Genomic DNA, 57,145 nt, shown 5'->3' on the forward strand with positions numbered 1-57,145 from the left:
TATCGTCGGCAGCGTCAGATGTGTATAAGAGACAGCACCTGCTCCCCTCCGCCCCCCTCCTCCGCGCCGTCGCCGACCTCGCCGCCGAACTCGGCGCCCGGAACACCTTCGAGTTCCTGCTCGGCCGGTACCTCGACGCCCACCCGCGCCAGTACACGCCCACCCCCGCCGACCTCGCCGCTCTCATGGCCGGCCTGGCCGGCACCGCCCGCACCGTCCTCGACCCGGCCTGCGGCACCGGCGCCCTGCTGCGCTCCGCCGGCAACGGGCCCGGCCGGCGGCTGTACGGCCAGGACAGCGCCCCCGAACTCGCCGCCCTCACCACGCTCCGCCTCGCCCTGCACACCCGCGCCCCCGCACACGCCGCCGCCGGCGACACCCTGCGCGCCGATGCCCACCCCGAGCTGCGGGCCGACGCCGTCCTGTGCCACCCGCCGTTCAACGAGCGCAACTGGGGGCACGACGAACTCGCCTACGACCCGCGCTGGGAGTACGGCTTCCCGGCCCGCACCGAGTCCGAGCTGGCCTGGGTGCAGCACGCGCTCGCCCGGCTGCGGGACGGCGGCATCGCGGTGCTGCTGATGCCGCCCGCCGCCGCGTCCCGCCGCTCCGGACGGCGGATCAGGGCCGACCTGCTGCGCCGGGGCGCGCTGCGCGCCGTCGTCGCGCTGCCGGCCGGTGCCGCTCCCCCGTACAGCATCCCGCTGCACCTGTGGGTGCTGCGCCGGCCCGAACAGGCGCCCGTGCAGCCGGAGGTGCTGCTCGCCGACGCCGGGCGGTTCGCCGGCGAGGGACACGGCGGGCCCGACTGGCCGGGGATGCGGGAGGCGGTCCTCGACGCCTGGCACGCCTTCGACCGGACCGGCCGGCTCGACGAACGGCCCGGACTGGCCCGCTCCGTGCCCGTCATCGAACTCCTCGACGACGACGTCGACCTCACCCCGGCCCGCCACCTCCCGCCCCCGGCCGCCACGGACGGCACCGGCCGGCTCACCGACGTGCGCGAACGGCTCGGCGAGACGCTGCGCCTGGCCGCCGGCCTCGCCCCGCCGCCCGCCGACCCCGCGCCGCCCGCCGCCGGACGCCCGCCCCTGACCACCGTCGGCGAACTCGCGCGCGGGGGCGCCCTGGTGATGCGTACGGGCGGAAACGGCGGCCACGCGCGCGTGCCCGTCCTCACCGACCACGACGTACTCTCCGGAACCGGCCCCTCCGGCACCCTTCCGGAGAGCGACGAGGAAGCGGTGCTCACCGAACCCGGCGACGTCGTCGTGCCCGTGCTCGGCGGGGGCGCCGTCGCGCGGGTGATCGACGACGCGACCGCCGGAGCCGCCCTGGGCCGCAACCTCGTGCTGCTGCGCCCCGACCCGGAAGTGCTCGACGCGTGGTTCCTCGCCGGGTTCCTGCGCGGCACCGCCAACCACCGCCAGGCCAGCAGCCACGCGTCCACCGCCACCCGGCTCGACGTGCGCCGGCTGCGGCTGCCCCGGCTCGCACCGGCCGAACAGCGGCGCTACGGCGCCCGCTTCCGGGCCCTGGACGAGTTCGAGCGGGCGCTCGGGCAGGCGGGCCGGCTCGGCGAGCAGTTCGTCCGCGGGATGTACGACGGCCTGACCGACGGGACGATCGCCCCCGACTGAACCCCCGACCAGACCCCCGACTGAACCCCCGACCGGACCCGGCCGGCCCTCGGCGCGCATCCGGAACGCCCCGGTACGACAACGGTTCGGTACATCCGGGGACCGGTTGTCGCCGTCGGCCTATACGCTCGGACTCCGAGTTCCCATCGGCTACACCTGTCCAGGAGCAGTCATGTACGGCCACGGCGCTGCGCCGCCCCCTCCCAGCGCGGCAATGGTCATCACGCAGCGCGTGCTGTACGCCGCCGCCGGCGTCCTGTGCTGCGGACTGCTGGCCTGTGTGCCGCTGTTCCGGGTCGCGTTCCTGCGGGGACGGCCGCTCGACTGGGCGGCGGCCTGGGTGAGCATCCCGCTGTCGATAGCCTGCCTTGCGGTGGTCGGTTCGCTGCCGGAGACGGACTACCGGACCGACGTGGCCCTGGCCGCCGTCCTGATCCTCGGCGCGGTCTCGGCCGCGTACTACCTGACCGTGGACATCCGCCTGCACCGGCGGCCGTACCCGTACGCCGGCCCGCCGTCGCCCCACGCCACGACGGCGCACGGCCCGGCAGGCGTCCACCCTCCCTACGGCTACCCGCAGCAGGGCTCGCCGTACGCGCCCACGCCGGTGCCGCAGCCCCAGGCCCCCCACACCCCGATACCGCACACCCCGGTGCCCCCCACCCCCGTACCGCCGCCGCAGTCGTCGCAGCCGCCGCAGCACCCCGTACCGCCGGCCCGGATCGACCAGGTCCGCGCCGAGCTGGACGAACTCAGCGACTACCTGCGCCGCCAGGACGGCAATCCCGGACAGCACGGCAACCACGAGGGCGGAAGGTGAGCGTGACGACGGGACGTGTCGTCGCCGGCCGCTACGAACTGTCCACGCTCATCGGGCAGGGCGGCATGGGACAGGTCTGGACGGCCTACGACAAACGGCTGGACCGGCGCGTGGCGGTGAAGCTGCTGCGCCCCGACAAGGTGGCCGGCCACGAGGCCGACGAACTGCGCCGCCGCTTCGTGCGCGAGTGCCGGGTGACCGCCCAGGTCGACCACCCCGGCCTGGTCACCGTGCACGACGCGGGCAGCGAGGGCGAGGAGCTCTTCCTCGTCATGCAGTACGTCGACGGCGCCGACCTCGGCGACCACCTCGCCGAACACGACCCGTACCCGTGGCAGTGGACGGTCGCGGTGGCCGCGCAGCTGTGCGCCGTGCTGAGCGCCGTGCACGCCGTGCCGATCGTCCACCGCGACCTCAAGCCGCGCAACGTGATGGTGAAGCAGGACGGCACCGTCACCGTGCTCGACCTCGGCGTCGCCTCCGTCATGGACAGCGACACCACGCGCCTGACGCACACCGGTTCGCCCATCGGCTCGCCCGCCTACATGGCGCCCGAGCAGGCGATGGGCGGCGCGGTCGGCCCGTACACGGACCTGTACGCGCTCGGGGTGCTGATGCACGAACTGCTCAGCGGCGACGTGCCGTTCGCGGGCTCCACGGCACTCGGCGTGCTGCACCGGCACCTGTACGAGCCGCCGGTGCCCGTGCGCCGGATCCGCCCCGAGGTCCCCGAGGCCCTGGAGACCCTGGTGCTGAGCCTGCTCGCCAAGGACCCGCAGCACCGCCCGGACTCCGCGCAGGAGGTCTACGAACACCTGGCGCGGCTCCTCCCCGCGCGGGGAACGCCCACCGGCGCACCCCTGGACCCCACCCGCCCCTTCCTGCGCCCGCACGCCCCCTGGCCGGACCGCGCCCGCACCCCCGCTCCCCAGCCGGCCCCCGCCGCGCCGCCCGCGCCCGCGGCGGAGAAGGCCGACGTCGCCGCCGCCGTGGACGAGGTGAAACGGCTGCTCGGCGAGGGCCGCATCACCCAGGCGGTCGACATCCTCGGCTCGATCCTGCCCGTCGCCGCCGAGCAGCACGGCGAGCACTCGCCGGTCGTGCGCACCCTGCGCAAGCAGTACGCGGCCACCCTCCTGGACGACGGCCAGTACCGGCGCGCCCTGCCCGAACTGCGCCGCCTCGCCGACGAACGCGCCGCCGAGGCCGGCCAGGCCGACCCGCAGTCCCTGCGCCACCGCTACGAGGCCGCCCAGTGCCTGGAGCAGCTCGGCGAACCCGCGGCGGCGCTCGCCGAGTACCGGGCGCTGCTGGCGTACTACGAGAACCAGTACGTGGCCGCCGGCGACCCGCAGCTCGCCCACGACGTGCGCCGCCGCATCGGCCATCTGCTGCTCGCCCTGGGCGACCGGGCCGCCGCGCACGACACGCTGGTGCGGCTGCTGCACGACGTGGAGCGCGTGCAGGGACCGGGGCACCCGCTGGCCGCCGACATCCGGCGGACGCTGCAGTGGCTGGGACAGGTGCGCGGATAGCGGGACGGCGGGCCGCTGCGCCGTACGGGGCGGACGCCGGTGCCGGAAGTCCTCGTGAATCGTTGGTCGAATGGGTTGGCCAGAGCTTGGCCGATGCCTACCATCGATCACCGCAAGACTTTGTGCACCGCCGCACAAGCTCTCCTCAGGAGGTCTCCTTGCACCGCCGCCGTCGCACCGCGCTCCTCCTCACCGCCGCGATCGCCGCAGCGGCGCCCCTGCTCACCGCCTGCGGGAACGACGCGCACCCCGGTGCGGCAGCCGTCGTCGGCGGCGAGCGGATCACCGTCTCGCAGCTGGAGAACAGGGTCGACGAGGTCCGCGCGGCCCAGCGGGCGGCCGTACCGGACGACGCCCAGTACCAGCAGGCCATCGCCCGCACCGGCAGCCTCACCCGCGACACCCTGCACAGCATGGTCCTGGACCGGGTGCTGGAGCGCGCCGCGCGGGACGCCGGCGTGACGGTCACGGACCGCGAGGTCCAGCGGATGCGGGCCGGTCTGGAGCAGCAGGCCGGCGGCGCGAAGGCGCTGGAGACGGCCTGGCTGCAGCAGTACGGCATCCCGCCGCGGCGCCTCGACGCCAACTTCCGCCTCCAGATCCAGGCCCAGAAGCTCGCCCAGCGGCTCGGCACCGACACCAGCCGGCCCGAGTTCTGGCAGGCGCTGTCGAAGGCGGGCGAGAAGCTCGACGTCGACCTCAACCCGCGCTACGGCGACTGGGACGTCGAGAAGAGCAGCCGGGTCGACGCGAAGACACCGTGGGTACGGGAGGTCACGGCGGCCGGGATGCCCCAGACCCTCTGACCCGCCGCCCCCTGTGGACAACTCCTGGGGCACCCGGTGCCGTGCGTTACGTTCGGGGGGTGAACGCCACGAGTCCCGAAACCGCCGCCGGCCAGGCCCCCGGCCCCGGCCGCGTCGTCCTGCTCACCACCAGCCACCGCGTCGCCCCCGGCCTGCTGTCCTGGCCGGCCTGGCAGGCCCTGCGCGCGGCCGACAGGGTGCTGTGCGCGGACGGCGCCCACCCGCAGCTCCCCTATCTGCGGGAGGCGGGAACACCGGTCGAGGAGGCGGCACCGACCGCCGAGGAGATCGTCGACGCCTGCGCCGGCGGGCGGACGGTGGTGGTCGTCGCCACCGGCGAGGGCGACCCCGCCCTGACCGACGGGCTGGCCCGGCTGGCCGGGAGCGGCAGGGTGCGGATGCCCGAGCTGGAACTGCTGCCCGCCTCCTACGACCTGCCGGGCGCCCGGCTGCTCGACCTCGTCCAGGTCATGGACCGCATCCGCGCGGAGTGCCCGTGGTCGTCGCGGCAGACCCACAAGGGGCTGGCGAAGTACGGCATTGAGGAGGCCTACGAACTCGTCGAGGCCATCGAGGAGGGCGACCGGGACGAGCTGCGCGAGGAGCTGGGGGACGTACTCCTCCAGGTCGTCTTCCACGCGCGGATAGCGGAGGAGGACCCGGACGCCCCCTTCTCGGTCGACGACGTGGCCGGCGGGATCGTCGCCAAGCTCATCCACCGCCACCCGCACGTCTTCGGCGACGAGACGGCCGAGACCCCCGAGGACGTCAAGGAACACTGGCTGCGCACGAAGGCGGTCGAGAAGCGGCGCGAGTCCGTGACCGACGGCGTCCCCCTCGGCCAGCCCGCCCTCGCCCTCACCGCGAAACTGGCGTCCCGCGTCCGCACCGCCGGCCTCTCCGTGCCCCTCCCCACGGGCGAGGGCATCGGCTACGAACTGCTCGCCCTGGCGGTCCGCGCGGAGGCGGAGGGGGTGGATCCGGAGGCGGCGTTGCGGGCGGCCGCGCGTGTTTACCGCGACGCGATACGGGCTACGGAGGGTGGTCGGGGCGAGGGCTGAGCGGGGGAGCGGGGGAGCGGGCAGGAGGGTTCGGCCCCCGCCGCCCCGTCCCCGGGGCCACGCCCCCAGACCCCCTTCGCGCGGTTCCCCGCGCCCCTGAAAGGGCGCGGAGAACCGCCACGCACCCGCGGACGACCCCGGCCACCGGAGCTCCGCCGCGCCGCCCGTTAGGGTCGCCGCATGCATGACCAGCCCCGCACCCCCGAACTCTTCACCTGGGAGTTCGCCGCCGATCCCTACCCCGCCTACGCCTGGCTGCGTGAGCACGCCCCCGTGCACCGCACCCGGCTGCCCAGCGGGGTGGAGGCGTGGCTGGTCACGCGGTACGCCGATGCCAAGCAGACGCTCGCCGACAACCGGCTGTCCAAGAACCCCGCGCACCACGACGAGCCCGCGCACGCCAAGGGCAGGACCGGTATCCCCGGGGAGCGCCAGGCGGAGCTGATGACGCATCTGCTGAACATCGACCCGCCGGACCACACCCGGCTGCGGCGGCTGGTCAGCAAGGCGTTTACCCCGCGCCGGGTCGCCGAGTTCGCGCCCCGCGTGCAGGAGCTCACCGACGGGCTCATCGACCGGTTCGCGGACCGCGGCTCCGCCGACCTCATCCACGAGTTCGCCTTCCCCCTCCCCATCTACGCCATCTGCGACCTGCTCGGCGTCCCGCGCGAGGACCAGGACGACTTCCGGGACTGGGCGGGCATGATGATCCGGCACGGCGGGGGCCCGCGCGGCGGGGTCGCCCGGTCGGTGAAGAAGATGCGCGGCTACCTCGCCGAGCTGATCCACCGCAAGCGCGAGGTGCTTCCCGCCGAACCCGCCCCCGGCGAGGACCTCATCTCCGGCCTCATCCGCGCCTCCGACCACGGTGAGCACCTCACCGAGAACGAGGCCGCCGCCATGGCGTTCATCCTGCTGTTCGCCGGTTTCGAGACCACCGTCAACCTCATCGGCAACGGCACCTACGCCCTGCTCACCCACCCCGGACAGCGCGACCGCCTGCAGCGGTCCCTCGCCGCCGGGGAGCACGGGCTGCTGGAGACCGGGGTCGAGGAGCTCCTGCGGTACGACGGTCCCGTGGAGCTCGCCACCTGGCGGTTCGCCACCGAGCCGGTCACCATCGGCGGGCAGCGCATCGCGGCCGGCGACCCCGTCCTCGTCGTGCTCGCCGCCGCGGACCGGGACCCGGAGCGGTTCGCCGGCCCCGACGTGCTCGACCTCGGCCGGCGCGACAACCAGCATCTGGGATACGGCCACGGCATCCACTACTGCCTGGGCGCACCGCTGGCCCGCCTGGAGGGCCGGACCGCGCTCGCCACCCTGCTGACCCGTCTGCCGGACCTGCGGCTCGCGGCGGAACCGGCCGAACTCCGCTGGCGGGGCGGGCTCATCATGCGCGGACTGCGCACGCTCCCGGTGGAGTTCACCCCTCCGCGGACGTGACGGCCGGGCGGCCGCCCGCTGTGCCCCCGAGCGGACCAGCGCAAACATGACACGCGTTCAACTCTGTGATCTTCACGTGATCTGCGCGGCATGAACTTGTGACAAGTGATCGTCTGCGGATACGTTCACCCATCAAGTGCGGTGCATCGGTTCGGTTTCCGTTCGCCGCGCCGGTCATTGCTGTCTTGCGAAAGGTCTCCGCATGCTCTCCGGGAACGGTCGGCACCGCCGCCCCCGCCAGGCTCCGGCCCTCCTCGTCGCGGCCGGGGTGACCGGCTCCGCCATCGCGATCCCGCTCCTCGGGGCCGGCAGCGCCAGCGCGGCCGACGGCGCGACCTGGGACCGGGTCGCCGAGTGCGAGTCCGGCGGCTCGTGGAGCCAGAACACCGGCAACGGCTACTACGGCGGCCTGCAGTTGACCCAGGACGACTGGGAGAACTACGGCGGACTGGACTACGCGACCAGCCCCGACCAGGCCAGCCGCGGCCAGCAGATAGCCGTGGCCGAGAGAATCCTCGCCGACCAGGGGGTCGGCGCGTGGCGCACCTGCGGACTGACGGCGGGCCTGAACCAGGACTCGGCGTCGGCCGACATCGACACGGGCGTGGCGGAGGACTCGACCTCGGGCACGTCCGGCTCCTCCCGCTCTTCCCGGTCGTCCGACTCCTCGGACTCGTCCGGATCGTCGGGCTCCGGTGATTCGTCCGCTTCGTCCTCCCCGTCGGCCACGTCCGACCCGTCGTCCGGCGCGGAAGGGGCGGGGAACGGCGAGGGTACGGCCGGTGAATCGGCCAAGTCCGACAAGTCGAGCGACTCGGGCACGGATTCGGACACCGGCTCCGGCGACGGATCCGGCGCCTCCCCCTCCGCCTCGGCCGCCCCCAAGAGTGATGAGTCGGACAAGTCCGGGCAGACCACCGGCTCTTCCGAGGTCACCGACACCGAAGGCACCGGCACCGGCCGCCACCGCGGCGTCACCGCCGAGGAGGGTGAGGCGGAGGACCGTACGTCGGAAGCGTCCGGCCGGCATGCCTCGCGCGGCACCGACGCCTCGCGCGATGCCGCCGACGGCTCGTACACCGTGCGCACCGGCGACAGCCTCTCGTCCATCGCCGACTCCCTTGAGCTGAACGGCGGATGGCGGTCGCTCTACGCCGAGAACGAGCAGGTCGTCGGCGCCGACCCGGACCTCATCCTGCCGGGTCAGGAGCTCGAGGTCGGGGTCGAACCGGACGAAAAGTGACGCCCGAAAAGGCCTGGACGCGGCGACAGTTGACGTCATGTTTCGCGACGAATGTCCGGTTTAAAGACTGTGAGAGATAGGTCTCAGAGGCCCTGATCGTCTTTGAAATTCCGCGGATCGCGTGCCTACGGTCGTGACCGCTCGCCACCGCGGGCCCCGGCTGCCGCCACGCCGAATCCTGCCAGTGGCAGCACGGGAACAGTCGTCGCGTCATGCGCCGTAGGCAGGAGCGGGGGACCCAAGGTAAGCGCCCCTTCCGGTGATTGACACCGGATCGGGCTTGGGGTGAAGCCGCGTCCCGTGAGGGACGTGGCCGGGCAACTCAACCGGCCCGAACCCGACAGCTCACCTCGCAGGCGTCGGTGAGGGGATCCACCATGCTGTTTTCCGGCAAGGGCAAGCACCGCCGTCCGTCCAAGGCCACCCGCGCGATCGCCGTCGCCGGTGTCACCTCCGCCGCCGTCGCCGCCCCGCTGATGGCGGCCGGCAGCGCCTCCGCCGCCACCGCCTCCGAGTGGGACACCGTCGCCCAGTGCGAGTCCGGCGGCAACTGGTCCATCAACACCGGCAACGGTTACTACGGCGGCCTGCAGTTCTCCGCCTCCACCTGGGCCGCGTACGGCGGCACGCAGTACGCCTCCACCGCCGACCGGGCCAGCAAGGCCCAGCAGATCGAGATCGCCGAGAAGGTCCTCGCGGGCCAGGGCAAGGGCGCCTGGCCGGTCTGCGGCACGGGCCTGTCCGGCGCCGCCTACAGCGGCTCCTCCGCGAACGGCTCGGGCTCCTCGCAGAGCACCGGTTCCACGGAGACCCGTGAGACCGGGCAGAAGGCCTCCCGCTCCGCCGAGCGCCCGGCCGCCGAGCAGAAGACCGAGCAGAAGGCCGAGCCGAAGGCCGAGAAGAAGACCGTCACCACCCCGACCGGCGAGAAGGTCGAGAAGGGCGACGGCGAGTACAAGGTCGTCAAGGGCGACACCCTCAGCTCCATCGCCGCCGAGCACGACGTCGAGGGCGGCTGGGCCGAGCTGTTCGAGCTGAACGACGACATCGTCGACGACGCCGACCTCATCTACCCGGGCCAGCAGCTGCACCTCAAGTAAGCGGCTGCCTCCCTGCCCCCCGCCCCGGTGCGTTTTCCCCCGTACGCGCCGGGGCGGGGTTTTTCACGGCCGGTTTTCCTGAAACGGTTTTGTTCCGTTCGGAAACAATTTACTCTCGGTTCTGTCCACGGGACGGGCGACCGGCGGCCCGATCGCCCCGGGCCGGTTAGGCTCGGACTCGCAAGACCCTCCGGGGTCCTGCCCACCCGCGTCACATCCAAGAAGGAGATGCTCGTGCCGTCCATCGACGTCGTCGTAGCCCGGGAAATCCTGGACTCCCGAGGCAACCCCACGGTCGAGGTCGAGGTCGGCCTCGACGACGGCAGCACGGGTCGTGCCGCCGTCCCGTCCGGCGCCTCCACCGGCGCCTTCGAGGCCATCGAACTCCGTGACGGCGATGCCGGCCGTTACCTGGGCAAGGGTGTCGAGAAGGCCGTCCTGGCCGTCATCGAGCAGATCGGCCCGGAGCTCGTCGGCTACGACGCCACCGAGCAGCGCCTGATCGACCAGGCGATGTTCGACCTGGACGCCACCGACAACAAGGGCTCGCTCGGCGCCAACGCCATCCTCGGCGTCTCGCTCGCCGTCGCCCACGCCGCCTCCGAGGCCAGCGACCTCCCGCTCTTCCGCTACCTGGGCGGCCCCAACGCGCACCTGCTGCCGGTGCCGATGATGAACATCCTGAACGGCGGCTCGCACGCCGACTCCAACGTGGACATCCAGGAGTTCATGATCGCCCCGATCGGCGCGGAGTCCTTCTCCGAGGCCCTGCGCTGGGGCGCCGAGGTCTACCACACGCTGAAGAAGGTCCTGAAGGGCAAGGGCCTGGCCACCGGCCTCGGCGACGAGGGCGGCTTCGCCCCGAACCTCGGCTCCAACCGCGAGGCCCTCGACCTCATCCTCGAGGCGATCAAGGAGGCCGGCTACACCCCCGGCGAGCAGATCGCCCTCGCGCTCGACGTCGCCGCGTCCGAGTTCTACAAGGACGGCGTCTACACCTTCGAGGGCAAGGAGCGCTCGGCGGCCGAGATGACCGAGTACTACGCGGAGCTCGTCGACGCGTACCCGCTCGTCTCCATCGAGGACCCGCTGTTCGAGGACGACTGGGAGGGCTGGAAGACCATCACCGCCAAGCTCGGTGACAAGGTCCAGCTCGTCGGCGACGACCTGTTCGTCACCAACCCCGAGCGCCTCGCCCGCGGCATCGAGGAGGGCGCCGCCAACGCCCTGCTGGTCAAGGTCAACCAGATCGGCTCGCTGACCGAGACCCTGGACGCCGTCGAGCTGGCCCAGCGCAACGGCTTCAAGTGCATGATGTCCCACCGCTCCGGCGAGACCGAGGACGTCACCATCGCCGACCTGGCCGTCGCCACCAACTGCGGCCAGATCAAGACCGGCGCCCCGGCCCGCTCCGAGCGCGTCGCCAAGTACAACCAGCTCCTGCGCATCGAGGAGATCCTCGACGACGCGGCGGTGTACGCCGGCCGCAGCGCGTTCCCCCGGTTTCGCTCTGCGAACCAGTAAGCACAGCAAGGGCTGACCCGCCCCGTAAGGCGGCGTCGTACGTACGTCCCCGTACCCGGTCCCGTACCGTGTGCGGGGACGTACACGCGTAGGACGGTGAACGAGAGGCGGAACCATGGCGGTCAAGGACCGGGACCGTTTCTCCACCGCGACCAGGATCCGGCTGATCGGTGAGCAGACCGCCGCCCGGGTCTACCGCTCGCAGACCAAGCGCCAGGCCCGCCGCTCCCGGCTGACCGGCCGGGCGGCGCTGCTCGCCCTGGTGGTCTGCTCGCTGATCGTCGCCCTCGCCTACCCCATGCGGCAGTACGTCTCCCAGCGCGCGGACATCGCCGACCTCCAGCAGGAGCAGGACGAGGCCCGCCAACGGGTCGAACGGCTGCGCGACATGAAGGCCCGCTGGCAGGACGACGCGTACGCCGAGCAGGAGATCCGCAGGCGGCTGCATTACGTCCTGCCCGGCGAGACCGGCTACATCGTCATCGACCCGGGTACCGCGAAGCAGTCCCGCGCGGATCTCGACGCCGCCGACCGCCCCTGGTACGCGAACGTCTGGGACGGCGTCGACCAGGCCGACGCCGCCGGCCAGTGACCCTTTGCAGAAAGCCGTAGAAAGACACGTATGGAAACGCCCCCGCCCACGACTCCGCGCACCGAGCCCACCGACGCGGACGTCGAGGCCTTCAAGCAGCAGCTCGGGCGGCCCCCGCGCGGGCTGCGCGCCATCGCGCACCGCTGCCCCTGCGGACAGCCGGACGTCGTGGAGACCGCGCCGAGGCTGCCCGACGGCACCCCCTTCCCGACGCTCTACTACCTCACCTGCCCGAAGGCGAACTCCGCGATCGGGACGCTGGAGGCGAACGGCGTGATGAGGGAGATGACGGAGCGGCTGGCCACCGACCCGGAGCTGGCGGCCGCGTACCGCGCGGCGCACGAGGACTACATCCGGCGCCGCGACGAGATCCAGGAGCTCAAGAACTTCCCCAGCGCGGGCGGCATGCCCGACCGGGTGAAGTGCCTGCACGTGCTGGTCGCCCACTCGCTGGCCGCGGGCCCCGGCGTCAACCCGCTGGGCGACGAGGCGCTGGCGATGCTGCCCGAGTGGTGGCGCAAGGGCGCCTGCGTGACGCTGCCCGAGAAGGAGGACGGCCGGTGAACCGGGTCGCCGCCATCGACTGCGGGACGAACTCCATCCGGCTGCTGGTGGCCGACGTGGACCCGGAGACCGGTGAACTCACCGATCTGGACCGCCGTATGACGATCGTACGGCTCGGTCAGGGCGTCGACCGTACGGGCCGGCTGGCGCCCGAGGCGCTGGAGCGGACCTTCGCCGCCTGCCGCGAGTACGCGGAGGTCATCAAGGAGCACGGGGCGGAGCGCCTGCGCTTCGTCGCCACCTCCGCCTCCCGCGACGCCGGGAACCGCGACGCGTTCGTGCGCGGGGTGGTGGACATCCTGGGCGTGGAGCCCGAGGTCATCACCGGTGACCAGGAGGCCGAGTTCTCCTTCACCGGAGCCACCAAGGAGCTGACGGGCCGAGCCGATCTGCGCCGCCCGTTCCTGGTCGTGGACATCGGCGGCGGCTCGACCGAGTTCGTCGTGGGCGACGACCACGTGCGCGCCGCCCGCTCCGTGGACGTCGGCTGCGTACGGATGACCGAGCGGCACCTGGTGCGGGACGGCGCCGTGACGGACCCGCCGACGGAGGAGCAGATCGCGGCGATGCGCGCCGACATCGAGGCCGCCCTCGACCACGCCGAGGAGACGGTTCCGCTGCGCGAGGCGCACACCCTGGTCGGCCTGGCCGGCTCGGTCACGACCGTGTCGGCGATCGCGCAGGACCTGCCCGCGTACGACTCGACGGCCATCCACCACTCCCGGATCTCCCGCGACCGCGTCCGCGAGATCACCGAGTGGCTGCTGCGCTCCACCCACGCCGAGCGCGCGGCGGTGCCCTCCATGCACCCGGGCCGGGTCGACGTGATCGGCGCCGGGGCCCTGGTCCTCCTGGCGATCATGGAGCGGATCGGCGCGGAGGAGGTCGTGGTGTCGGAGCACGACATCCTCGACGGCATCGCCTGGTCCGTGGCTTAGCTCCCCTTCGTCACTGGTCAGCGGCACTCCACTGAGCAGTCGGGGCAGCGTTTGAGCGGTGTCCGGGGGCCCTTCGGGGCCCCTCGGCGGGGCTCCGCCGGGAAAGTTCGTGAAGTTCTTCACAAGGAATTGGCCCCGGGAGAACGAAGAACTGATCCCGGTTGACCCATTCGGGCCCTCAACACCCCTTTGAACACGTTCAGAAGGTGAGGGCAGGTGTCTCGCCAGAGGGCATCGTACGGCTTCGGCGGCCGGTCTCACAGCACCGCTCGACCGGCAGAGAGGCAGCTCACGCGGCATTGACAACGTCCCGTGCGGGGTGCCGGTTCCCGTTTCGCGCTGTGATCTGGATCAAGAAACGCGGGATGGTAACACAGGCCCTGTCGAAGCTTGTGAAGGGGCGCACGAGGTACCCCCCTGAAGCGGGTGGATACTCGATGGCATGAGCACCACGGAGCGTCCCAGGATCCTCGTAGTAGGCGGTGGGTACGTAGGCCTGTACGCAGCTCGGCGCATCCAGAAGAAGATGCGTTACGGCGAGGCGACCGTCACCGTCGTCGACCCGCGGTCGTACATGACCTACCAGCCCTTCCTCCCCGAAGCCGCCGCCGGCAGCATCTCCCCCCGGCACGTCGTCGTACCCCTGCGACGCGTGCTTCCCAAGGCGGAGGTCCTCACCGGCCGGGTCACCACCATCGACCAGGACCGCAAGGTCGCCACCGTCGCGCCGCTGGTCGGCGAGGCGTACGAGCTGCCCTTCGACTACCTGGTCATCGCGATGGGCGCGGTCTCCCGCACCTTCCCGATCCCCGGCCTCGCCGAGCAGGGCATCGGCATGAAGGGCATCGAGGAGGCCATCGGCCTGCGCAACCACGTCCTCGAGCAGCTCGACAAGGCCGACTCCACCACGGACGAGGAGATCCGGCGCAAGGCGCTCACCTTCGTCTTCGTGGGCGGCGGCTTCGCCGGCGCGGAGACCATCGGCGAGGTCGAGGACATGGCCCGGGACGCGGCCAAGTACTACAAGAACGTGTCCCGTGAGGACATGCGCTTCATCCTCGTCGACGCCGCCGACAAGATCCTCCCCGAGGTCGGTCCCAAGCTCGGCGCGTACGGCAAGGAGCACCTCGAGGGCCGCGGCGTCGAGGTCTACCTGTCCACGTCGATGGACTCCTGCGTCGACGGCCACGTGGTGCTGAAGAACGGCCTCGAGGTCGACTCCCACACGATCGTGTGGACGGCGGGCGTCAAGCCGAACCCGGTGCTGTCCCGCTTCGGCCTGCCGCTGGGCCCGCGCGGTCACGTCGACACCGAGCCGACGCTCCAGGTCAAGGGCACCGACTACATCTGGGCCGCGGGCGACAACGCCCAGGTCCCGGACCTCGTGGGCCGCGACGCCGGCAACGAGAACGCCTGGTGCCCGCCGAACGCCCAGCACGCGCTGCGCCAGGCCAAGGTCCTCGGCGACAACGTGGTCTCCGGCATGCGGGGCTTCCCGCAGAAGAAGTACCGCCACGCCAACAAGGGCGCGGTGGCGGGCCTCGGCCTGCACAAGGGCGTGGCGATGATCGTCATGGGCAAGATGAAGATCAAGCTCAAGGGCCGGCTCGCCTGGTACATGCACCGCGGCTACCACGGCATGGCCATGCCGACCTGGAACCGCAAGATCCGCGTCTTCGCCGACTGGACCCTCGGCATGTTCCTCAAGCGTGAGGTCGTGTCCCTGGGCGCGATCGAGTCGCCGCGCGAGGAGTTCTACGAGGCCGCGAAGCCGGCGCCGGCTCCGGCCGCCGCCCAGCAGGAACCGAAGAAGACCGAGGCCAAGGCTTCCTGACCTCCGGTCACCCTCCGAAGGGGCCACCCGCCATCCGTGGTGCGGGCGGCCCCTTCGGCGTTTCCGGGGGCCGGCGGGCCCCTTCCGGCTCGCTGAGCCGGAAGGGCGAAGCCCACAGGGCTCGCTCCCGCGTGTGCGATCCGGCGTTTTGCCCAGGAACGACGCGTGCCGGGGATTACCGATCCGCCCTCAAGTGCTTATGTGAGGAGGACATTCCGGGATTCCCCGTCACGGAGGTGTACACCATGCCGGACGCCGCCTCGCGGCTGAAAGGTCACGTCGAACAGCTGATCAACGCCCCCCTCCCCGTCCGCGTCCGCGCCTGGGACGGCTCACAGGCCGGTCCCCCGGACGCCCCGGCCCTGGTCGTACGCAACCGCCGGGCCCTGCGCCACCTGCTCTTCAAGCCGGGCGAACTCGGTCTCGCCCGTGCCTGGGTGGCCGGTGACCTCACCGTCGAGGGCGACCTCTACACCGTCCTCGACCGGCTCGCCGGCTTCGTCTGGGAGCGCGGTGAGGACGCCCGTACCCTCGCCCAGGCCCTGCGCGACCCCGCCTTCCGCTCCGCCGCCCGCGGACTGATCGTCCTCGCCGGCCTCCCGCTGCCGCCCGCCCCGCCCCGCGAGGAGGCCCGCCGCCCCCGCCGCGGCCTGCACACCAGGCACAGCGACCGGCGCGCCGTCAGCCACCACTACGACGTCGGCAACGACTTCTACGAGATCGTCCTCGGCCCGTCCATGGTGTACTCCTGCGCCTACTGGCCCGCCCCGCCCCCGCGGGGCACCCTCGAACAGGCCCAGCACGACAAACTCGGACTCGTCGCCCGCAAGCTCGCCTTGAAACCCGGTCAGCGCCTGCTGGACGTCGGCTGCGGCTGGGGCTCCCTGGCCGTCCACGCCGCCCGCGACCACGGCGTGAACGTCGTCGGCGTCACCCTCTCCCACGAACAGGCCGCCTACGCCCGCAAGCACGTCGCCGACGAGGGCCTGACCGACCGCGTCGAGATCCGCGTCCAGGACTACCGCGACGTCACGGACGGCCCGTACGACGCCGTCTCCTCCATCGGCATGGCCGAACACGTCGGCTCCGAGCGCTACCTGGAGTACGCCACCGTCCTGCACCGCCTCCTCAAGCCGGGCGGACGGCTGCTGAACCACCAGATCGCGCGCCGCCCGCAGCGGGACGAGACGTCGTACCAGGTGGACCCCTTCATCGACGCCTACGTCTTCCCCGACGGCGAACTCGCCCCGCTGGGCACCACGGTGTCCCTGCTGGAACGTTCCGGCTTCGAGGTGCGCGACGTCGAGTCGATCCGCGAGCACTACGCGCTCACCCTGCGCCGCTGGGTGGCGAACCTGGAGGCCGACTGGGCCCGCGCGGTGTCGCTCGCCGGCCCGGGACGGGCCCGCGTCTGGCTGCTGTACATGGCCGCCTCCGCCCTCGCCTTCGAACGCAACCGCATCGGCGTCAACCAGGTCCTCGCCGTCAGGACGCCCGACTCCGGCGCCTCCGGGATGCCGTTGCGGTCCCGCGTGTGGGGCACGCCCGGCTGAGCCCGGTCCGCACCCGACGCGAAGGGCCGGGCCCCCGTACGGGAAGCCCGGCCCTCGGTGTGCCGCGTCGCGACGAGGTCACTCGGCCTTGATCGCGCTCAGCATGTTCAGCCGGGCGGCGTTGCGGGCCGGCCACAGCGCGGCCAGGACGCCCACCAGACCGGCCAGCACCACGAAGATCCCGATCCGGTCCCAGGGCAGGACCAGCGTGTACCCCGGGATCTCCTCGGCGATGGTCTCGCCGATCGCCCAGCCGAGGAACGTGCCGAGACCGATGCCGACCACCGCGCCGAACACCGAGATGACGACGGCCTCCAGCCGGACCATCCGCTTCACCCGGCGTCGGTCCAGACCGATCGCCCGCAGCATGCCGATCTCCTGCTGCCGTTCGAAGACGGACATCGCGAGGGTGTTGACGACGCCGAGCACCGCGATGATCAGCGCCATCGCCAGCAGCCCGTACATGACGTTCAGCAGGGTGTTGATGGCGCCGCCGAACTCGTCGCGGATGTCCTGCCGGTCCATGACGGTGATCGCGGGGTTGTCGCCCAGCGCGTCGACGAGGACCTTCTCGTTCGCCGCGGACTGGCCGCCGTCGACCTTCACGAAGATCTGCGGGATGTACGGCTTCGCCTCGTGCTTGTTCACCACGGCGGTGTCGATGAGGACGGGGGAGAGGAACTCGCTGTCCTTGTAGACGGCGCCGACCGTCAGCGTCGCCTTCTTCTCGTCGGCGAAGGTGAAGGGGATGCGGTCGCCGGGCTTCCAGCCCCTGCTCTCGGCCGTCTTCTCGGCGACCGCGATCCGCCCCTCGGCGAGCGAGCCGATGTCGCCGCTGACGACGTCGACGGTCAGGACCTGCTGGATGTCGCCCGGGGTGACCGCGGAGGCGGAGACGTAGTCGTCACCGGCCTGGAGGTAGGCGTCCTGCTGCGGTGAGAGGGCCGAGACGCCCTCGGCCTTCTCCAGCGCGGTCAGCGCGGACCGGTCGAGGTCGCCGCCGTTGGCCATCGAGACCATGTAGTCGGCCTTGATGTTGTCCGTGGTCATCTTGTCGAGGGCGGCGCCGACCGTGACGCCGAGCACCGACAGGCCGGTCACCAGCGTCAGGCCGATCGCCAGCGCCGAGGCGGTGGCGCCGGTGCGGCGCGGGTTGCGGACCGCGTTCTGGCCGGCCAGCTTGCCGGCCACGCCGAAGGGGCCGACGAGCAGCGGACGGACGAGTGCGATCACGGGCCGGGACAGCAGCGGGATCAGGATGATCACGCCGATCAGGGCGAGGAACGCGCCCGCGCCGATGTACATCCGGCCGTCGTCGCCGCCGGTCGAGGCGCCCGCCACGATCCCCGCCGCGCCGAGGGCGGTGATCGCCGCACCGATGGAGTTGCGCAGCACCAGCGACTTGGTGGTGGCCACCGCGTGGACGCTGTTCATCGCCGCCACCGGCGGGATCTTCGCGGCCCGGCGGCCGGGCAGCCAGGCGGCGAACACCGTGATCAGCACGCCCACCGCGAACGCCGCGACCACGGGGGTGGCGGACAGGACCAGCGGGCCGTCGGGCATCTTCATGCCGAACGCGGCCATGCCGGAGCGCAGTGCGACGGCCAGACCGACGCCGAGGGCGAAGCCGACGGCCGAGGCCACCAGACCCACCAGCGCGGCCTCGGCGAGCACCGAGCGGGTGATCTGCCGGCGGGACGCGCCGACGGCGCGCATCAGGGCGACCTCCTTGGTGCGCTGGGCGACCAGCATCGTGAACGTGTTGGAGATCAGGAAGACGCCCACGAAGAGCGCGATGCCCGCGAAGCCGAGCAGGATCTGCTTGAGGTTGCCCATGCCCTGTTCGATCTGGTCGGCCTGCTCGTCCGCGAGCGCCTTGCCGGTCCGCGCCTCCGCGGTGTCCGGCAGCAGCGGCTCGACCGCGGCGAGGATCCTCGCGTCGTCCGCGCCGGGGGCCGCGACGACGGTGGCCTCCTCGAAGTAGCCCTGCCGGAGGTACTGCTTCTGGGCGACGGCGGTGTCGAAGAGGACGAGGCTGCCGCCGGCGTTGACGGCGCCGTCCTCGGTGGTGAACACACCACTGAGGGTGTACTCCTTCACCGGGCCGTTGGTCGCGACGCGCACCCGGTCGCCGACCTCGTACTCGCCCTTGGCCGCGGACTCCTCGTCCAGGGCGATCTGGTCGTCCTTCACCGGGCCGGAGCCGTCGGTGAACGTGTACGCGGTGTCCTTGCCGTCCTTGCCGGGCGCGAAGTTGGAGCCCTTGTTGGACCAGCCGACGCCGATCAGCTTCCCGTCGGGGTCGGCGACGCCCGCGAAGCCCTCGACGCGGCCGTACACCCCGGCGACGCCGTCCACGGCGGAGATCCGGTCGAGGTCCTCGTCGGACAGGCCGGGCGCCTCCTCGGGGTTGTCCGGGTCGGCGTACGAGGTGACGGCGACGGCGACGTCGTCGTAGCTCTTCGCCGACTGGTTGCGGAAGGCGTTGGAGAGGGTGTCGGCGAAGACCAGGGTGCCCGACACGAACGCCACGCCGAGCATCACGGCGAGCACGGTCATCAACAGCCTGGCCTTGTGCGCGAAGACGTTGCGCAAGGCGGTACGGAACATGGGTCTTCTCTGTCCAGACGGTACGGGGGAGGGGCGAGCGGGCGGCGGGGGCGGGGGCGGGTCAGCTGATGCGGCCCTCAGGGGGACGGGTCAGCTGGTGCGGCCCTTGGCGTCGAACCGCTTCATGCGGTCGAGCACCGAGTCGGCCGTCGGCCCGTGCATCTCGTCCACGATCCGGCCGTCCGCGAGGAAGACGACGCGGTCCGCGTAGGCGGCGGCGACCGGGTCGTGCGTCACCATGACCACCGTCTGCCCCAGCTCGCGCACGGAGTTGCGCAGGAAGCCCAGCACCTCGGCGCCGGAACGGGAGTCGAGGTTTCCGGTGGGCTCGTCACCGAAGATGATCTCCGGCTTGGACGCCAGCGCCCGCGCCACCGCGACCCGCTGCTGCTGACCGCCGGAGAGCTGCGTGGGCCGGTGACTCAGCCGTTCCGACAGTCCGACCATCTGGATCACGGTGTCCAGCCACTGCTTGTCCGGCTTGCGGCCCGCGATGTCCATCGGGAGGGTGATGTTCTCCAGCGCGGACAGCGTCGGCAGCAGGTTGAACGCCTGGAAGATGAAGCCGATCTTGTCCCGGCGCAACTTGGTGAGCTGCTTGTCCTTCAGCGAGCCCAGCTCGGTCTCACCGATCCGCACGGAACCGGAGGAGAAGGTGTCGAGGCCGGCCACGCAGTGCATCAGCGTGGACTTGCCGGACCCGGACGGGCCCATGATCGCGGTGAACTCGGCCTGCCGGAAGGCGACGGAGACCCGGTCCAGGGCGACCACCTGGGTCTCTCCCTGGCCGTAGATCTTCGAAAGCTCCGTGGCGCGTGCGGCCACGGCGGTGGTCCGGTCGGCGAGGGATGCGGTGGTCACGGGATGGACGCTCCTGTCGGGACGGTGTGCTCTCGGGGACGTCGTCCATCGTTCCGCCTCCTCACCGCCGTGGAGTCACCCGCAGCTCCGGTTCCGGGGGGCGACTGGGGAGGGACCGCCGGGCGCGGTGTCATACCTGGGGATGACGGCGGACCCTGAGCCGGGGGCGCGCGGAACGGGTGGAGCGCCCCTGTTCGGACGGTGAAATTCCGTCATTTCACGTGCGTGACGGAGTGTCACACGCAAGGCTGTTGGCACGTGCTGACGGCGAGTTCACGGTTCTGATGCACCCTCAGGCGCCAATAAAATAAGACAAGATCGGTCCCTCCCGCCGCTGTCGACGGGAGGGCCACCGATAGGCTCGGAACCGCGAAGCGGAGCCCATGGCCTGCCCGGATGGTGGAATGCAGACACGGCGAGCTTAAACCTCGCTGCCCCTGAGCGGGCGTGCCGGTTCGAGTCCGGCTCCGGGCACCACCACGTATGCCGTTCCCCCCGCGCCGGCCGCGGACCGGCGCTCCCGGCCTCCGCGCACCACCCGCGCACCACCCGCGCGGCCTCCTCGACGACCGGACGCCCGCGCGTGAGCGTGGGTGCGCGTCCTCGGGTGCCGCCGGGACCGCCGCGGTGCCGTCGGCCGGGTGCGGCGAGGGGGACCCGGCGGTCCCCAAGGCGCCGCCGTGCCCGGAGGGGCCTCCACGCGGCCGTCGGGGAGGTGAACGGATGATCTCCGGCCGGTTCCGGGGAGGTACCGGGTCGGTCATGGTCCGGTGCCTCACCGTGAAGGGAATCACCCGGCCGCGTAGCGTGTTGCGCAGCACAACGAGGGAAAGATCCTTCTTGAGCATTAGGGTCATTCCTTTGCCTACCTATTACTCTTGAGCCAAGGCCGCGCTGTGTGGCCATGGAGGAGTGAAATGAGGAGCAGTAACCCGGTCTTCTCGCGACGGGGGTTCGGCCGCGACAACGGCTACGCGGGCTTCAACACCGCGCCGCAGGCCGGGGGCCCCGCTGTCGCCACGCAGGCCAACCCGTACGCGCAGCCGACAGGCAACCCGTACGCCCAGAACCCCTACGCGCAGCAGGACCTGCAGTACGGCGCGCCGCCGCAGGCGCCGGCCACCACCGGCCGGATGACCATCGACGACGTCGTCATGCGCACGGCCACCACGCTCGGCGTGCTCATCGTCACCGCGGCGCTCTCCTGGGCGCTGCTGCCGGTCGACGACGCCAACATCAACCGGTCCTACGGCATCGGCATCGGCGCCGCGCTGATCGGCATGGTCCTGGCGCTCGTGCAGTCCTTCAAGCGCAAGCCCACGCCCGCGCTGATCCTGACGTACGCCGCGTTCGAGGGTGTCTTCCTCGGCGTCATCTCCAACATCGTCGACAACCGCATCGCCGACGGCGCGGCCATGCAGGCCGTGATCGGCACCATGGCGGTCTTCGCCGGTGTGCTGGTGGCCTACAAGGCCGGCTGGATCCGCGTCAACCGCCGCTTCTACGGCTTCGTGATGGCGGCCGCGCTCGGCTTCATCCTGCTGATGGCCGTGAACCTGCTGTTCGCGGTGTTCGGCGGCGGTGACGGCCTCGGCTTCCGCAGCGGCGCGCTCGGCGTCGTCTTCGGCGTCATCGGCATCATCCTCGGTGCCTGCTTCCTCGCCCTGGACTTCAAGCAGGTCGAGGACGGCATCGCCTACGGTGCCCCGCGCGAGGAGGCCTGGCTCGCCGCCTTCGGCCTCACGCTGACGCTGGTGTGGATCTACATGGAGTTCCTGCGGCTCATCTCGATCCTCAACAGCAGCGACTGACCTCCCAGCAGTCCAGCGGTACGGACAAGGGCCCCGGGTTCACCCGGGGCCCTTCGTCGTGTCCGCACGCGTCACAGCAGCTTGCGTGCGGCCCTCCTCAGGTCGTACTCGTGGACGATCGCCTTGGCGTGGCCGTACGCCAGGTCGTACTCGTGCCGGAGCCAGCTGACCTTCTCCTCGAAGCGGAAGAGCGCCGGGCCTTCTTCGACGGTGCGCAGCCAGTCGGAGATCTCACGGCCGGTGCAGTGGGGGATGCGGGCGAGCATGTTGCGGTGGGTCTCCTCGGAGAGGACGTGGGACATCGGCGCCTCCGGACGTATGGGATGTAAGCCGGTCCTTCAGGTCACCGTGCCCGAGCGTCGGCCCGTTGGCAACAGTCCCGCCGCGCCGCGTACGCTCGCCGCGTGGTTGATACGACGCCCTTCACCCGTGCCGTGGATCATTTCGCCGACCGTCTGCGGGCCGCGCCGCAGAGCAGGCTGCAGCGGGGCGGTGCGGCCGAGGCGCTCGCCCTGGCCAGGGAGTTGGCGCGGCGCACCCAGCTCGTCGAGGAACCGGGCACCGAGCCCCGCGAGATGCCCGACGCGGGCATGTTCGCCGCCGCCGACCAGATCACCGTCGCCGGCCACGACCTGGCGCTCGTACTGAGGAACGAGGACGAGGTCGGGGAGGCCGTACGGCTGGTGGAGGAGGCGCGCGAGCGCGCCGGGGTGTAGGCGGCCCGGAAGCCGGCCGGGAGCCGGCTCGGGGCTAGAGGGACGCGATGACGCGGTCCGCCAGGATGTAGACGCTCTCCTCGCCGCAGGAGAACGTCAGCGTGTACGCCCCCGAGACGCCGGAACCGCCCAGCAGGAACGGGGTCTCGCCCGCGCCGAGGGCCGCCGCCAGCCGCTCGGCGGTCTCGCGGTGGCCCGGCGTCATGCACAGCGTCGTCCCGTCGGCGAAGACGTAGACGTCGAGGGTGCCCAGCGGGCCCGGACGGACGTCGGTCAGCTCGGTCCGGGCGGCGGCCAGCTCCTCCAGGACGGCCACCGTGCGCTCGTGGTCGTTCACGACCGGCGAGGGGTTCGGTACGAAGTCCGGGTGCGAGGGGTGACGGCGGCGGGCCGCGGCCAGCTCCGGGGAGTCCCCGGCGTGCTCCTCGACGTCCGCGCCCGGCTCGCCCACCGGCTCCAGACCCACGAAATCGGCCTGCCGGGGCAGGAACAGCTCGCTGTCCGCCAGACCCAGCAGGGACGGCGCGTCGGAGGCGTCACGCGCCTCCTGGGCGGCCCAGAAGGCCCGCGCCTCGGCGAGCTCGCGCTCCCGCTCCTCGGCGAGCGCCTCCGCCACGGCGGTGCGTATCTCGTCGGTGCCGGCCGTGCGGGCGGGGGGAACGTGCGCGCGCGCGGACGCGGCGCCGTTCTCGGCCAGCGCGGTGTGCAGGGCCGCGACCTGTCGGCGCAGCACCATGATGCTGCGCAGGACGGCGACGCCCACGGCGCCGGTGGCGGCCGTGGTGATCAGCAGGGCGATCGGCATGGCGCTCACTGACGTACTCCCGGTTCAAAGTCGACCCCCGACTTCCTACATCAGCTTGAAGGGTGGACTAACCATCTGTCAGTGCGTAACGTCACGAAACGGACAGGTCTTTGGGGGTGCACCCGAGAAGGGGTCGGCTCTGACCTGCGTGAATCCCCGCAGCGAGGGAGATAGGTCACATCCTGGGGGAGATTGGATCACGAACAGGCCCGGGCCTCGGAGGTTCCCGAGGTCCGGGCCATGGTTTCACCGGACGTGCCGGTACGGCTACCGTGCGCCCGCGGTACGGGGGTTCGGCGGTACGGAGTTCAGCTGAGGCGCTCGATGACCATCGCCATGCCCTGGCCGCCGCCGACGCACATCGTCTCCAGACCGAACTGCTTGTCGTGGAACTGGAGGGAGTTGATCAGCGTGCCGGTGATGCGGGCGCCGGTCATGCCGAAGGGGTGGCCGACGGCGATGGCGCCGCCGTTGACGTTCAGCTTCTCCAGCGGGATGCCGAGGTCGCGGTAGGAGGGGATCACCTGGGCGGCGAACGCCTCGTTGATCTCGACCAGGTCGATGTCGTCGATCGTCAGGCCGGCGCGGCCCAGCGCCTGCTTGCTCGCCTCGACCGGGCCGAGGCCCATGATCTCGGGGGAGAGGCCGGAGACGCCGGTGGAGACGATCCGGGCGAGCGGGGTGAGGCCGAGCTCGCGGGCCTTGGTGTCGCTCATGATGACGAGCGCGGCGGCGCCGTCGTTGAGCGGGCAGCAGTTGCCGGCGGTGACCAGGCCGTCCGGGCGGAAGACCGGCTTGAGGCCGGCCACGCCCTCCATGGTGACGCCGGCGCGGGGGCCGTCGTCCTTGCTCACGACCGTGCCGTCGGGGAGCGTCACCGGGGTGATCTCGCGCTCCCAGAAGCCGTTCTTGATGGCCTCCTCGGCGAGGTTCTGCGAGCGGACGCCGAACTCGTCCATGTCCTGGCGGGTGACGCCCTTGAGGCGGGCCAGGTTCTCGGCGGTCTGGCCCATCGCGATGTACGGGTCGGGGACCAGGCCGTCCTCGCGCGGGTCGTGCCAGGTCGCCCCCTCCGACTCGGCGACGGCGGCGGTACGGGCCTCGGCCTCGGCGAACAGCGGGTTGCGGGTGTCCGGGAGGCTGTCGGAGTTGCCCTTGGTGAAGCGGGAGACGGTCTCGACGCCGGCCGAGATGAAGACGTCGCCCTCGCCGGCCTTGATGGCGTGCAGGGCCATGCGGGAGGTCTGCAGCGAGGAGGAGCAGTAGCGGGTGACGGTGCAGCCGGGGAGGTGGTCCATGCCCATCTGCACGGCGACCACACGGCCGAGGTTGTTGCCCTGCTCGCCGCCGGGGAGGCCGCAGCCGAGCATCAGGTCGTCGATGTCCCTCGGGTCCAGCTCGGGGACCTTGGCGAGGGCGGCCTGGATGATCGTGGCGGTCAGGTCGTCCGGGCGCAGGTCCTTCAAGGAGCCCTTGAAGGCGCGGCCGATGGGGGAGCGGGCGGCAGAGACGATCACGGCTTCGGGCATCACGGCTCCAGAGGTGAGGGCGGCGGGAGGGCATACCGGTTGGTTGGTGCGGGACCTCCTGGGAAGTTACCCGGACGTATGGGCGGGGTCACGACTGACGCGATGTGACATGGACCGCAACTGTCTAAGCGCTTGCTTTTCCGTTGTGTCTTCTCGGGGCGCTGCGCTCGTGCCCACTCCGCCGCCCCGCTCTCCGTGACCAGCCGCCCCCGTTCTCCGCGGCCCCGCTCTCCGTGACCAGCCGCCCCCGTTCTCCGCGGCCCCGTTCTCCGCGGCCAGCCGCCCCCGTTCTCCGCGGGTAGTCGCCCTTGCTCTCCGCGCCCCCGCTCTCCGCGGGTAGTCGCCCCGCTCTCCGCGGGCAGTCGTGCCGCAGGGCGGCACGGGTGGGCGCGACGGCACCCCGTTGGCGCCGGGCTGCGCGGCTCCCCCCGTCCCGCACCGACACCGTGACTGGTGCGGGCCGGGGGTGGGGTCGCTCGCCGGTGCTTGCCGGGTGCCGCTGCGCCCACCCGTGCCGCCCCAGCGGCACGACTGCCCGCAGCTATGGCGGCTGCCCGCAGCTATGGCGGCTGCCCGCGGCTGCGGGGGCTGTGGCGGCTGCCTGCCGCAGGAGCCCGGTGTCACGACGACTGGGTCGAAGGCTCCGGCTCCGCCTCCGTGACCCTGCGGCGCCGACGGCGCTTCAAGAGGGCCCACGGCCCCCGCACACCCGCCGGCATCGCCGCGGTGACCTCCGTGCCCGCCTCCGACGCCGCCTCCGCCGCCGCCCGCGCCACCGGCAGGAACCCCTCGCGGCGCGCGGCGTCCGGCCGCTCCTCCTCCGCCGGCCACAGCCCCAGCGCCGCGCACACCGTCGGCAGCACCGCCATCGCGGCCGTGGCGTACCCCTCCGCCGAGGGGTGATAGCTGTCCGGCCCGAACAGCTCCCGCGGGTTCGCCGCGAACTCCGGCCCCAGCAGGTCCCCCAGCGACACCGTCCGCCCGCCCTGCTCGACCGCCCCGATCGTCTGCGCCGCCGCCAGCTGCCGCGAGGCCCGCCGGGCCAGCCAGCGCAGCGGCTGCCGCACCGGCTCGACCGAGCCGAGGTCGGGGCAGGTGCCGACGACCACCTCCGCACCGGCCGTCCGCAGCCGCCGTACCGCCGAGGACAGATGGCGTACGGAACGGGTGGGCGGCATCCGATGGGTGACGTCGTTGGCGCCGACCATGATCACGCAGATGTCCGGCACCCGGGAAGGGTCCGCCAGCGCCCGCGTCACCTGCCGGTCCAGATCGTCGGAACAGGCCCCGGGCACCGCGACCGTGCTCAGCCCCACCGGGCGTTCCGCGATCGCCGCGACCCCCGACGCCAGCAGCGCGCCCGGTGTCTGCCCGGCCCGGTGCACGCCCTGCCCGGCCGCCGTGGAGTCACCCAGCATCGTCAGCCGCAGCGCCGGTTCCCCCGGCACCGTGTACGCCGCGCCGTACAGCCCGTCCGCGTTCGGCACGTGAGGAGTCGTCCCGTTGCCCACCCGGCGCCGCGCCAGCTGGGCCTCGGCCACCAGGAGTCCCACGGCGGCCGCCCCGGCCAGTCCGATGCCCCCGCCGCCGTACGCCGCGCCGGCCGCGATCCGCCGGGCCACCCTCGCCCTCGACAAGCCCGTCATCCCTCGCCGCCACCTCCTCGAACCCCGTACACCCAGTGCTTGCCCCGTACGGACCGTGCTCCAATCCCCACAGCGAGTGAACGACCCGGCCGGGTTCGGGCCGGTGAGGGCCTAGGCTGACAGCACCACTACGACCACCCCTTTTGCAGCATCCGGAGACAACGGTGCAATTCCACGACTCGATGATCAGCCTCGTCGGCAACACCCCGCTGGTGCGGCTCAACAGCGTGACCAAGGGCATCAGGGCCACCGTCCTGGCCAAGGTGGAGTACTTCAACCCGGGCGGCTCCGTGAAGGACCGCATCGCCCTGCGCATGATCGAGGCGGCGGAACAGAGCGGGGAGCTCAAGCCCGGCGGCACCATCGTCGAGCCGACCAGCGGCAACACCGGGGTCGGACTCGCCATCGTGGCCCAGCAGAAGGGCTACAAGTGCGTCTTCGTCTGCCCGGACAAGGTCTCCACGGACAAGATCAACGTCCTGCGGGCCTACGGCGCCGAGGTCGTCGTCTGCCCGACCGCCGTGGACCCCGAGCACCCCGACTCCTACTACAACGTCTCCGACCGGCTGGTCCGCGAGACGCCGGGGGCCTGGAAGCCGGACCAGTACTCCAACCCCCACAACCCGCTCTCCCACTACCACTCCACCGGCCCGGAGCTGTGGGAGCAGACGGAAGGGAAGATCACCCACTTCGTGGCTGGCGTCGGCACCGGCGGCACCATCTCCGGGACCGGGCGCTACCTGAAGGAGGCCAGCGACGGCCGGGTGAAGGTCATCGGCGCGGACCCCGAGGGTTCGGTGTACTCCGGCGGCTCCGGGCGGCCGTACCTGGTGGAGGGCGTCGGCGAGGACTTCTGGCCGACCGCGTACGACCGTGACGTCGCGGACGAGATCGTCGCCGTCTCCGACAAGGACTCCTTCCAGATGACCCGGCGGCTCGCCAAGGAGGAGGGCCTGCTGGTCGGCGGCTCCTGCGGCATGGCGGTCGTGGCGGCCCTCGAGGTGGCCTCGCGGCTCGGTGAGGACGACGTGGTCGTCGTCCTGCTGCCGGACAGCGGCCGCGGCTACCTCAGCAAGATCTTCAACGACGAGTGGATGGCCGACTACGGCTTCCTGGAGGACGCCGGCCCCAGCGCCCGCGTCGCCGACGTCCTGAACGACAAGGAGGGCGGCCACATCCCCTCCCTCGTCCACATGCACCCCGAGGAGACGATCGGCCAGGCCATCGAGGTGCTGCGCGAGTACGGCGTCTCGCAGATGCCGGTGGTCAAGCCGGGCGCCGGCCATCCGGACGTGATGGCCGCCGAGGTCGTCGGCTCGGTGGTGGAACGGGAGCTGCTGGACGCGCTGTTCAGCAAGAGCGCCTCGCTGGACGACCCGCTGGAGAAGCACATGTCCGCGCCGCTGCCGCAGGTCGGCTCCGGTGAGCCCGTCGCGGACCTGATGGCCGTGCTCGGCAAGGCGGACGCGGCGATCGTCCTCGTCGAGGGCAAGCCGACCGGTGTGGTCAGCCGCCAGGACCTGCTGTCCTTCCTCGCCAAGACCGGGAAGTGACGGGGCGTCGGACGGAACCGCCGGTGAACCCGCGGTGAACGGCCGGGTGCCGGCGCGTTCGTGATCTTCGTGGACTTCGCGGAAGTGGTACGAGCGTGTCACGTCCGCGCAGCACTCGCTTAACACGGGTCCGGCAGATTGGTGGGTGTCGGCGGAACGGGAGCGGCTCCCCGTTCCGGCCGGCGGCGAACGGCGTCGAAGGACCTCCGGAGCGGCTCCCGGACCTCCACGGACGCCTCGGACGCGCAGCCTGCCTCAACGGGTGCGCGTCCCCCGCGGGGACCGCCGTCGTCCCGCCCCCCCGGCGACGGGGGTGCGGCGGTCCCCGCGCAGACGGTCTCAGTCCTCCCAGTCGTCGTCGCGGGAGGCCTTGCGGCGGCCGAACAGGCCCGGATTGGTCCGGGCGGCCTGGACGACGTTGACGCCGACGATGCCCAGCCAGGCGGCCAGCATTCCGGGCAGGTCGGCCACGCCCCCGCCGATGGCGGACAGCGGCACCGCCAGGACCAGCGAGACGATGCCGAAGCCGAAGCGCTCGCCCCAGGAGTCCGTGGCCCGCGGCGACCGCGAGTCCCGGGCCGCCGTCATCCGCTGCTCGGCGAACTGCCGGCGCACCCGGCGCTCCACCACGCCGTCGATGCGCTGATCGACCTTCTCCAGGAACGAGTCGACCAGCGCGGACTCGTACTCCTCGCCCAGCTCCCTGCGGGCCTGCAGGGAGGCGTCGAGTTCCTTCTTCAGCTCGGTGTCCCGCGCGTCCATTCCCGTCATGCGGTCCACGGTAGGCAGGCGGGAGACCGATGACACTGGGGGTAACCCCCCTCTCGGCCTCGGGTTCGCCGCGCCGCTATTTCTTGCACATCTTCTCGTCGGCGTGGGACTGCTCCACGTCGACCTTCTTCGGCGGGGCGATGGGGGTGCCGGCCTTCTTGAAGTCGGAGCCGAGGGTGAGCGTCATCGGGGTCGTCGCGTCGGCGTCCTTGGTGCCGGGCTTCATGGCCGAGGCGGGCAGACCCATCAGGTCGGCGAGCTTGCGGGCCTGGTCGGCCTGGTTCGGGGCGTACTCCAGCAGGGTCTTGTCGACGTCGGACGGGGCGTTGCCCTTGTTGGTGGATCTGGCCACGCCCTGGCTGGTCTGCAGCCAGGCCAGGGTGTCCTGCGCGGCGCCGGCCGGGCCGCCGCCGTTGAGGACGTCGACGCGGATCTCGGACGCCTCCGCCCGCGTGCCCTCCAGCAGCTCGGCCTGCTTGTTCTTGGCGTCCTTCTCCTTCTTCTTCACCTCGGTGAGGGAGACGTCGTTCTGCAGCATGCTGAAGAGCTTCGGGGCCTCGGTCGGGTGCGGCACGACGGTGACGGGCGTGGGCTCGTCCGGGTTGTCGATCACCGGCATGGTCATCATGGTGATGTTCTTCAGGTCGATCTTGCCGAGTTCCTTGGCGAGGGCGAGCAGCTTGCTGGGGCTGCCTATGCCCTTGTCCACGGTGAGGGACTTGGTGGCCGCGTCGGCGACGTCGAGCATCTTCGACGGGCTGTCCAGCGTGTCCTCCTTGAGCTGCCGGAGCATCGACGCGACGAACTTCTGCTGCATCTTGATCCGGTCCAGGTCGCTCTCGTTCTTCAGACCGTGCCGGTTGCGGAGGAAGGAGAGCGCGTCCTCGCCCTGGATGGTGCTCTCCCCGGCCGGCAGATCGAGTCCGGAGCCGCCGTCCAGGTCCTTGATGGGCTCGTCCAGGCACACCTCGACGCCGCCGACCGCGGTGGACAGCGTCTTGACCGCGTTGAAGTCGAACATCATGAAGTGGTCGAGTTCGAGGCCGGTGATCTCCTCGACGGTGAGCATGGTGCAGCCCGGATCGCGGCCGTTGACGCCGTAGGACTCGTTGAACTTGGTGGGGACCGTCGAGCCGGGGATCTTCTTGACGGAACCGTCGGACTGTTTGGACTCGCAGTCCGGGATGTCGATCATCAGGTCGCGGGGGATGCTCATCACGGTCGCGTTGGTGCGGTCCTCGGACACGTGGAAGAGGAGCGTGGTGTCGGCGTGGCCGGTGACGTTGGTCCGGTTGCCGTAGGCCTCGTTGCCCTCGCCGGTGCGGACGTCGTTGCCGATGACCAGGAGGTTGACCGGCCCGTCCGCCACGGCCTCGTCACTGCCCACGTCACCGATGTCGATGGTGTCGATGTTGCCGTAGAGGCGGTCGTACCAGTAGTACGCGAACGCCGAACCGCCCACGAGGACCAGGCCGAGGACGCCTCCCGTCCACATCAGCGCCTTCTTCTTGCCGCTCCGCTTCGGCTTGCGCTTGCGGCGGCCGTGGCCGGGTGCGTCCTCCGGCGCGTCCTCGGGTACGGCCTTCGGCGCGGGTGCCGGTGCGGTGCGGCGGCCACGCTGGCCGGGGACGCGGGCGGGCGCGGGGGAACCGGGGTGCGGGGCGCTGCGGGGGCGGGGTGTCTTCGGCTGCTCCGCTGAATCGTTCAGCCGCAGTTCGTACTCGCCGGTATCAGGGTTGAGTACCCACTGGTCGGCAGGGTCGGTTCCGTCCGCCTGCCCACGACTTCGCGCGTCCACGCCTGTACCAGTCCTCCGTCGGGTGCCACATGGGTCGCCTGCGCCCCAAGGCGCTCTCTTGTTCGACGAGTTACGCTATCCGGCCGGTTCAAGATGTGGTGACGTCGTAGCAGAATCGTCAAATTCCGGTTCTGTCGCCGAAACGGGCACAGTGTGCGATCTCCCCCCATCGCGGCGTGCGGTCGGCGTGGTCCCGCAGCCGCCTGTATAACGGTATGCAGGAATTTCGATGGATGAATAGGCCGAGGCGTAGAGGCGTCCTAGGGGGATTCAGGTCATGAGTGGCGGCACCGAGAGCCCTGCCGCGCGTCTCCAGGCGCTCTTCGAGGGGCACCGGCTGACGCCGACCCAGCGGCGCATCGCGCACAGCATGGTGCGGCGCGCCGCCGACGTGCCGTTCCTGTCCAGTGTGGAACTGGCCGAACTGGCCGGGGTCAGCCAGCCGTCCGTGACCCGGTTCGCCGTCGCCCTCGGCTTCGACGGCTACCCCGCCCTGCGCCGGCACCTGCGCGAGGTCGCGCCCGCCGAACCGGCGCCGGAGACCGGCTCGTACAACGAGTACCAGCAGGCCGTCGAGGCCGAGATCGAGAACCTGCGGCATCTGGCGGAGGTGCTGGCCGACCCCCGGCCGGTGCGGCAGGCCGGGCGGGTCCTGGCGGGGAGCCGGCCGCTGCCCGTGCTGGGGCTGCGGGCCGCGGCGGCCCAGGCGCACGGGTTCGCCTACTTCGCCGCCAAGGTCCACACGGACGTACGGCTGCTCAACGAGGGCGGCACGATGCTCCACGACCGGATCGACGCCGCCGCGCGGGCCGGGGCGAGCGCCCTGCTGTGCTTCGCGCTGCCCCGGCATCCCCGGGAGGTCGTCGACGCCCTTGCCCACGCCAAGGAGACGGGACTGACCGTGGTCACCGTCGCCGACTCCCCCTTCGCACCGGTCGCCAAGGTGTCCGACCTGCTGCTGCCCGCCGCCGTCGGCACCGGGCTCGCCTTCGACACGGCGTGCGCGCCGATGCTGCTGGGCCGGGTGCTGCTGGAGGCGATGTGCGACGACCTGCCCGACGCGCAGGCACGGCTGGAGGAGTTCGACACGAAGGCGGCGGCGCGCGGGCTGTTCGTGGACTGACGGTACGGGGATACCGGCGGGAGTGGCCCGTCCGCGTTCTCAGACTCGTCTCACCTTGCGTCGCTAGCGTCCGTCCCCTAGGACATGCACAGGCATCGGAGGACGGGAGGCCGGACGTGACGCGTGGAGGACAGGGACTGGCCCGGGTGGCCGTCGTCGTACGGGCCGGGGCCGCACCACTGTGGTGGCCGGGAGTGGTCGCGGCGGGCACCGGGGTGCTGGTGCCGGGACTGACCGGGCGCCGGATCGGTGTACTGGCGGGCGCCGCGCTGTTCCTCGTGGCGGCGGCCGTCGTGGCGTACGGGCGGCGGGGACGGTACCGCGCACTGGCCCGGTCGGCGGCCCGGGCGGGCAGGCACGACGTGCTCCAGGACCGGGCGGTGACCGTCCGCAACTGGCGCCGCGGGCACCGCTGGTGGCTGCTGCTCGCCTTCGTCGCCGCGCTGGGCACGTCGTTCGCGGTACCCGCCGCCGGTGGTCTGCTGCTCGCCGGGTGCGGGGCGGGGCTGTGGCTGAAGGCGGCCTGGATCGGGCGCCTGGAGCGGGCGGACGAGGTGCTGCTGTGGGTACGCGTCGACTGGCTCCGCGCGGGGGCGGGGCGGCCCGCGGGCAAGGTGGTCAAGGGGTACCGGACGACCGGTGTCGCGGCGGGCGACGCGGCACCGGGCGGCTCCCGCCGCAGGGTTGCCGTGCCGGCCTGAGTGTCGTGGTTCCGCGCGGGCGCGCCGGGGCCTGGCGTGCCCGCGTCCGCGCGGCGGGGGTGTGCGGCTAGGGGAGCAGGGCGTCGGTGTGGGCGGCGCCCGATTCGGCCACGATCTCCTCGATCGTCTGGGCGGTGCGTACCGTCGCGAAGGTGACGCCTCCCGCGCCGTCCGGGGTGAAGCCGTGGACGCCGGGGCGGGGGAGCGAGTTGTAGGCGTAGTGGTGGGCGAAGTAGTACGCGCCCGTGTCCAGCGCCGCCGCGTAGTCGCCCTGTTCCAGCAGGGGCAGCGACTGCCCCCGGGCGAGCAGGTCGCCCGCGAAGCAGGCCGGTCCCGCCACGTCCTGCACCACCGCCGGGCCCTCCTTGGGTCGCCCCTGCGCGTCGTACGCGGCGATCCTCAGCGGCCATGACGCCGGCGCGTACACCGTCCGCGTCGCCACCTGCGCGCCCGCGTGCGTCACCGCGACCGGACGCCCGCCCGCGCTCTTGGCGTACTCCACGCGCGCCACCACCGTGCCGTGCTTGGCCAGCAGCGACCGGCCGAACTCGGTGACCAGCCCGTACCGCCCGTCGAACAGCCCCGGCACCGTCTCGCCCAGCAGCCGCGCGTACCGTCCGTACGTCGGTGTGCTCACCTCGGAGGCGAAGTTCACCGGCAGCCCGCCGCCGATGTCGATCGTGTCGACCTGCCGCCGTCCCGCGCGCCGGTTGATCTCCTCCGCCAGTTCGTACGTCTGGGCGACCCCCCGTGCCATCATCGTCAGCGCGATGCCCTGGGAGCCGGTGTGCGTGTGCAGCCGGGTCAGCCACGGCCGGTCCAGGTACGCCCGTACGACCCACTCCCGCGCACCCTCGTCGCGCAGCGCCACCCCGAACTTCGACGTCGCCGTCGCCGTGGACAGCGCCTCGATGGAACCGCCTCCGACCTGCGGATTCACCCGGATGCCGACGGGGGAGCGGGAGCCGGATCCCGCCATCAGGGCGTCGAGGCGGGCCAGCTCCTGCGGATTGTCCGCGTTGACGGCGATGCCCAGCGCGAGCGCCTCCCGCAGTTCGGCGGGTGTCTTGGCGGGCGAGTCGAGGACCGTACGCTCCGGCTCCACCCCCGCCGCCCGCGCCAGCGCCAGCTCACCGGGGCTGGCCACCTCCGCGCCGATGCCCTCCGCGCGCAGCAGCCGCAGCACCGGCACCAGCGGGCACGCCTTCACCGCGAAGGCGTGCAGCACGGGCGTGCCGGGCGCCGTCACCGCCTCGAACGCCGCCCGCAGCCCGGCCGCCGACTCCCGGATGCCGGTCACGTCGAGCAGGGCCACCAGGGGGGTGCCGGCGCCCAGCAGCCCCTGCTCCACGGCCGCCCGCACCGCGGCGTCCCGCCGGGCCGCCCGCCCCTCGGCGTACCCGTCCCCCTCGTCCGTCCGGCCGTCGTCGTGGGCCACCGTGTCCCCCTCCCGTCGGTGCTCTCCATGTTCGCCCGCACACGGCCGGCCAAACATCCCTCACCCGGCCGCGCCGACGCGTTCCCGTCTTGACTAGCTCTATTCAGGAGATGAGGATGTGAATATCTGCAGTAATCGTCCGCAGCACAGGAGGCAGCCCCATGTCCGGACCCCGCCCTGTCCGAGCGCCGCGCGGCACCGAACCGAGCGCCCTGGGATGGCAGCAGGAGGCCGCCCTGCGGATGCTGCAGAACAACCTCGACCCGGAGGTCGCCGAGCACCCCGACAAGCTCGTCGTCTACGGCGGCACGGGGAAGGCGGCCCGCGACTGGCGCTCCTTCGACGCCATGGTCCGCACGCTGCGCACCCTCAAGCAGGACGAGACGATGCTCGTCCAGTCCGGCCGCCCCGTCGGCGTCATGCAGACCCACGAATGGGCCCCGCGCGTCCTCATCGCCAACTCCAACCTCGTCGGCGACTGGGCCACCTGGGAGGAGTTCCGCCGCCTGGAGGCCCTCGGCCTGACCATGTACGGGCAGATGACCGCCGGCTCCTGGATCTACATCGGCACCCAGGGCATCCTCCAGGGCACCTACGAGACCTTCGCCGCCGTCGCCGCGAAGAAGTTCGGCGGCACCCTCGCCGGGACCATCACCCTCACCGCCGGACTCGGCGGGATGGGCGGCGCCCAGCCGCTGGCCGTCACCATGAACGACGGCGTCGTGATCTGCGTCGACTGCGACCCGCGCGCCATCGACCGCCGCATCGAGCACCGGTACCTCGACGTGAGGGCCGACTCCCTCGACCACGCCCTCCGACTGGCCGTCGAGGCCCGGGACCGGCGCGAGCCGCTGTCCATCGGCGTCCTCGGCAACGCCGCCGAGCTGGTGCCGCACCTGCTCGCCATGGGCGCGCCCATCGACATCGTCACCGACCAGACCTCCGCCCACGACCCGCTGGCGTACCTGCCGGTGGGCGTCGCCTTCGAGGACATGGCGGACGCCGCCGCGAAGGACCCGGCCGGTTTCACCACCCGGGCCCGCGAGTCCATGGCCCGGCACGTCGAGGCGATGGTCGGCTTCCAGGACGCCGGCGCCGAGGTGTTCGACTACGGCAACTCCATCCGCGGTGAGGCCCAGCTCGCCGGGTACGAGCGCGCGTTCGCCTTCCCGGGGTTCGTGCCGGCGTACATCCGGCCGCTGTTCTGCGAGGGCAAGGGGCCCTTCCGGTGGGCCGCGCTGTCGGGTGACCCCGCCGACATCGCCAAGACCGACAAGGCGGTCCTGGAGCTGTTCCCGGAGAACGAGTCCCTGGCCCGGTGGATCAGGATGGCGGGGGAGCGGGTGCGCTTCCAGGGACTGCCCGCGCGGATCTGCTGGCTGGGGTACGGGGAGCGGGACAGGGCGGGGGAACGGTTCAACGACATGGTCGCGAGCGGGGAGCTGGCCGCGCCGGTCGTCATCGGGCGGGACCATCTCGACTGCGGTTCGGTGGCCTCTCCCTACCGGGAGACCGAGGCGATGCTGGACGGGTCCGACGCGATCGCCGACTGGCCGTTGCTGAACGCGATGGTGAACGTGGCTTCGGGGGCGTCGTGGGTGTCCCTCCACCACGGTGGGGGTGTGGGGATGGGGCGGTCGATCCACGCGGGGCAGGTGACGGTCGCCGACGGGACCGCGCTGGCGGGGGAGAAGATCCGGCGGGTGCTCACGAACGACCCCGGGATGGGGGTGATCCGGCATGTCGACGCCGGGTACGACATCGCGGAGTCGGTGGCGGGGGAGCGGGGCGTGCGCGTGCCGATGCGTGAGGGTGACACGGCGTGAGTGACGGCAACTCCTCGGCGGGGGCGGGTGCGTCGTCGCCGCCCGCGGGTCCGGCTGTGCCCACCCTCCCCCACTCTCGGCTTCGCTCGAACGGGGGGACCCCCATCGCCCCGCGGAACGACTGCCCTCAGCCTGGGCGGGTTGACGGCTCGCAGCCTGGGCGGGGCGACGGCTCGCAGCCTGGGCGGGTTGACGGCTCGCAGTCTGAGCGGGGCGACGGCCTTCAGTCTGGGCGGGGCGGCGGTCTGCGGGACGGGCTTGGTTCGGGGCTTGGCGGGGTCTCCTTTCATGAGATGTGGGCTCAGTTGCGGCCCATCGGGCGCCAGGCCGCTTCCGGCGGCTACCGGCGGTTCGCCTGGAGCGGGGCCGACGCCGAATGCCGGGATTGGTTCGAGGCGCAGGCGCGCAGCCGCGGGCTGGCCTACGAGACCGACCGGAACGGGAACCAATGGGCCTGGCTCGGGGATCCGGCCGACGGGGACGCCGTCGTCACCGGGTCGCACCTGGACTCGGTGCCGGACGGCGGGGCCTTCGACGGGCCCCTCGGGGTCGTGTCCGCCTTCGCCGCGCTGGATGAGCTGCGGCGGCGGGGCGTGCGGTTCGGCAAGCCGCTCGGCATCGTCAACTTCGGGGACGAGGAGGGCGCCCGCTTCGGACTCGCCTGTGTCGGTTCCCGGCTCACCGCGGGCGCGCTCACCGTCGAGCAGGCCCACCGGCTCACCGACGCGGACGGCATCACCCTCCCGCAGGCCATGGAGGCCGCCGGACACGACCCCGGCACCATCGGCCCCGACCCCGAACGGCTCGACCGCATCGGCGCCTTCGTCGAACTCCACGTCGAACAGGGCCGCGCCCTGGACCTGTCCGGCGACCGCGTCGGCATCGCGTCCGCCATCTGGCCGCACGGCCGCTGGCGGTTCGACTTCCGGGGCGAGGCCAACCACGCCGGCACCACCCGCCTCGCCGACCGGCGCGACCCCATGCTGCCGTACGCCGAGACCGTCCTCGCCGCCCGCCGCGAGGCCGGACTCGCCGGTGCCGTCGCCACCTTCGGCAAGATCACCGTCGAGCCGAACGGCGTCAACGCCGTCCCCTCCCTGGTGCGCGGCTGGCTGGACTCCCGGGCCGCCGACCAGGAGAGCCTGGACACCGTGGTCGAGGCCGTACGGGAGGCCGCCCGCGTCCACGCGCGGGAGCACGGCGTCACCCTCGACGTCGAGCGCGAGTCCTTCACCCCCGTCGTCGAGTTCGACCACGCCCTGCGCGACGAACTCGCACGCATCCTCGGCAGCGACACCGACCTCAAGGTGCCCGTCCTCGGCACCGGCGCCGGACACGATGCCGGAATCCTCTCCGGACGCGTCCCGACCGCCATGCTGTTCGTGCGCAACCCCACCGGCGTCTCGCACTCCCCGGCCGAGTACGCCACCGAGGACGACTGCGTGGCCGGGGTCCTCGCCCTCGCCGACGTACTGGAAGGACTGGCCCGCACGTGACTGCCACCCCGCGGACGTACTGGCTGGAGCACGCCTGGCTCGGCACCCACGTCGAGCCGGGCGTGGCCGTAGAGGTCCGGGACGGCCGCATCACCGCCGTCCGCCCGGACACCCCCGCCCCGCCGCCCGGCGCCGAGATCCTGCGCGGACTGACCCTCCCCGGACTGGCCAACGCCCACAGCCACGCCTTCCACCGCGCCCTGCGCTCCACCGTCCAGGTGGGGTCCGGGACCTTCTGGACCTGGCGCGAGGTCATGTACGCCACGGCCGGCCGGCTCACCCCGGACACGTACCACGCCCTCGCCCGCGCGACCTACGCCGAGATGGCGCTGGCCGGCATCACCACCGTCGGCGAGTTCCACTACGTCCACCACGCCCCCGGCGGCACGCCCTACGCCGACCCCAACGCCATGGGCGAGGCGCTCATCGAGGCCGCCGACGAAGCCGGGATCCGCATCACCCTCCTCGACACCGCCTATCTCTCCTCCGGCTTCGGACAGCCGCCCACCACCCACCAGCTCCGCTTCTCCGACGGCGACGTGGACACCTGGGCCACACGCTGTTCAGTTCTCAAGGAACGGGATCACGCACGGATCGGGGCGGCCGTCCACTCCGTACGGGCCGTACCGGCGGAGCAGCTGGCGACCGTGGCGCGGTGGGCCGAGGAGCGGCGGGCCCCGCTCCATGTGCACCTGTCCGAGCAGACCGCCGAGAACGACGCCTGCCGGGAGGCCCACGGCTGCACCCCGACGCAGCTCCTGGCCCTGCACGGCGTCCTCGGACCGCGCACCACCGGTGTCCACAACACCCACCTCACCGCCGAGGACATCGCCCTCATCGGCGGCAGCGGCACCGGCACCTGCGTGTGCCCGACCACCGAACGCGACCTCGCCGACGGCATCGGACCCGCCGCCGCCCTGCAGAACGAGGGCTCCCCGCTCTGTCTCGGCTCCGACAGCCACGCCGTGATCGACCTGCTCGAAGAGGCCCGCGCGATGGAGCTCGACGAGCGGCTGCGCACCCGCACCCGCGGCCACTGGACGGCCGCCGCGCTGCTGCGGGCCGCCACCGCCGACGGACACGCGGCCCTCGGCTGGGACGACACCGGCCGCATCGAGGCCGGTGCGCGCGCCGACCTCGTCACGATCGCCCTCGACTCGGTCAGAACAGCGGGGCCACCGCCCGGACTCGGCGCCGAGACGGCCGTATTCGCCGCGACGGCCGCGGACGTACGGCACACGGTCGTCGCGGGCCGGCACGTCGTACGCGACGGGGCGCACACGCTCGTCCCCGATGTGCCCGGAGCCCTCGCGCGGGCCGTCGAAGCACTGCGCGCCTGACGACCACCCACGAGGACGCCATCATGAGCAGCACCGTCATCAGCGACATCGCCACGCTGGTCACCAACGACCCCTCCCTCGGTGACAGTTCCCCTCTCGGTCTGATCCGGGACGCGGCCGTCGTCATCGAGGGCGACCGCGTCGTGTGGACCGGTGAATCAAGCAAAGCACCCGCCACTGACAACCGGGTCGACGCCGGAGGCCGGGCGGTCCTGCCGGGCTTCGTCGACTCCCACTCCCACCTGGTCTTCGCCGGCGACCGCACCGAGGAGTTCAACGCCCGCATGTCGGGCCGCGCCTACAGCGCCGGCGGCATCCGTACGACCGTCGCCGCCACCCGGACCGCCGGCGACGCGGAACTGGAGGCGAACCTCACCCGTCTCCTCGGCGAGGCGCTCCGCCAGGGCACCACGACCTTCGAGACCAAGTCCGGCTACGGCCTGACCGTCGAGGACGAGGCCCGCGCCCTGCGCCTGGCCGCCCGCCACACCGACGAGGTCACCTACCTCGGTGCCCACGTCGTCGCGCCCGAGTACGCCGAGGACCCGGCCGGTTACGTCGCCCTGGTCACCGGCGAGATGCTGGACGCCTGCGCGCCGTACGCCCGCTGGATCGACGTCTTCTGCGAGAAGGGCGCCTTCGACGGCGACCAGGCCCGCGCGATCCTCACCGCCGGAAAGGCGAAGGGCCTGCACCCGCGCGTCCACGCCAACCAGTTGTCGTACGGCCCCGGCGTCCGGCTCGCCGTCGAGCTCGACGCGGCCAGCGCCGACCACTGCACCCACCTCACCGACGCCGACGTGGACGCCCTCGCGAACAGCCACACCGTCGCCACCCTGCTCCCCGGCGCCGAGTTCTCCACCCGCGCCGCGTGGCCGGACGCCCGGCGGCTCCTCGACGCCGGGGCCACGGTCGCGCTGTCCACCGACTGCAACCCCGGCTCGTCCTTCACGTCCTCCGTCCCCTTCTGCGTCGCGCTCGCGGTGCGGGACATGGGGATGACGCCGGACGAGGCCGTCTGGTCGGCCACGGCGGGCGGCGCGGCGGCCCTGCGCCGCACCGACATCGGCCGGCTGACCCCGGGCGCGTACGCCGACCTCACCCTTCTCGACGCCCCGAGCCACGTCCACCTCGCCTACCGGCCCGGTGTGCCGCTGGTCGCGGGCGTGTGGCGACGGGGCGTGCGCGAGGTGTGAGCGGCGCGAGGCGCCCCGGGACATCCCGAAGGGGCAGTCCGGCTCCGGGACATCCCGAAGGGGGCGGCCCGGTCCCGGACCGCCCCCTTGAGGACAGGCGTCACCCGGTGAGGATCACTCCTCGACCGTGAGCCCCTTGCGCAGCTTCACCAGCGTCCGCGACAGCAGGCGGGAGACGTGCATCTGGGAGATGCCCAGTTCCTCGCCGATCTCCGACTGGGTCATGCCCGCGACGAAGCGCAGCGAGAGGATCTTCCGGTCCCGCTGCGGCAGTTCGGCGATCAGGGGCTTCAACGACTCGATGTACTCGATGCCTTCGAGTCCGTGGTCCTCGTACCCGATCCGGTCCGCCAGGGCGCCCTCGGTGTCGTCCTCCTCCGGCTGGGCGTCCAGCGAGGAGGCGGTGTAGGCGTTCGACGCCGCCATGCCCTCGATCACCTCGTCGTTGGTGATGCCCAGACGCCCGGCCAGCTCGGCCACCGTCGGCGCCCGGTCCAGCTGCTGGGCCAGCTCGTCACCGGCCTTGGCCAGGTCGAGCCGGAGCTCCTGCAGCCGGCGCGGCACGCGCACGGACCACGAGGTGTCGCGGAAGAAGCGCTTGATCTCGCCGATGATGGTGGGCATCGCGAAGGTGGGGAACTCCACGCCGCGCGACATCTCGAAGCGGTCGATCGCCTTGATCAGGCCGATGGTGCCGACCTGGATGATGTCCTCCATCGGTTCGCTGCGCGAACGGAAACGGGAGGCGGCGAACTTGACCAGGGCGAGGTTCAGCTCCACGAGCGTGTTGCGTACGTACGAATACTCGTGGGTGCCTTCCTCCAGCGACTCGAGGCGCTCGAAGAGGGTCTTGGAGAGGGCTCGGGCGTCGACCGGTCCCACCTCGTCGTACGGGGGGATCTCCGGGAGCCCGGCGAGCAGGTCGTCCGGGACGACGACCAGGTCGTCCTGTTCGATGGGATTCAGATGTTCCGGAGGGAGTGTCGACGTCGCTTCAGGGGTACGCGATGCGTCGAGCCGGGGTGACATGATGTCCTCCATCGTTCTCGGCATATGGCTGCCGAAGCCGATACGTGCACTGCGGTGTGCGGCGCCTCCAAAGCCGGCCGTGTCGGTTACGTGTTCTTGCCTGGGTGCGTGTTCCTACTAGCCCTACCCGCTTTCCCGAGCCAACCGCAAGTGCGTTACGTTCGTATATGTCCGTTTGTGTGTGATTGTTCGGCTGTCGAAGCGTGGCCATAGGGCGTAATGTTCGAGGACGTCAGCAGGCAGCCACGAGGTCGGGAGAGAGAGACGGCATGGACCGCGGGACGGTCGGCAGCGCACAGTCTGGCCGGCTTCTGGTCGAGGTGCGAGAAGAGGGCCCCAGTGCCGTCGTGACTCCGGCGGGTGAGTTGGATCACCACACCGCCGATCTGTTGCGTGAGCCACTGGAGGACTGCCTCGCCAAGGGATTCAAGCGGCTTGTCATCGACTGCTCCCGGCTGGAGTTCTGTGACTCCACGGGGCTGAACGTGCTGCTCGGTGCCCGGCTGAAGGCCGAGGCGGCAGGGGGCGGGGTCCATCTCGTGGGGATGCAGCCCGTCGTCGCGCGGGTGTTCGAGATCACGGGGGCGGACGCGGTGTTCACCGTCCACGACACTCTCGAGGCGGCGCTGGCCGACGATTCGGCGTGACCCGCGCGGGCACGCCCGGCGGGGCGCTCCCGTCACTCCCGTCGTCGGAGAGTCCCTTCCGCCGCGCCTTTTCGTGCGAATACGGGGGTGTCCCCTCGGTCCGCCCGGGCAGGAGACACCCTGAACGCGCCGGACACGGTGGTCGCGAGGGCGCCGGGAACCGGACGCGCCGTATGCGCGTGACCGATCGAGTACGGAAACTTGTGAATCGTGAACTGGTGACACGGTGAGGTGAAGCGCTGATGAGCACCACCCGGCCCTGCTCGCCGGGCGACCGCGGTCCGGAGCCCAGTGGCGCTTCCGGGCCGCCCGTGGGCGGCGCGCCGACGAGGAGCGCGCCCGACGGGGGCGTCGCCGTGCCCACCGTGCCGCCGGAGTCCTCCGAGCCGTCGGACGGCGGTCAGGTCCGCCGGCTGAGCTTCGACGACCAGAGCGGCGTCGTACCGCTCGCCCGTGACTTCACCCGCCAGGCGTTGTACGCGTGGGGCTGGCTGCCCGCGGCCACCGCCGACCGGCGGGCCGCCGCCGAGGACGTCCTGCTCGTCGTCTCCGAGCTGGTCACCAACGCCTGCCTGCACGCCGAGGGGCCGGACCATCTGGCCATCACCTGCGACAGGAAGGTGATCCGGATCGAGGTCACCGACCGGGGTGCGGGGCAGCCGGCCCCGCGCACCCCGCACCGGGCGGGGCGGCCGGGTGGCCACGGCATGTTCATCGTGCAGCGGCTCTGTCTGGACTGGGGGGTCGTACGGGCCCCGGAGGTCGCGGGCAAGACGGTCTGGGCGGAACTCGGGGCACCCGCGTAGCTCCGGCCCGCGGTCGCGGCCGGAGCCCGGCACCGGTCCGCGCCGGTTCCGGCCTGAGGGTTTCCTCGCCCCCGCCGCCCCTTCCCATTCCCGTCCCCGGGGGCGCTGCCCCCAGACCCCTGCTCCTCAAACGCCGGAGGGGCTAAATCTCAGCCCCTCTGGGGGAGTTTGAGGAGCGGGGTCCGGGGCGGAGCCCCAGGTAGGGACGGGAAGGGGCGGCGGGGGCGAAAAAAGCAAAGGATCGCACCCCCACCCCCTTGAACGCCCGAAGGGCCCCGCATCCGATGGATGCGGGGCCCTTCGGCGAGCCGGGAAAGGCTCAGCGCACGTCGCCCATGAGGGCCTTGACCTTGCCGCGGTACATCCACACCGCGACACCGGCGACCACCGCGAGGCTCGCCTCCATCGCGACGATGCCCGTCTTGTTCAGGTCGACACCGGCGAGGGAGAGCAGACCGGTCGTGGCGTCACCGGCGGTGACGGCCAGGAACCAGACGCCCATCATCTGCGAGGCGTACTTCACCGGAGCCATCTTCGTCGTCACCGACAGGCCGACCGGGGAGAGCAGCAGCTCGCCGCAGGTCTGGACGAAGTAGATCGCCACCAGCCACATGGCCGCCGCCTTGTGGCCGCCCTCCGCGATGCCCAGCGGGGCCAGGAAGAGGAAGAAGGACGCACCGACCAGGACCAGACCGAAGGAGAACTTGACGATCGTGCTCGGCTCCTTGCCGCGGCGGGCGAGCGCCAGCCACAGCGTGGCGAAGACCGGGGCCAGGGCCATGATGATGACCGGGTTGACCGACTGGTACCAGGAGACCGGGAAGTCCCAGCCGAGGACGCTGTTCTCGGCCGAGGAGTCGGCGAAGAGCGACAGCGTCGAGCCGCCCTGGTCGTAGATCATCCAGAAGACGGCGGCGGCGACGAAGAACCAGATGTACGCCGACATCTTGGACTGCTCGGCGCGGTCCAGGGACTTGTCACGCTTGATGCGGGTCAGCACCAGCACCGGGATGATCACGCCGAGCAGGGTCAGCGGGACCAGGATCCAGTTCAGGGTGTAGGCGCCGGAGAAGCCGACGATCGCGTAGAAGACGACGGCGAGCGCGGCCCAGAACGCGGCCTTGCGCAGCGTGGAGGTCTTCTCTTCCGCCGACAGCGGCTTCGGGACCACGCTGGAGTGGGGGGCCAGGTGGCGGCTGCCGAGCAGGAACTGGACCACGCCCAGGCCCATGCCCAGCGCGGCGAGCGCGAAGCCCAGGTGCCAGTTGACGCTCTCACCGATGGTGCCGATGACCAGCGGCGCGGCGAAGGCACCCAGGTTGATGCCCATGTAGAAGACGGTGAAGCCACCGTCCCGGCGCGGGTCGTCCGGACCCTGGTAGAGCTGGCCGACCATCGTGGAGATGTTGGCCTTCAGCAGACCGGAACCGATGGCGACCAGGCCGAGCCCCGCGTAGAAGGTGCCGGAGGAGGGCAGGGCCAGCGTCAGGTGGCCCAGCATGATGATTCCGCCGGCGACGGCGACGGTCTTGCGGGGTCCCCAGACACGGTCGCCGAACCAGCCGCCCGGCATCGTGAGCAGGTACACCAGCGAGAGGTACACCGAGTAGATCGCGGTCGCGGTGCCGGCACTGAGGCCGAGGCCGCCCGGCGCGACCAGGTACAGCGGGAGCAGAGCCCTCATGCCGTAGTAGGAGAAACGCTCCCACATCTCGGTCATGAAAAGAGTGGCCAGTCCGCGGGGGTGGCCGAAGAAGGTCTTCTCGGATCCGGGGGTGCCCGGAGTGACCGAGTCCTTCGTCAGGCTGGACGCCATGGTCGATCCTTGCTGGTCGGGACGCGTCGCGCGAGCGTGTACGCGCCCGGTGGGGGGCGGCCGGCACCAGCGGGGCCTGACCGTCCACCCCACGCCCGGGGGAGGGCCGCTCCGGGTCGCGGAACGGCGGACGGCGACCACCGGGATCCACGCCCCGCCGTGCGTCTGCGCGCGACGGGGCCCGGCCACAGGTCATTCCTTCCGGGGCCGGCGCACAGGCCGGCCCGCACACAAAAGAGACCCTCGGCGTCAACTGCGCCAAAGGTCCCCGTGGTGCAACAGGCGTTGATTCACCATACGGCAGGACAGTGCCGGATATGGAAGGACTTGAGACGAGGATCACAGGTTTCACCGGAACCGCGATCACTCATTCGAAGGTCTGCCCTAGGTTCGCACCCCACAGCCGCAGGTGCGAACCGGAGCCGCCTCAGGTGAGAAACGGGTATGCCGGAGGTAAGAGTCAACGCTCGCGATCACACCCCGGGCCCCGTGACGGCGGGACTACCATCACTGGCATGACCCGTGTACTGCTCGCCGAGGACGACGCGTCCATCTCGGAGCCGCTGGCCCGCGCCCTGCGCCGGGAGGGATACGAAGTCGAGGTGCGTGAGGACGGACCCACCGCGCTCGAAGCCGGCATGCAGGGCGGCGTCGACCTGGTGGTGCTGGACCTCGGACTGCCCGGCATGGACGGTCTGGAGGTCGCCCGCCGGCTCCGCTCCGAGGGGCACACGGTTCCCCTGCTGATCCTGACCGCGCGCGCCGACGAGGTGGACACGGTCGTCGGCCTGGACGCGGGCGCCGACGACTACGTCACCAAGCCGTTCCGGCTCGCCGAGCTGCTGGCCCGGGTCCGGGCCCTGCTGCGGCGCGGTTCCGCCGAACCCCAGCAGCCGCCCGCCACCCACGGCGTGCGCATCGACGTCGAGTCGCACCGGGCCTGGATGGGCGACGAGGAGCTCCAGCTCACCGCGAAGGAGTTCGACCTGCTGCGGGTCCTGGTACGGGACGCGGGCCGGGTCGTCACCCGCGACCAGCTGATGCGCGAGGTCTGGGACACCACCTGGTGGTCCTCCACCAAGACCCTCGACATGCACATCTCCTGGCTGCGCAAGAAGCTGGGCGACGACGCGGCCAACCCCCGCTACATCGCGACCGTGCGCGGTGTGGGCTTCCGTTTCGAGAAGAGCTGAACCCCGCCGGGGCCCGCCCGCGGGCAACCGGGGTTCGCCAGTGAGTAAGAGGACATGCGCCGCCGCCTGATCCAGTCCACGCTCGCCGTGGTTCTCGTCGTGATCGCCGTCTTCGGCGTCTCCCTGGTGATCGTCGAGACCCGCACCATCAGCGAGAGCGCCCGGGAGCGGGTGGAGTCCGAGGCCGTCCGGCTGGCCAGCATCGTCGACAGCCGGCTGCTCGTCGAGGACAAGGTCACCGCCGAGATCATCAGCGACCAGGTCACCGAGGACCGGTACGCCGTCATCGAGATCCCCGGCAAGCCGCCCATCGAGGTCGGCACCAAGCCGGACGGCGACGTCATCAGCGCCACGGAACCCGGTGAGGAGGGCGAGACGGTCACCGTCCAGGAGCCGCGCTCCTCGGTGACCCGGGAGGTCGGCCGTACGCTGCTGATCATCGTCCTGGTGGCGCTGCTCGCGGTGGTCGCGGCGGTACTGTTGGCGATCCGCCAGGCCAGCAGGCTCGCCTCCCCGCTGACCGACCTCGCGGAGACCGCCGAACGCCTCGGCTCCGGCGACCCCCGCCCCCGCCACCGCCGCTACGGCGTTCCCGAGCTGGACCGGGTCGCGGACGTGCTGGACCACTCCGCCGAACGCATCGCCCGCATGCTGACCGCCGAGCGGCGCCTCGCCGCCGACGCCTCCCACCAGCTGCGCACCCCCCTCACCGCCCTGTCCATGCGCCTGGAGGAGATCACCCTCACCGACGACCCGGACACGGTGAAGGAGGAGGCCACGATCGCGCTGACGCAGGTGGAGCGGCTGACGGACGTGGTGGAGCGGCTGCTGACCAACTCCCGCGACCCGCGCACCGGCTCCGCGGTCACCTTCGACCTCGACGAGGTGATCCAGCAGCAGCTCGCCGAGTGGCGCCCCGCCTACCGCAGCGCGGGCCGCGCGATCGTCACCTCCGGCAAGCGCGGGCTGCGGGCGGTGGGCACGCCGGGCGCGGTCGCCCAGGTGCTGGCGGCGCTGATCGAGAACTCGCTGATGCACGGGGGCGGCACGGTCGCCCTGCGTACCCGCGTCACCGGCAACCAGGTCGTCGTCGAGGTCACCGACGAGGGACCGGGTGTCCCCGCCGACCTGGGCGCGCGGATCTTCGAACGGGCGATCAGCGGCCGCAACTCCACCGGCATCGGCCTCGCCGTCGCCCGCGACCTCGCGGAGGCGGACGGCGGCCGCCTGGAGATGCTCCAGGCCAGCCCGGCCGTTTTCGGCCTGTTCCTCTCCCGCACACCGCCGCAGAAGTCCCCGGACGACGAGTCCCACCGGACGGTGCGCTGACGGTCAGGGCACGCGCTGCGTCGTGCGGGAGCCCTGGGAGTCGTCGGAGGGGGCGCCCCGCGTCACCGGCTCCCGCACCGGCAGCGCGCGGAACACCCAGGTCCGGTACGACCAGAAGCGGAACAGGGTCGCCACACCGATGCCCAGGAACTTGAAGATGTTGCTCTGCAGCGGGCTGTCCCAGCCGAAACCGTACGTCGCCGTGTACAGCACACCGTTCTCGATCACCAGGCCGACCGCGCTGAACAGCAGGAACAGCGTCATCTCCCGGGTGCGCCCGGACTTGTCGCGGTCCCGGTAGGCGAAGTAGCGGAAGCCGAGGTAGTTGAAGACGATCGCGACGACGGTCGCGATGACGCTCGCTCGCACCACCTGGAGGTCCGTCACCTGCCGGACCAGGTTGAACACGAGGAGATTGACCAGCAGGCCCACTCCGCCGACCGCACCGAACTTCACGACCTCGCGGACCAGCCGGTCGATCCGCTCCCGTACGGTGCCGCGCGGGGCCGGAGCCGGGGCCGTGGTCGGAGGCCCTGAGGAACCGTGTCCCATGGTGGTGCTGGCCCCCGTCCGTCGGTTGGCGTCGATCAGACCATGCTAACCATCCGCATCCGCGATCTTCCTGCGGACGAGGAACGCGACCGCGGATCGGCCGCAGATCCGCCGAGGACCACTCGCGGATCACTCGCGGATCGTCCGGGAAGAGGCCGGTAAACCGGCCACGGTGGCTCGGCCGATACCCTGGGGGCGTGACGTTCCCGGTAGTCGGCATGGTCGGCGGTGGCCAGCTCGCTCGTATGACACACGAGGCGGGCATCCCGCTCGGCATCAAGTTCAAGCTCCTCAGTGACACTCCGCAGGATTCCGCGGCGCAGGTCGTCGGCGATGTCGTCGTCGGCGACCACCGCGACCTGGAGACGCTGCGCGCGTTCGCGCGCGGCTGCGACGTGATCACCTTCGACCACGAGCACGTGCCCACCGAGCACCTCAGGGCCCTGGAGGCGGACGGCATCCCCGTCCGGCCGGGCCCCGACGCGCTCGTGCACGCCCAGGACAAGGGCGTGATGCGCGCGAAGCTCGACGCGATCGGGGTGCCCTGCCCGCGGCACCGCATCGTGGACGGCCCCGAGGACGTGGCCGCGTTCGCCGCGGAGGGCGAGGGCTTCCCCGTCGTCCTCAAGACGGTCCGCGGCGGCTACGACGGCAAGGGCGTGTGGGTCGTCGGCTCCGTCGAGGAGGCCGCCGAGCCGTTCAAGGCCGGTGTCGCCGTCCTCGCCGAGGAGAAGGTCGACTTCGTGCGCGAGCTGGCCGCCAATGTGGTCCGCTCCCCGCACGGGCAGGCCGTCGCCTACCCCGTCGTCGAGTCGCGGCAGGTCGACGGCGTCTGCGACACAGTCATCGCGCCCGCCCCCGGCCTCGACGAGGCCCTCGCGCTGAAGGCCGAGGAGATGGCGCTGACCATCGCCAAGGAGCTGGGCGTCGTCGGCCACCTCGCGGTCGAGCTGTTCCAGACCCGCGACGGACGCATCCTCGTCAACGAGCTCGCGATGCGCCCGCACAACAGCGGCCACTGGAGCCAGGACGGCGCGATCACCAGCCAGTTCGCCAACCACGTCCGCGCCGTCCTCGACCTCCCGCTCGGCGACCCCCGCCCGCGCGCGAAGTGGACGGTCATGGTCAACGTCCTCGGCGGCGACTACCCGGACATGTACTCCGCGTACCTGCACTGCATGGCCCGCGACCCCCAGCTGAAGATCCACATGTACGGCAAGGACGTGAAGCCCGGCCGCAAGGTGGGCCACGTCAACACCTACGGCGACGACCTGGACGACGTGCTGGAGCGCGCCCGTCACGCAGCCGGCTACCTGAGAGGCACGATCACCGAATGAGCCCTGTTGTCGGCATCGTCATGGGGTCGGACTCCGACTGGCCCGTCATGGAAGCGGCGGCCAAGGCCCTCGACGAGTTCGAGATCGCCTACGAGGTCGACGTCGTCTCCGCGCACCGCATGCCCCGCGAGATGATCGCGTACGGCGAGCAGGCCGCGGACCGGGGACTCAAGGTGATCATCGCGGGCGCGGGCGGCGCCGCCCACCTGCCCGGCATGCTCGCCTCGGTCACCCCGCTGCCCGTCATCGGCGTGCCCGTGCCGCTGAAGTACCTCGACGGCATGGACTCCCTGCTGTCCATCGTGCAGATGCCGGCCGGCGTGCCCGTGGCCACCGTCTCCGTCGCCGGCGCGCGCAACGCGGGCCTGCTCGCGGCCCGCGTCCTCGCCGCCCACGACGAGGAACTCCTCGGCCGGATGCGGGAGTTCCAGCAGGAGCTCAACGACCAGGCCACCGAGAAGGGCAAGCGGCTGCGCGCCAAGGCCGAGGGCTCCGCCGCCGGCTTCGGCTTCGGGAAGTGACGCGGATGACCTCGCTGGACCGGGCCCGGGAGCTGCTGCGCGAGTTCCCCGTCGTCGACGGGCACAACGACCTGCCGTGGGCGCTGCGCGAACAGGTCCGCTACGACCTCGACGCCCGCGACATCGCCGGCGACCAGTCCGCCCACCTGCACACCGACCTCCCCCGGCTGCGCGCGGGCGGGGTCGGCGCGCAGTTCTGGTCGGTGTACGTCCGCGCGGACCTGCCCGACCCGGTACCGGCCACGCTGGAACAGATCGACTGCGTACGGCAGTTGCTGGCCCGCCACCCCGAGGAGCTGGCGCCCGCGCTGACCGCCGCCGACATGGAGGCCGCGCGGAGCCAGGGCCGTATCGCCTCCCTGATGGGGGCGGAGGGCGGCCACTCCATAGCCGACTCCCTCGGCACGCTGCGGGGGTTGTACGACCTCGGCGTGCGCTATCTGACCCTCACCCACAACTTCAACGTGGCGTGGGCGGATTCGGCGACCGACGAGCCCGGCGTGGGCGGACTGTCGGCCTTCGGCCGCGAGGTGGTGCGGGAGATGAACCGGCTCGGCATGCTGGTCGACCTCTCCCACGTCGCCGCGACGACCATGCGGGACGCGCTGGACACCACCTCGGCGCCGGTGATCTTCTCGCACTCCTCCGCCCGCGCGGTCTGCGACCACCCGCGCAACATCCCCGACGACGTGCTGGAGCGGCTGCCCGCCAACGGCGGTGTCGCGATGGTGACGTTCGTGCCGAAGTTCGTGCTCCAGGCGGCCGTCGACTGGACGGCCGCGGCCGACGAGAACATGCGCGCCCACGGCTTCCACCCTCTCGACACCACCGCCGAGGGGATGCGGATCCACCGCGCCTTCGAGGAGACCCACCCGCGCCCGGTCGCCACCGTGTCCACCGTGGCCGACCACCTCGACCACATGCGCGAGGTCGCCGGCGTCGACCACCTCGGCATCGGCGGCGACTACGACGGCACGGCCTTCACCCCCGACGGCCTGAACGACGTCTCCGGCTACCCGAACCTGATCGCCGAGCTCCTCGACCGCGGCTGGTCGAAGGCCGACCTGGCCAAGCTCACGTGGAAGAACGCGGTACGGGTCCTGGGCGCCGCGGAGGACGTGGCCCGGCACCTCCGGGAAACCCGCGCCCCGTCCAACGCCACCCTGGCCTCCCTGGACGGCTGAGCGGCCAGGACCGTCAGGTCAGGGCTGTTCGATCCGGCAGAGGCAGAACGGATGCCCCGCCGGATCGGCGTACACCCGGAAGCCCTTGCTCTCGTCGTCCTCCCGGTCCAGCACCCGCGCCCCCAGCGCCAGCACCTTCGCCTCGGCCGCGTCGATCTCCTCCCAGGTCCCGCCGGCGTCGAAGTCGAGGTGGAACTGCTGGGAGTCGTGGCCGGCGCTCGGCCAGTCGGGCGGGGTGTGCCCCGGCGCCCGCTGGAAGGCGAGCCGGGGCCCCGAGGGGATCTGCAGCACCACCCAGTCGGGGCTCTCCTCCACGGGCGTGCCGCCGCCGACGGCCGCGTAGAAGACGGCCAGTTCCCGCGGGTCGGGACAGTCGAGGACGACGGAGCGCAGACGGGCCACGGGGGCCATGGATCCTCCAGGGTTCAGCGGGTCAGCAGGCGCACAGGCAGAACGGGTGCCCGGCCGGATCCGCGTAAACCCGGAAGGTCCGCGAGCGGTCGTCGGCGTCCAGCGGCCTCGCGCCCAGCGCCAGCGCCTCCTTCTCGGCCGCGTCCAGGTCCTCGACCGTCAGGTCCAGGTGGAACTGCTGCGAGCGCTCGGCCGACGGCCACTCCGGCGCCACATACCCCGGAGCCGCCTGGAAGGCCAGCGTCGGGCCGCCGTCCACCTTCAGGTCCACCCACTCGCCCTCGTCCACCACGGTGCCGCCCACCAGTCCGGCATAGAAACCGGCCAGCGTGCGGGGGTCCGGACAGTCCAGGACGACGGCGCCCACCTTGGCAACGGACATGACTTCCTCCTCGTTGTTACCGTCAAAGCCGGGTAACCAGTAACCGTTACCGCATGCTCCCGCATCGGAGGTAACGTCGCAAGGGATAAACAAAACAAAGGGAGAGGCGGCGTCCAGGCATGAGTGAGAGAGCGGCTCCGCCCGGGCGGCTGGCCCTGGTCCAGGCCCTGGTCAACACGCTGGACGTCGCATCGGGCGCCGACGCGCTGGACACGGCGGACGGCCGCGCGCCGTTCGGGCTCACCGAGGACACCGTCGCATCCGCCCGCGAACTGCGCGAATCCCTGCGCGCCACCCTGCTCGCCCACGCCGGACACCCGCCCCACCGCGCGGTCACCCCGCTCGGCGAGCTGCTCGCCCGGGCGCCCCTGGTGGTCACCGTCGACCCGGCGGACGGCTCCGCCGCACTCGTCCCCGTCGACGACGGGCCCCTGCTCGCCCGTATCGCCGCCGCCGTCGCCGAGGCGGTCACGGCGGGCACCTGGAACCGGCTGAAGGCCTGCGAGGCCGACGACTGCCTCTGGGCGTACTACGACCGCAGCCCCGCCGGACGCGGCCGCTGGTGCTCCATGCAGGTGTGCGGGGCCCGCGCGAAGATGCGGCGCTACCGGGCGAAGGGGGCGTGAACGCTCCGCCGGCGGTGTGATGTCGGTCGTCTGCTGAGCCGTCGTGGCTGGTCGCGCCCACGCGGCGGTAGCCGCACGTCAATACGGCCCCGCGACCCTTCAGAGCGCTGCCGGGTCCACGCGAAGAGCGCGTAGCCGCACCGCGCCCGCGTCCGGTTTGGCAGAATGCGGCAGGGCGCCGGTTCGGCCGACTGAGCCTCGGCCGAACCGGCGCCCTCCGCTTTCCGGCTACGCGGTGGGGCGCCCCATCGCGCGGTAACGCCAGCCGGCCCGGCGCCACACCTCCGGGTCGAGCGCGTTGCGCCCGTCGAGGATCAGCCGCTGGGCCGCCACCTCGCCCAGCGCCGCCGCGTCCAGCTCACGGAACTCCCGCCACTCCGTCAGGTGCAGTACGACGTCCGCGCCGCGCACCGCCTCCAGCGCCGAGTCGGCGTACCCCAGGGTCGGGAAGAGACGGCGGGCGTTGTCCATGCCCTTCGGGTCGTACACCGTGACCTGGCCGCCCTGCAGGTGGATCTGCCCGGCCACGTTCAGCGCCGGCGAGTCCCGGACGTCGTCCGAGTCCGGCTTGAAGGTCGCGCCCAGCACCGCCACCCGCTTGCCCAGGAACGACCCGCCGCCCAGCGCCTGCCGGGTCAGCTCCACCATCCGGCCGCGCTGGCGCATGTTGATCGAGTCGATCTCCCGCAGGAACGTCAGCGCCTGGTCCGCGCCCAGCTCACCGGCGCGCGCCATGAACGCCCGGATGTCCTTCGGCAGGCAGCCGCCGCCGAAACCGATCCCGGCCCGCAGGAACTTCGCGCCGATCCGGTCGTCGTAGCCGATGGCCTCCGCCAGCTTGGCGACGTCACCGTCCGCGGCCTCGCACACCTCGGCCATCGCGTTGATGAACGAGATCTTCGTGGCCAGGAAGGAGTTCGCCGAGGTCTTCACCAGCTCCGCGGTCGCGAAGTCCGTCACCACGAACGGCGAACCCTCCCCGACCGGCGTGGCGTACACCTCCCGCAGCACCTTCTCCGCCCGCTCGCTGCGCACCCCCACCACGATCCGGTCCGGGTGCAGCGTGTCCCGCACGGCGAAGCCCTCGCGCAGGAACTCGGGGTTCCACGCCAGCTCCGCGTCCTCCCCCGCGGGGGCGTGCTCGGCCAGGTAGGCGGCCAGCCGGTCCGCCGAGCCGACGGGCACCGTCGACTTGCCCACGACCAGCGCCGCACCCTTCAGATGCGGCGCGAGCGAGGCGATCGCGGAGTCCACGTACGACATGTCGCAGGCGTACTCGCCGTGCCGCTGCGGGGTGTTCACACACACGAAGTGGACGTCGCCGAACTCCCCGAGCTCGGCCCAGTCCATCGTGAACCGCAGCCGCCCGCTGGACCCCTCGATCCCGGCCACGTGCCTGCGCAGCAGCTCCTCCAGCCCCGGCTCGTACATCGGGACCTCACCGCGCCGGAGCTTGTCGATCTTCTCCGGTACGACATCGAGACCCAGCACCTCGAACCCCAGCTCCGCCATGGCCGCCGCGTGGGTCGCGCCGAGATAACCGGTGCCGATCACGGTGATCTTGAGGGCCATGCGTGCTCCAGGGGTCTACGGCGTGGGGTGCGGGCCCGAGCATAACCGGGGGCACGGGACCGCCACCGGTGGGCTGTCGTCCAGCTCACCTATCCACAACCGTGGATGACGCTCTAAAATTTGAGTTACTTAACGGTAGTTAGCGTGACCAGCATCGCAGTGTTTTGGAGCGTGAGAGACCTTGGCCGGATCGGCTGACTTCGACCTGTACCGCCCGTCCGAGGAGCACGACATGCTCCGTGACGCCGTCCGCGCGCTGGCCGAGGCGAAGATCGCGCCGTACGCCGCCGCGGTGGACGAGGAGGCCCGCTTCCCCCGGGAGGCCCTGGACGCGCTGACCGCGAACGACCTGCACGCCGTGCACGTGCCCGAGGAGTACGGCGGCGCGGGCGCTGACGCCCTCGCCACGGTCATCGTGATCGAGGAGGTGGCCCGCGTCTGCGCCTCCTCCTCCCTCATCCCGGCCGTGAACAAGCTGGGCTCGCTGCCGGTGATCCTCTCCGGCTCCGAGGCGCTGAAGAAGAAGTACATGACCCCGCTCGCCAAGGGTGACGGCATGTTCTCGTACTGCCTGTCCGAGCCCGACGCCGGCTCCGACGCGGCCGGCATGAAGACCCGGGCGGTCCGCGACGGCGACACCTACGTCCTCAACGGTGTGAAGCGCTGGATCACCAACGCCGGCGAGTCCGAGTACTACACGGTGATGGCCGTCACCGACCCCACCAAGCGCTCCAAGGGCATCTCCGCCTTCGTCGTGGAGAAGTCCGACGAGGGCGTCTCCTTCGGCGCCCCGGAGAAGAAGCTCGGCATCAAGGGCTCCCCGACCCGCGAGGTCTACCTCGACAACGTCCGCATCCCCGCCGACCGCATGATCGGCGAGGAGGGCACCGGCTTCGCCACCGCGATGCGGACCCTGGACCACACCCGCATCACCATCGCCGCCCAGGCCCTCGGCATCGCCCAGGGCGCCCTCGACTACGCCAAGGGCTACGTCCAGGAGCGCAAGCAGTTCGGCAAGCCGATCGCCGACTTCCAGGGCATCCAGTTCATGCTCGCCGACATGGCCATGAAGATCGAGGCCGCCCGCCAGCTCACCTACGCCGCCGCCGCGAAGTCCGAGCGCGGCGACAGCGACCTCACCTTCCAGGGCGCCGCCGCCAAGTGCTTCGCCTCCGACGTCGCCATGGAGGTCACCACCGACGCCGTCCAGCTCCTCGGCGGCTACGGCTACACCCGCGACTACCCGGTCGAGCGCATGATGCGCGACGCGAAGATTACCCAGATCTACGAAGGCACGAATCAGGTCCAGCGGATCGTGATGGCCCGCAACCTGCCGTAACGGCGGGCGGGCCGGAGGGAGCGGAGGGCGTCCGGGGGGCCGGGCGCCCTCCGCCTCTTCCGCCCGGCATGCGCCGTCACAGGAAGCGGCGGATCGGGGTGACCGCGGCCTCGGCGAGGCGTTCGGTCAGGGGGCGGCGCCGCCAGCGGGCCGGGTCGACGGGCTCGCTCAGCTCGCGGTCGGCGTCGAAGTCGGCGTCCAGCGCGGCCGTGAAGTCCTCGTCGAGGACGGCCAGCATGACCTCCTCGTCGTGCTCCAGGGAGCGGCGGTTGAAGTTGGTGGAGCCGATGAGGGAGCAGACGCCGTCCACGGTGATGACCTTCGTGTGCAGCATGGTCGGCTGGTACTCCCGCACCTCCACGCCCGCGTCGACCAGGGTCTGGTAGTGCTGCCGGCCGGCCAGTTGGCAGGCCCGCTGGTCGGTGTGCGGCCCCGGCAGCAGTATCTCCACCCGCACGCCCCGGCGGGCGGCGGCGGCCAGCAGGTCGATGAAGTAGGTGTCGGGCGCGAAGTAGGCCGTGGACAGCCGGAAGCGCTCCCGCGCCGAGGTGATCACCACGCGCAGCAGCGTCTGCATGTCCTGCCAGCCGAAGCTGGCCGAACCCCGCACCACCTGCACCGTGGCGTTCCCCGGCTGCTCCTGCGCGGTGAAGCGGTCGTGCTCGTCGTACAGCTCGTCGTGGCACTCGGCCCAGTTCTGGGCGAAGGCCGCGGCGATGCCGTCCACGGCCGGCCCCCTGACCTTCACGTGGGTGTCGCGCCACTCGCCGGGATCGCGGGCGTCACCGCACCACTCCTCGGCGATGCCGACGCCCCCGGTGAACGCGGTGTGCTCGTCGGTCACCAGGACCTTGCGGTGACAGCGGTGGTTCTGCCGCATCGGGGACAGCCGGGTGGGCTTGCGGAACCAGGCCACCTGGACGCCGGCGTCGTCCATGGCGTCCAGCAGCTCCGGCTCGATCTCCTTGGCGCCGAAACCGTCCAGCAGCAGCCGTACCCGGACCCCCGCGCGGGCCCGCTCGGCCAGGGCGTCGGCGAACTCCCGCGCGATGTCGCCGCGCCAGTACACGAACGTCATCATGTCGACGGTGTGCTCCGCGGCGCGGATGGCCTCCAGCATCGCGGGGAAGATCCGGTCGCCGTTGCGCAGCGGCACGAGCTCGTTGCCCTCGGTCGCGGCGATGCCGAGGAGCCGTTCCAGCCGTCTGCGCAGCCGCTGTCTCTCCGCCTGTGGTGTCATGTGGGCCCTCCCCTGGATCGTTCGTTCCCGCCCCGTCTCTTTTTTCCGCTGCCGGTGTTTCCAAGCAAAGACGTGGTCCGGGCCGTCCTGTGGTGGTCATGGGGGAGGGGGCGTAGGACGGAGAGGGCGGGGGCCGGGACCCGGCCCTCTCCGTCTCCCTGGGAGGAACCATGACCCAGCAGCAGCCGATCACCACGGAACCGATGAGCCAGGAGGCGCAGGACTGCGTCCAGGCGTGCATGGCCTGCCACGGTATGTGCGAGGAGACCATGAGCTCCTGTCTGCAGGCGGGCGGCGAGGCCCGGATGCCGATCATGCGGGCGCTCATGGACTGCTCGGAGATGACCCGCATGTGCGCGGACATGATGATGCGCCGCTCGCCCCTGGCGAACGAGATGTGCATGATGTGCGCGCAGGCCTGCGACATGTGTGCCGAGGCGTGCATGTCCATGCCGGGCGACGAGAGGATGGCGCGTTGCGCCGAGTCCTGCCGTCGCTGCTCCGAGATGTGCCGTGCCATGGCGGGCGCCACGATGTGACGCCGTCGCCGGACACGGCTGTGGGCACCCCGCGCGGGGTGCCCACGTCCTGCTCGCGGCCGGTCTCAGTCGCCCTTGACGGTGACCTTCTCGTCGTTGTTCAACTGGCTCACCAGCTGCTTCACCTTCGTCTTGTCCCAGAGCAGGTTGCCGCCGGTGGAGCCCGCGATCGGCATGTTCATGGACGTGCCCTCGCCGCCGCTGACGCCCTTCATCGACCAGAACATGTCGGCCAGGTCGAACAGGCCCATGTCCTTGTCGACGATCAGGGAGTCCAGGCCGGCGCCCATGGTCGGGTAGAGCTTGAAGGGGTTGAGGACCGTGCCCGGCGTGGCCACCTGGTTGGCCAGGGCGGAGAGGAACTTCTGCTGGTTCTTCGTACGGTCCAGGTCGGAGCCCGCCAGCGCGTACCGGGTGCGGACGAAGGCGAGGGCCTCCTCGCCGTTCAGGGTCTGCTTGCCCTTCTTGAAGTCGGCGCCGGACTTGGTGTCCTTGATGTCCTGCGGGATGTCCATCTCGACGCCGCCGACCGCGTCCACGATGCTCGCGAAGCCGCCGAAGCCGATCTCCACGTAGTGGTCGATGTGCAGGCCGGTGTTGAACTCGACCGTGCGGACCAGGAGTTCGGGCCCGTCCTCGGCGTACGCGGCGTTGAGTTTCACCTGCCGGCCGGTCCCGGGGTAGCTCTTGCCCGACTCGGAGCCCACGAAGGACGGGATCTCGACGTTGGAGTCCCGGGGCAGCGAGAT

50 protein-coding genes, 1 tRNA gene and 1 riboswitch (1 of these 52 cut by a window edge) are annotated in these 57,145 nt (G+C 71.7%); of the genes, 34 read left to right on the forward strand and 17 right to left on the reverse strand.

Annotated features, from left to right (window positions below):
- The 14 genes from IH50_RS0131395 to IH50_RS0131460 all read left to right on the forward strand — a co-directional run.
- The coding region (locus IH50_RS0131395; protein WP_030869958.1) for an N-6 DNA methylase at positions 1–1,640 on the forward strand (1,640 nt) is incomplete at its 5' end.
- Positions 1,641–1,812: 172 nt separating this feature from the next.
- Positions 1,813–2,460 (forward strand): membrane protein, encoded by a 648-nt coding sequence (locus tag IH50_RS0131400; protein ID WP_030869962.1) that lies wholly within the window; start codon positions 1,813–1,815, stop codon positions 2,458–2,460.
- A gap of 38 nt (positions 2,461–2,498) precedes the next feature.
- Entirely contained in the window at positions 2,499–3,995 is a 1,497-nt protein-coding gene (locus tag IH50_RS0131405; protein WP_267883283.1) for a serine/threonine-protein kinase, read from the forward strand.
- 158 nt (positions 3,996–4,153) lie between these two features.
- Positions 4,154–4,801, forward strand: a complete 648-nt coding sequence (locus IH50_RS0131410; protein ID WP_030869968.1) for a SurA N-terminal domain-containing protein — start codon at positions 4,154–4,156, stop codon at positions 4,799–4,801.
- Between the two features lie 59 nt (positions 4,802–4,860).
- The gene (locus IH50_RS0131415) at positions 4,861–5,862 is read left to right on the forward strand and encodes a nucleoside triphosphate pyrophosphohydrolase (RefSeq protein ID WP_030869969.1); all 1,002 of its coding nucleotides are present in this window, start codon (positions 4,861–4,863) and stop codon (positions 5,860–5,862) included.
- 180 nt (positions 5,863–6,042) lie between these two features.
- On the forward strand, positions 6,043–7,305 hold the full coding sequence (locus IH50_RS0131420; RefSeq protein WP_030869971.1) for a cytochrome P450 family protein: 1,263 nt from the start codon (positions 6,043–6,045) through the stop codon (positions 7,303–7,305).
- 202 nt (positions 7,306–7,507) lie between these two features.
- The gene (locus IH50_RS0131425) at positions 7,508–8,548 is read left to right on the forward strand and encodes a transglycosylase family protein (protein ID WP_030869973.1); all 1,041 of its coding nucleotides are present in this window, start codon (positions 7,508–7,510) and stop codon (positions 8,546–8,548) included.
- Between the two features lie 205 nt (positions 8,549–8,753).
- Positions 8,754–8,922: riboswitch (cyclic di-AMP (ydaO/yuaA leader) on the forward strand.
- Positions 8,923–8,925: 3 nt separating this feature from the next.
- On the forward strand, positions 8,926–9,648 hold the full coding sequence (locus tag IH50_RS0131430; RefSeq protein ID WP_030869975.1) for a transglycosylase family protein: 723 nt from the start codon (positions 8,926–8,928) through the stop codon (positions 9,646–9,648).
- A 234-nt stretch (positions 9,649–9,882) separates the two neighbouring features.
- A complete protein-coding gene (gene eno / locus IH50_RS0131435) occupies positions 9,883–11,172 on the forward strand; it encodes a phosphopyruvate hydratase (RefSeq protein ID WP_030869977.1) in 1,290 nt (429 codons plus the stop codon).
- Positions 11,173–11,287: 115 nt separating this feature from the next.
- Complete coding sequence (locus IH50_RS0131440) at positions 11,288–11,764, forward strand: FtsB family cell division protein (RefSeq protein ID WP_030869980.1); 477 nt, start codon at positions 11,288–11,290, stop codon at positions 11,762–11,764.
- A gap of 30 nt (positions 11,765–11,794) precedes the next feature.
- Positions 11,795–12,328, forward strand: coding sequence for a DUF501 domain-containing protein (locus tag IH50_RS0131445; RefSeq protein ID WP_030869983.1), 534 nt, complete (start codon positions 11,795–11,797; stop codon positions 12,326–12,328).
- Entirely contained in the window at positions 12,325–13,266 is a 942-nt protein-coding gene (locus tag IH50_RS0131450) for a Ppx/GppA phosphatase family protein (RefSeq protein ID WP_030869986.1), read from the forward strand. Before IH50_RS0131445 ends, IH50_RS0131450 begins: the two co-directional genes overlap by 4 nt.
- A 442-nt stretch (positions 13,267–13,708) precedes the next feature.
- Positions 13,709–15,100: an NAD(P)/FAD-dependent oxidoreductase gene (locus tag IH50_RS0131455; protein WP_078914156.1), complete on the forward strand. Its 1,392-nt coding sequence runs from the start codon at positions 13,709–13,711 to the stop codon at positions 15,098–15,100.
- A gap of 245 nt (positions 15,101–15,345) precedes the next feature.
- The gene (locus IH50_RS0131460; protein ID WP_030869992.1) at positions 15,346–16,653 is read left to right on the forward strand and encodes an SAM-dependent methyltransferase; all 1,308 of its coding nucleotides are present in this window, start codon (positions 15,346–15,348) and stop codon (positions 16,651–16,653) included.
- Positions 16,654–16,731: 78 nt separating this feature from the next.
- Here IH50_RS0131460 and IH50_RS0131465 read toward each other — a convergent pair whose 3' ends face one another.
- Together IH50_RS0131465 and IH50_RS0131470 are read right to left on the reverse strand one after the other, a co-directional pair.
- Positions 16,732–19,263 (reverse strand): ABC transporter permease, encoded by a 2,532-nt coding sequence (locus IH50_RS0131465; RefSeq protein WP_030869995.1) that lies wholly within the window; start codon positions 19,261–19,263, stop codon positions 16,732–16,734.
- Between the two features lie 90 nt (positions 19,264–19,353).
- Entirely contained in the window at positions 19,354–20,124 is a 771-nt protein-coding gene (locus IH50_RS0131470) for an ABC transporter ATP-binding protein (RefSeq protein WP_030869998.1), read from the reverse strand.
- Positions 20,125–20,514: 390 nt separating this feature from the next.
- Here IH50_RS0131470 and IH50_RS0131475 point away from each other — a divergent pair.
- Positions 20,515–20,601: transfer RNA gene (locus tag IH50_RS0131475), tRNA-Leu, on the forward strand.
- 440 nt (positions 20,602–21,041) lie between these two features.
- Positions 21,042–21,935, forward strand: coding sequence for a Bax inhibitor-1/YccA family membrane protein (locus IH50_RS0131480; RefSeq protein ID WP_030870001.1), 894 nt, complete (start codon positions 21,042–21,044; stop codon positions 21,933–21,935).
- Positions 21,936–22,006: 71 nt separating this feature from the next.
- Here IH50_RS0131480 and IH50_RS0131485 read toward each other — a convergent pair whose 3' ends face one another.
- Positions 22,007–22,237 carry a DUF4287 domain-containing protein gene (locus IH50_RS0131485; RefSeq protein WP_030870003.1) on the reverse strand — a complete coding sequence of 77 codons (231 nt, stop codon included), beginning with the start codon at positions 22,235–22,237 and terminating at the stop codon, positions 22,007–22,009.
- A gap of 102 nt (positions 22,238–22,339) precedes the next feature.
- On the opposite strand from IH50_RS0131485, the gene IH50_RS0131490 reads away from it, so the two are divergent.
- Entirely contained in the window at positions 22,340–22,651 is a 312-nt protein-coding gene (locus IH50_RS0131490) for a hypothetical protein (RefSeq protein WP_199822172.1), read from the forward strand.
- A gap of 34 nt (positions 22,652–22,685) precedes the next feature.
- Here IH50_RS0131490 and IH50_RS0131495 read toward each other — a convergent pair whose 3' ends face one another.
- The 3 genes from IH50_RS0131495 to IH50_RS0131505 all read right to left on the reverse strand — a co-directional run bounded on the left by IH50_RS0131495 (position 22,686) and on the right by IH50_RS0131505 (position 26,631).
- Positions 22,686–23,465, reverse strand: a complete 780-nt coding sequence (locus IH50_RS0131495; protein ID WP_030870007.1) for a hypothetical protein — start codon at positions 23,463–23,465, stop codon at positions 22,686–22,688.
- Between the two features lie 299 nt (positions 23,466–23,764).
- A complete protein-coding gene (locus IH50_RS0131500) occupies positions 23,765–24,985 on the reverse strand; it encodes an acetyl-CoA C-acetyltransferase (RefSeq protein ID WP_030870011.1) in 1,221 nt (406 codons plus the stop codon).
- A gap of 620 nt (positions 24,986–25,605) precedes the next feature.
- On the reverse strand, positions 25,606–26,631 hold the full coding sequence (locus IH50_RS0131505; RefSeq protein WP_030870014.1) for an SGNH/GDSL hydrolase family protein: 1,026 nt from the start codon (positions 26,629–26,631) through the stop codon (positions 25,606–25,608).
- A 164-nt stretch (positions 26,632–26,795) separates the two neighbouring features.
- On the opposite strand from IH50_RS0131505, the gene IH50_RS0131510 reads away from it, so the two are divergent.
- Positions 26,796–28,184: a cystathionine beta-synthase gene (locus tag IH50_RS0131510; RefSeq protein WP_030870016.1), complete on the forward strand. Its 1,389-nt coding sequence runs from the start codon at positions 26,796–26,798 to the stop codon at positions 28,182–28,184.
- Positions 28,185–28,523: 339 nt separating this feature from the next.
- Here IH50_RS0131510 and IH50_RS0131515 read toward each other — a convergent pair whose 3' ends face one another.
- Together IH50_RS0131515 and IH50_RS0131520 are read right to left on the reverse strand one after the other, a co-directional pair.
- Positions 28,524–28,946 carry a hypothetical protein gene (locus IH50_RS0131515; RefSeq protein WP_030870019.1) on the reverse strand — a complete coding sequence of 141 codons (423 nt, stop codon included), beginning with the start codon at positions 28,944–28,946 and terminating at the stop codon, positions 28,524–28,526.
- A gap of 85 nt (positions 28,947–29,031) precedes the next feature.
- Positions 29,032–30,753, reverse strand: coding sequence for an LCP family protein (locus tag IH50_RS0131520; protein ID WP_030870022.1), 1,722 nt, complete (start codon positions 30,751–30,753; stop codon positions 29,032–29,034).
- A gap of 277 nt (positions 30,754–31,030) precedes the next feature.
- Here IH50_RS0131520 and IH50_RS0131525 point away from each other — a divergent pair, with 277 nt between their 5' ends.
- Both IH50_RS0131525 and IH50_RS0131530 read left to right on the forward strand, forming a co-directional pair.
- Complete coding sequence (locus tag IH50_RS0131525) at positions 31,031–31,876, forward strand: MurR/RpiR family transcriptional regulator (RefSeq protein ID WP_030870025.1); 846 nt, start codon at positions 31,031–31,033, stop codon at positions 31,874–31,876.
- Between the two features lie 116 nt (positions 31,877–31,992).
- Positions 31,993–32,577, forward strand: coding sequence for a hypothetical protein (locus IH50_RS0131530; protein WP_078914157.1), 585 nt, complete (start codon positions 31,993–31,995; stop codon positions 32,575–32,577).
- Between the two features lie 67 nt (positions 32,578–32,644).
- Here IH50_RS0131530 and IH50_RS0131535 read toward each other — a convergent pair whose 3' ends face one another.
- Positions 32,645–34,072 (reverse strand): diaminopimelate decarboxylase, encoded by a 1,428-nt coding sequence (locus IH50_RS0131535; RefSeq protein WP_078914158.1) that lies wholly within the window; start codon positions 34,070–34,072, stop codon positions 32,645–32,647.
- 104 nt (positions 34,073–34,176) lie between these two features.
- On the opposite strand from IH50_RS0131535, the gene hutU reads away from it, so the two are divergent.
- The 4 genes from hutU (at position 34,177) to hutI (ending at position 39,873) form a co-directional block, all read left to right on the forward strand.
- Entirely contained in the window at positions 34,177–35,841 is a 1,665-nt protein-coding gene (gene hutU / locus IH50_RS0131540; RefSeq protein ID WP_030870036.1) for a urocanate hydratase, read from the forward strand.
- A 293-nt stretch (positions 35,842–36,134) separates the two neighbouring features.
- Positions 36,135–37,337, forward strand: a complete 1,203-nt coding sequence (locus IH50_RS0131550) for an allantoate amidohydrolase (RefSeq protein WP_030870038.1) — start codon at positions 36,135–36,137, stop codon at positions 37,335–37,337.
- A complete protein-coding gene (locus IH50_RS0131555; RefSeq protein WP_030870040.1) occupies positions 37,334–38,677 on the forward strand; it encodes a formimidoylglutamate deiminase in 1,344 nt (447 codons plus the stop codon). The genes IH50_RS0131550 and IH50_RS0131555 overlap by 4 nt, the downstream gene beginning before the upstream one ends.
- A gap of 23 nt (positions 38,678–38,700) precedes the next feature.
- Entirely contained in the window at positions 38,701–39,873 is a 1,173-nt protein-coding gene (hutI, locus tag IH50_RS0131560) for an imidazolonepropionase (RefSeq protein ID WP_234328271.1), read from the forward strand.
- Between the two features lie 114 nt (positions 39,874–39,987).
- On the opposite strand, the gene IH50_RS0131565 is transcribed toward hutI, so the two are convergent.
- On the reverse strand, positions 39,988–40,914 hold the full coding sequence (locus IH50_RS0131565; protein WP_030870053.1) for an RNA polymerase sigma factor SigF: 927 nt from the start codon (positions 40,912–40,914) through the stop codon (positions 39,988–39,990).
- A 257-nt stretch (positions 40,915–41,171) separates the two neighbouring features.
- On the opposite strand from IH50_RS0131565, the gene IH50_RS0131570 reads away from it, so the two are divergent.
- Together IH50_RS0131570 and IH50_RS0131575 are read left to right on the forward strand one after the other, a co-directional pair.
- The gene (locus IH50_RS0131570) at positions 41,172–41,549 is read left to right on the forward strand and encodes an STAS domain-containing protein (RefSeq protein WP_030870057.1); all 378 of its coding nucleotides are present in this window, start codon (positions 41,172–41,174) and stop codon (positions 41,547–41,549) included.
- A 242-nt stretch (positions 41,550–41,791) separates the two neighbouring features.
- Positions 41,792–42,355, forward strand: a complete 564-nt coding sequence (locus IH50_RS0131575) for an ATP-binding protein (protein WP_030870059.1) — start codon at positions 41,792–41,794, stop codon at positions 42,353–42,355.
- Between the two features lie 319 nt (positions 42,356–42,674).
- Here IH50_RS0131575 and IH50_RS0131580 read toward each other — a convergent pair whose 3' ends face one another.
- Positions 42,675–44,171: an oligopeptide:H+ symporter gene (locus IH50_RS0131580; RefSeq protein WP_030870061.1), complete on the reverse strand. Its 1,497-nt coding sequence runs from the start codon at positions 44,169–44,171 to the stop codon at positions 42,675–42,677.
- Positions 44,172–44,686: 515 nt separating this feature from the next.
- Here IH50_RS0131580 and IH50_RS0131585 point away from each other — a divergent pair.
- The gene (locus tag IH50_RS0131585; protein ID WP_030821646.1) at positions 44,687–45,364 is read left to right on the forward strand and encodes a response regulator transcription factor; all 678 of its coding nucleotides are present in this window, start codon (positions 44,687–44,689) and stop codon (positions 45,362–45,364) included.
- 54 nt (positions 45,365–45,418) lie between these two features.
- Positions 45,419–46,693, forward strand: coding sequence for an ATP-binding protein (locus tag IH50_RS0131590; protein WP_030870064.1), 1,275 nt, complete (start codon positions 45,419–45,421; stop codon positions 46,691–46,693).
- A gap of 3 nt (positions 46,694–46,696) precedes the next feature.
- On the opposite strand, the gene IH50_RS0131595 is transcribed toward IH50_RS0131590, so the two are convergent.
- Positions 46,697–47,245 carry a GtrA family protein gene (locus IH50_RS0131595; protein WP_051767522.1) on the reverse strand — a complete coding sequence of 183 codons (549 nt, stop codon included), beginning with the start codon at positions 47,243–47,245 and terminating at the stop codon, positions 46,697–46,699.
- Positions 47,246–47,442: 197 nt separating this feature from the next.
- Between IH50_RS0131595 and IH50_RS0131600 the strand changes: the two genes are divergently transcribed.
- From IH50_RS0131600 to IH50_RS0131610, 3 genes are read left to right on the forward strand one after another with little or no spacing between them, the layout of a single operon-like run.
- Complete coding sequence (locus IH50_RS0131600) at positions 47,443–48,582, forward strand: 5-(carboxyamino)imidazole ribonucleotide synthase (RefSeq protein WP_030870069.1); 1,140 nt, start codon at positions 47,443–47,445, stop codon at positions 48,580–48,582.
- Positions 48,579–49,103, forward strand: a complete 525-nt coding sequence (purE, locus tag IH50_RS0131605) for a 5-(carboxyamino)imidazole ribonucleotide mutase (protein ID WP_030870071.1) — start codon at positions 48,579–48,581, stop codon at positions 49,101–49,103. Before IH50_RS0131600 ends, purE begins: the two co-directional genes overlap by 4 nt.
- A 5-nt stretch (positions 49,104–49,108) precedes the next feature.
- Complete coding sequence (locus IH50_RS0131610; protein ID WP_030870074.1) at positions 49,109–50,287, forward strand: dipeptidase; 1,179 nt, start codon at positions 49,109–49,111, stop codon at positions 50,285–50,287.
- Between the two features lie 18 nt (positions 50,288–50,305).
- Here the strand turns inward: IH50_RS0131610 and IH50_RS0131615 are convergent, their stop codons facing one another.
- Both IH50_RS0131615 and IH50_RS0131620 read right to left on the reverse strand, forming a co-directional pair.
- A complete protein-coding gene (locus tag IH50_RS0131615) occupies positions 50,306–50,698 on the reverse strand; it encodes a VOC family protein (protein WP_030870077.1) in 393 nt (130 codons plus the stop codon).
- A 22-nt stretch (positions 50,699–50,720) separates the two neighbouring features.
- Entirely contained in the window at positions 50,721–51,080 is a 360-nt protein-coding gene (locus tag IH50_RS0131620) for a VOC family protein (protein WP_030870083.1), read from the reverse strand.
- Between the two features lie 119 nt (positions 51,081–51,199).
- Between IH50_RS0131620 and IH50_RS0131625 the strand changes: the two genes are divergently transcribed.
- Positions 51,200–51,706: a CGNR zinc finger domain-containing protein gene (locus tag IH50_RS0131625; RefSeq protein WP_030870085.1), complete on the forward strand. Its 507-nt coding sequence runs from the start codon at positions 51,200–51,202 to the stop codon at positions 51,704–51,706.
- Between the two features lie 228 nt (positions 51,707–51,934).
- Here IH50_RS0131625 and IH50_RS0131630 read toward each other — a convergent pair whose 3' ends face one another.
- Entirely contained in the window at positions 51,935–53,278 is a 1,344-nt protein-coding gene (locus tag IH50_RS0131630) for a UDP-glucose dehydrogenase family protein (protein ID WP_030870089.1), read from the reverse strand.
- Positions 53,279–53,459: 181 nt separating this feature from the next.
- Here IH50_RS0131630 and IH50_RS0131635 point away from each other — a divergent pair, with 181 nt between their 5' ends.
- Complete coding sequence (locus IH50_RS0131635) at positions 53,460–54,617, forward strand: acyl-CoA dehydrogenase (RefSeq protein ID WP_030870092.1); 1,158 nt, start codon at positions 53,460–53,462, stop codon at positions 54,615–54,617.
- A gap of 76 nt (positions 54,618–54,693) precedes the next feature.
- On the opposite strand, the gene IH50_RS0131640 is transcribed toward IH50_RS0131635, so the two are convergent.
- A complete protein-coding gene (locus IH50_RS0131640) occupies positions 54,694–55,857 on the reverse strand; it encodes a phospholipase D-like domain-containing protein (RefSeq protein WP_030870094.1) in 1,164 nt (387 codons plus the stop codon).
- Positions 55,858–56,027: 170 nt separating this feature from the next.
- Between IH50_RS0131640 and IH50_RS0131645 the strand changes: the two genes are divergently transcribed.
- The gene (locus IH50_RS0131645) at positions 56,028–56,396 is read left to right on the forward strand and encodes a four-helix bundle copper-binding protein (protein WP_030870096.1); all 369 of its coding nucleotides are present in this window, start codon (positions 56,028–56,030) and stop codon (positions 56,394–56,396) included.
- Between the two features lie 65 nt (positions 56,397–56,461).
- On the opposite strand, the gene IH50_RS0131650 is transcribed toward IH50_RS0131645, so the two are convergent.
- Positions 56,462–57,145, reverse strand: partial view of an LCP family protein gene (locus tag IH50_RS0131650; protein ID WP_078914159.1) — the 3' portion only. Its footprint extends 591 nt past the window's final position; only the last 684 of its 1,275 coding nucleotides appear in the window; its start codon lies off the right edge, out of view; its stop codon occupies positions 56,462–56,464.

The sequence above is a fragment of the Streptomyces sp. NRRL S-37 genome (genome assembly GCF_000721605.1).
Classification (GTDB): Bacteria; Actinomycetota; Actinomycetes; order Streptomycetales; family Streptomycetaceae; genus Streptomyces.

Coding starts and splice junctions, on each gene's coding strand:
- IH50_RS0131400 (WP_030869962.1), top strand. CDS start 1,813: ATGTACGGCCACGGCGCTGCGCCGCCCCCTCCCAGCGCGGCAATGGTC.
- IH50_RS0131420 (WP_030869971.1), top strand. CDS start 6,043: ATGCATGACCAGCCCCGCACCCCCGAACTCTTCACCTGGGAGTTCGCC.
- IH50_RS0131425 (WP_030869973.1), top strand. CDS start 7,508: ATGCTCTCCGGGAACGGTCGGCACCGCCGCCCCCGCCAGGCTCCGGCC.
- IH50_RS0131430 (WP_030869975.1), top strand. CDS start 8,926: ATGCTGTTTTCCGGCAAGGGCAAGCACCGCCGTCCGTCCAAGGCCACC.
- IH50_RS0131440 (WP_030869980.1), top strand. CDS start 11,288: ATGGCGGTCAAGGACCGGGACCGTTTCTCCACCGCGACCAGGATCCGG.
- IH50_RS0131445 (WP_030869983.1), top strand. CDS start 11,795: ATGGAAACGCCCCCGCCCACGACTCCGCGCACCGAGCCCACCGACGCG.
- IH50_RS0131455 (WP_078914156.1), top strand. CDS start 13,709: ATGAGCACCACGGAGCGTCCCAGGATCCTCGTAGTAGGCGGTGGGTAC.
- IH50_RS0131460 (WP_030869992.1), top strand. CDS start 15,346: ATGCCGGACGCCGCCTCGCGGCTGAAAGGTCACGTCGAACAGCTGATC.
- IH50_RS0131465 (WP_030869995.1), bottom strand. CDS start 19,263: ATGTTCCGTACCGCCTTGCGCAACGTCTTCGCGCACAAGGCCAGGCTG.
- IH50_RS0131480 (WP_030870001.1), top strand. CDS start 21,042: ATGAGGAGCAGTAACCCGGTCTTCTCGCGACGGGGGTTCGGCCGCGAC.
- IH50_RS0131485 (WP_030870003.1), bottom strand. CDS start 22,237: ATGTCCCACGTCCTCTCCGAGGAGACCCACCGCAACATGCTCGCCCGC.
- IH50_RS0131500 (WP_030870011.1), bottom strand. CDS start 24,985: ATGCCCGAAGCCGTGATCGTCTCTGCCGCCCGCTCCCCCATCGGCCGC.
- IH50_RS0131505 (WP_030870014.1), bottom strand. CDS start 26,631: ATGACGGGCTTGTCGAGGGCGAGGGTGGCCCGGCGGATCGCGGCCGGC.
- IH50_RS0131515 (WP_030870019.1), bottom strand. CDS start 28,946: ATGGACGCGCGGGACACCGAGCTGAAGAAGGAACTCGACGCCTCCCTG.
- IH50_RS0131525 (WP_030870025.1), top strand. CDS start 31,031: ATGAGTGGCGGCACCGAGAGCCCTGCCGCGCGTCTCCAGGCGCTCTTC.
- IH50_RS0131535 (WP_078914158.1), bottom strand. CDS start 34,072: ATGTTTGGCCGGCCGTGTGCGGGCGAACATGGAGAGCACCGACGGGAG.
- hutU (WP_030870036.1), top strand. CDS start 34,177: ATGTCCGGACCCCGCCCTGTCCGAGCGCCGCGCGGCACCGAACCGAGC.
- IH50_RS0131550 (WP_030870038.1), top strand. CDS start 36,135: ATGTGGGCTCAGTTGCGGCCCATCGGGCGCCAGGCCGCTTCCGGCGGC.
- hutI (WP_234328271.1), top strand. CDS start 38,701: ATGAGCAGCACCGTCATCAGCGACATCGCCACGCTGGTCACCAACGAC.
- IH50_RS0131565 (WP_030870053.1), bottom strand. CDS start 40,914: ATGGAGGACATCATGTCACCCCGGCTCGACGCATCGCGTACCCCTGAA.
- IH50_RS0131570 (WP_030870057.1), top strand. CDS start 41,172: ATGGACCGCGGGACGGTCGGCAGCGCACAGTCTGGCCGGCTTCTGGTC.
- IH50_RS0131575 (WP_030870059.1), top strand. CDS start 41,792: ATGAGCACCACCCGGCCCTGCTCGCCGGGCGACCGCGGTCCGGAGCCC.
- IH50_RS0131580 (WP_030870061.1), bottom strand. CDS start 44,171: ATGGCGTCCAGCCTGACGAAGGACTCGGTCACTCCGGGCACCCCCGGA.
- IH50_RS0131585 (WP_030821646.1), top strand. CDS start 44,687: ATGACCCGTGTACTGCTCGCCGAGGACGACGCGTCCATCTCGGAGCCG.
- IH50_RS0131590 (WP_030870064.1), top strand. CDS start 45,419: ATGCGCCGCCGCCTGATCCAGTCCACGCTCGCCGTGGTTCTCGTCGTG.
- IH50_RS0131595 (WP_051767522.1), bottom strand. CDS start 47,245: ATGGGACACGGTTCCTCAGGGCCTCCGACCACGGCCCCGGCTCCGGCC.
- purE (WP_030870071.1), top strand. CDS start 48,579: ATGAGCCCTGTTGTCGGCATCGTCATGGGGTCGGACTCCGACTGGCCC.
- IH50_RS0131610 (WP_030870074.1), top strand. CDS start 49,109: ATGACCTCGCTGGACCGGGCCCGGGAGCTGCTGCGCGAGTTCCCCGTC.
- IH50_RS0131615 (WP_030870077.1), bottom strand. CDS start 50,698: ATGGCCCCCGTGGCCCGTCTGCGCTCCGTCGTCCTCGACTGTCCCGAC.
- IH50_RS0131620 (WP_030870083.1), bottom strand. CDS start 51,080: ATGTCCGTTGCCAAGGTGGGCGCCGTCGTCCTGGACTGTCCGGACCCC.
- IH50_RS0131625 (WP_030870085.1), top strand. CDS start 51,200: ATGAGTGAGAGAGCGGCTCCGCCCGGGCGGCTGGCCCTGGTCCAGGCC.
- IH50_RS0131630 (WP_030870089.1), bottom strand. CDS start 53,278: ATGGCCCTCAAGATCACCGTGATCGGCACCGGTTATCTCGGCGCGACC.
- IH50_RS0131640 (WP_030870094.1), bottom strand. CDS start 55,857: ATGACACCACAGGCGGAGAGACAGCGGCTGCGCAGACGGCTGGAACGG.
- IH50_RS0131645 (WP_030870096.1), top strand. CDS start 56,028: ATGACCCAGCAGCAGCCGATCACCACGGAACCGATGAGCCAGGAGGCG.